A 57,671-nucleotide genomic window follows, 5' to 3' on the forward strand; every position below is an offset into this window, starting at 1 on the left:
TATAGACACCTTAACGGCAGTTTGTAAAGATTTATCAGGAAAGTATAGAGCATAATTAACATTCCTGCGCTAGATTTAGCGCAGGAATATTTTCATATTTCACATATGGCTAATTTAAAAGAAATACGTAATAGAATATCTTCGGTATCATCAACGATGCAGATTACTAGTGCCATGAAAATGGTATCTGCTGCAAAATTGAAAAAAGCTCAAGATGCTATTACCGCAATGCGACCTTATTCTGATAAGTTGACTGAGCTTTTACAAAGCTTAAGTGCAACTTTAGATGCAGATTCTGGAAGTAAATTTGCAGATCAACGTGAGGTGAAAAAAGTTTTACTTGTGGTAATCACCTCTAATAGAGGTCTTGCAGGTGCTTTTAACTCTAATATCATTAAGGAGGTTATAAGTCTTACCAATAATAAATATGCAAATCAAGACGTATCTTTTTTAGCAATTGGTAAAAAGGCAAATGATGCTTTCAAAAAAACAAATAATGTCATTGCTAATAAAAGTGGAGTTTATGATGATTTGACTTTTGATAACGTTGCTGAAATAGCAGAATTATTAATGGAGAAATTTGTTGAAGGGGATTTTGATAAAATCGAGATTATCTATAACAAGTTTAAAAATGCGGCAACACAAATTGTAATGACAGAACAATTCTTGCCAATTGTTCCAATGCAAGGCGTGTCAATTAATACAGATTACCTTTTCGAACCTTCAAAAGCAGAGATTGTAGAGCAATTAATTCCGAAGTCATTAAAAACACAATTGTATAAATCAGTTAGAGATAGTTTTGCTTCTGAACATGGTGCACGTATGACCGCGATGCATAAAGCAACAGATAACGCTACTGATTTAAGAGACCAATTAAAATTAACCTATAATAAAGCACGTCAGGCTGCAATTACAAACGAAATCCTTGAGATCGTTGGTGGAGCAGAGGCCTTGAATAACTAACATAATACTTATCAGACGTTGTCTGATACAAATAAACTAGACAAAACCTAACTTTAACGAGTTAGGTTTTTTTATGCGATCAATTTTGAAATCGTATATTTAACTCACTTAAACGACAAGAATGAAATTAGCGAAACGCATGACGTCCTTAATCTTTATACTGGTACTTATGGTAAGTTTCTCTCAATGCTCAACCACACAAAAGCTCCAAAATGAAGCACCAACAAGTTTTGGAGATGTCTATTGTCAAAACTGGACAGCAGGAGTACAAGGAGGAGGTTCTGGGATAAATCTATTTATTCCAATAGGTAACACCTCAATTCGTTTAGATAGTGTTTATTTTAGAGGGAAAGCCACTAAATTAGAAGTGAAGCCTGTAAATCCACGGTTGTTTATTGGTCGTTTTAAAACTGAAATAAATCAGCCCAAAGACATCATTTTAAGTAGTGATTCTAAAGAAGAATATAACAATAAGTTACCGGAACAACAGGTTGAGATTCCTTTTGAACTAACGAACAATGAATGTGTGGTTAGTTATAAGGACGGTAACAAAACATTGTATTATAAAATATCGAATGTTCGAGAAGAACAACCCATATTTTACCCAAGTGCTCCACCAAATTAAAACAAAATGACCCAAATCAAAACCCTTAACCCATATGAAAATTTCAAAGTCAAAATTATTTAGCTTAGCCTTGTTCACGATAGTATTAGTAAGTTGCTCTAACGCTTATAAGTTCCAGAAATCAGCTCCTTTTAAATATACAAGAGCTTATTTTCAGAATTGGACAGCAGCCATTAAAATAGGAAGTTCAGGAGTTAATTTTCACATTGCTAATTTAACACCTAATGCAGGTGTCGTAATTGATAGTGTATACTTCAGAAAAATGAGCGGTAAGCTCATTTCTTCCAAAGGGAAATATGTGTCACAATTAGTAAAGCGCAAACCAATTTCTGAAGGACATACATTAACTACCACTGGAGATTTTCCTTTTAAAATAGGGAATAGAGAATGTGTTGTGAGTTATACAGAAAATGGAGAAACTAAGTATTTTAAAATTACAGATATTATCGAAAATGAAGGGGTTTATTATGAAGATGGACCGCCTAGTAAGCTGTAATTTATCTTTGGCTATCGTAATCTAAAAACGTATTTTTAGCATTATAAAAATCAACTTTTGAGCGTATTTAAATCCCTTTTTAAACAAACATTCATTTATGGTTTAGCCACTGTTTTGCCTAGAATGTTGAGTTTTTTATTAGTGCCATTATATACCACTAAAGGGGTGCTGTCATCTGTAGCAGAGTACGGTCAGGTTTCTGTAATATTTTCTTATTTCGTATTGTTTAATGTCATATTGGCTTACGGAATGGAAACGGCCTTTTTTAGATTTTTTAATAAGGAGGATAAGAAAGAGAACGTCATTGGAACTTCAGCCATTTCAATCGTTGCGTCATCCATAGGCTTTTTTGTTCTTGCCTTAATATTCCAATATCATATCGCTTCTTTTATTCAAATTGATGTCAAGTATATCAATCTAGTCATTTGGATTTTGCTATTTGATGCCTTGGTGATTATTCCATTTGCATGGTTGAGAGCAACCGAACGACCGATGCGATATGCCATTATCAAAATATTGAATGTAGCTATTAATTTAGGGCTGAATCTATTCTTCTTACTGGCTTTAAAAGAGTTGGCTCAAGATGAAAACCTATTTGAAACGATATACAAACCAAATTTTGAAATAAGCTACATCTTTATCGCCAACCTTATTGCGAGTGCTTGTACATTGCTGTTGGTTTTGTCATTTTATACGAAAATTAAATATAAGTTTGATAAACAACTTTGGAAACGAATGTTCCGCTATGCCTTTCCAGTACTTGTAGCTGGCGTGGCATTTTCAATTAATGAGACTTTTGACCGAATTTTATTAGACCGCTTGCTGCCACCCGATATTGCTGAAACCGAAATAGGCATGTATTCCGCATGCTATAAGATTGCGTTGTTCATGACCCTGTTCGCCACAGCATATCGATTAGGGATTGAACCTTTCTTTTTTAGTCATTCTAAAACTGAAAACCCGCGACAGAATTATGCTAAAATTTTGGAATTCTTTGTAGCATTTGGTGCTATTATTTTATTAGGAGTTGTGGTCTTTGCAGATATTTTAAAACCTTTTATTGTAAGAAGTGAAGCGTATTGGGAGGCGATGTGGATTGTGCCTATTATTCTCTTAGCTAATTTTTGTTTAGGAATATATCATAATTTATCGGTTTGGTATAAAATTACCGATAGAACCAGGTTTGGGGCCTATATCTCTATAGTGGGCGCCATAGTGACTTTGGTGATTAATATCCTTTTTATTGAAGCCTATAGTTACAAAGCTTCTGCAATAGCAACTTTGATCGCTTATAGTATCATGGTATTGCTATCGTACTACTTCGGAAGAAAATATTATCCCATTCCTTATAATTTAAAAAAGATTGGATTGTATCTCGTTCTTTCAATAGCCTTGTCAGGACTTTCTTTCTACCGATTTAGAGGGGATTATATTACCGGAATATCAATGTTAATTGTATTTTTGATTGTCGTGTATCTTTCAGAAAAAAAACAGATAAATCAACTATTAAAAAAATAAAATGCAAATTAAAATTATAAATAAATCAGCACACCCATTACCACATTATGAGACAATTGCCTCTGCTGGAATGGATTTACGCGCTAATTTATCTGAATCTAGAACTCTTAAGCCTCTAGAGAGAAGTATTGTAGGAACAGGATTATTCATAGAACTTCCCATAGGCATTGAAGCCCAGGTCCGACCAAGAAGTGGTTTGGCCGCTAAAAAAGGAATCACTGTCTTAAATGCTCCAGGAACAGTAGATGCCGATTACAGAGGAGAAATAGGTGTTATTCTTGTGAATCTGTCTAATGAGGATTTTGAAATTAATAATGGTGAACGAATTGCACAATTAGTAATTGCTAAACACGAGCGAGCCGAATGGCTAGAAACTACAGAACTAACAGATACCGAAAGAGGAGCTGGTGGTTTTGGAAGTACAGGCGTTAAATAATTGAATGACTGAAATTTAAAAGATGAAAATAATAGTACCAATGGCTGGTCGAGGCTCCAGACTTCGCCCGCACAGTTTAACTGTACCAAAACCATTAATACCAATTGCAGGTCAACCCATTGTGCATCGATTGGTAAAAGATATCGCCAAAGTTTTAAAACAACCTATTGATGAAATTGCGTTTGTTTTAGGTGACCCTGCATGGTTTGGTGATGATGTGGTTAATAGCTTAAAAGACCTCGCCAATAGCTTGGGAGCTAAACCATCTATTTATAGACAAGATCAACCATTAGGAACTGGTCATGCCATTATGTGCGCTAAACCGTCACTTACAGGCCCAGCGGTTATTGCCTATGCCGATACTTTAATTCGTGCAGAATTTGATTTAGATCCTACAGCTGATAGTGTAATCTGGACTAAAAAAGTTAGTAATCCGGAGGCTTATGGTGTTGTCAAATTAAATGAGAATGATGAAATCATTGAATTGGTAGAAAAACCTGAAACATTCGTCAGTAACCAAGCTGTTATTGGGATTTATTATTTTAAAGATGTGGCTATCTTAAAAGATAAATTACAAGACGTATTAGACCAGAACGTTATGAATGGTGGTGAATATCAAATCAACGATGGCATTAAACGTATGATGGCTGAGGGTAGAATCTTTAAAACAGGAACGGTTGATGAGTGGATGGATTGCGGAAATAAAAACGTCACTTTAGAGACCAATGCTAAAATGCTCGGGTTTATAAAAGCTGATGGTGATGAGCAGATGATTGCAAACTCTATTGTGAACGATAATTCTACCATCATTGAGCCTTGTTACATTGGAGAGCATGTGAGCTTGCGTAATTGTACTGTTGGGCCTAATGTATCGATTGGAAATCAATGTGTTATTGAAAATTCAACAGTTAAAAATAGCTTAATTCAAAACCATACTAGTATTAAAAACGCTAATTTAGACCACGCTATGATTGGGAATCACGTGACTTTTGACGGAAACTTTGAAGCCATCAGTATTGGTGATTATTCAATTTTGGAATAATTGTTGAGTTACCCTAATACAAAAAGCTGATACGCATACATGAAAATTAAACTCTATATTCTACTGTTTTGCTTTGGAATACTCCTATTTCCGCAGAATATGTCTGCGCAAGTTGATTTCAACAAACGCCCTGATGACGATTTAGGAAATGTCGAAGATAAATTTCAGGAGTATTTTTTCGAAGGCTTAAAACAAAAGGGAATCGAAAACTACCAGAAATCGGCAAATGCCTTTTTGAAGTGTATCGAATTAAACGATAGTGATCCTGTTCTATACTTTGAATTAGGGAAGAACTACAAAGCACTTAAGAATTTTGGCGCAGCCGAGGATGCTTTAAAAAAAGCTGTAGCTAAGTCACCTGAAAATGAGTGGTTTTTAGATGAGCTTTATGATGTTTATATCCAGCAAAATGAAATGGATAAAGCACTTAAAACTGTAAAACAGTTGGTTAAGTTTCACCCTGACTATAAACAAGATTTGGCAACATTATATTACGAATTAAAAAAATATAAAGATGCGCTCAAATTGTTAGATGAAATGGATGAGCAGTTTGGCTATAATCAGGATAGAGATTTTTTACGGAATAGAATATATGATGTAACGGGTAACGACGATGACCGTATTGAAAATCTTGAGGAACGTGTGAAAAGTAATCCAGAGGACGAGTCCAACTACTTGCGTCTTATTTTTAGATATAGTGAAACGGGAGAGACTAAAAAAGCCTTTGATGCGGCAAAACGCTTATTGCAATTAAATCCTGAATCTCAACTCGTACATCTGGCATTGTATAAATTTTATTTAGATGATGGTCATACTGCAAATGCTATTAATTCGATGAAGGTGGTACTAACAAGTCCAGTGATTAAACCCGAGGCAAAAACAAAAGTATTAAATGACTTTGTGAAATTTGTATCTATAAACCCCGAACATGAAGCAGATCTTATTGAAATCACGTCCTTAGTAAGTGAAGATAAAAGTGTGAAGACTTTATTAGAGTTGGGGGCCTATTATTTAAAGGCTAACGATAAAGAAAAAGCACTAAGTTACTATAAAGAGGCCTTGCAGCAAGACCCTAATGAGTTCAAAATTATTAGAGATGTGTTATTGCTTCAAATTGACTTAAACAAAGATGCAGAAGCCGCTCAAAAAAGCATGGAAGCATTGGATATATTCCCAGCACAGCCCATTTTATATCTCATTAACGGTGTTGCTAATAACAAACTGAAACAACCAACAAAAGCCATAGAAAGCTTAGAAATGGGATTAGACTTTGTGATTGAAAACCCAAAAATGGAAGCCGATTTTTACACACAACTAAGCTATTCCTACAAGCAAGTTAATAATATTAGTCAATCTGAGACGTTTGCTAAAAAGGCAGCTGCCTTATTGAAAGAACAATAGCCCATGAGAATCTTTAAAATCATATTGCTTTGCTTGTTTGTTGCATTAGGCATTTCTTGTAAATCAGGACGAAGTATTGTGGCTTCAGGCGAGGTAGATGTTAAGCTATCTGCCAAACAACTTATTAAAGAAAGCGGAAAGCGTAATGCTAGATTTAAAACTCTTCAAGCTAAAGTCAAAATTGATATTATTCAAGATTTAAAAGAATCATCCTATACCGTGAATTTGCGAATGGAAAAAGACAAAACCATTTGGATAAGTGCAACTCTTGGTTTAGCCCGAGCCATGATTACACCAAATCGGGTGCAATTTTACGATAAAATCAACAACCAGTATTTTGATGGTAACTACAAATTACTTAGTGACCTTCTTGGCGTTGAGTTGAATTTTGAAAAAGTCCAAAGTTTACTCATAGGAGAGCCGCTTTATAATCTGAAAGATGATATCTATATCATTTCAATGAGTGACAACTCATATATTTTACAGCCAAAAGATCAAAATGCTTTATTAGAATTGTTCTTGTTGTTCAATCCGTCACATTTTAAGATGGATTCACAACAATTATTACAACCGTTAAAAAAACGCTTTTTGCAAATAGATTATTTAGGGTATCAAGATGTTGAAAAAGAAATTTTACCACAAAATATTAAAATTATTGCTGTTGAAGATACCGAAGAACTTAATGTGGTTCTTGAATATAAATCGGTTTCTGTGAATGAAGAGGTGCGTTTTCCTTTCCGAATTCCATCAGGTTTTGATGAAATAATTCTATTCGATGCGAAATAAATCAACTTATATCCTTTTTCTTTTTTTGCTTCTGAATGTAATGTCAGCGCAAGCACAAAGTGCCAAACAAAAAGCGTTAGAAGCTAAACGCTTAAAGTTTCAGCAGGAATTAAAACAGCTCAATTCGTTGCTGTTTTCAGACAAGAAAAAAGAGAAAAATGTGATTTCCTTAGTAGAAGATCTTAGCTATAAAGTTAGTGTTAGGCGCAATTTAATTAAAGTTACAAATGATCAAGCCAATTTATTGACCCGTGAAATTAATGCCAACCAAAATGAGATTTCAAGTTTGAGAGATCAGTTAACAATACTCAAAAAGGAATATTCTGAAATGGTGGTGAAGTCTTATAAAAGTAAGTCTGAGCAAAGTCGAGTGATGTTTTTATTATCCTCTGATAATTTCAAACAAGCCTATAAGCGACTCCAGTATATCAAACAATATACCGATTATCAAAAGGAACAAGGGGATTTAATAAAGGCTAAAACCATTAAGCTTCAAGAATTAAACACAGACCTACTCCGACAGAAAAAAGATAAGGATCAACTTGTTGCAGAAAATAGAATTGCTAAAAAGGAGCTCGAAAAAGAATTAAAAGAACAGGACAAACTCATGTCATCGATTAGAAAAAGCATGAGCTCTTATGCGTCTAAGATCAAGCAGAAACAACAGGAAATTGAAGCTATTGATAAAGAAATTAACCGACTCATTCGTGAAGCTATTGCGGCTTCAAACAAAAAAGCAGGGAAGTCCAGCTCATCTAAGGGTTTTGCATTAACACCTGAAGCCAAATTAATCGCAAAAAACTTTGTGTCTAACAAAGGTCAATTGCCTTGGCCTGTTGAGAAAGGCGTGGTAAAAGTACGCTATGGGAAACAACGCTCTCCTATTGACCCTACATTAACAATTAATAGTAATGGTGTTAGAATCGCTACAGAGCGCAGTACTAGAGTGCGTGCAGTTTTTAACGGCGAAGTACTAGCTGTTACTGGACAGAAATATTCTAATCCAACAGTTTTAATTCAACATGGTAATTATATCACTGCATACAGAAACCTATCTAAAGTCTATGTTAAAAAGGGAGATCAAATTTCAGCCAAGCAAGAAATAGGTGAAGTCTTCACCAATAATGAAGGACAAACAATGTTAGGCTTTAGTATTTTTAAAGACTCCAAACCTCAGAATCCTGCCAGTTGGATTTACAAAATGTGATGGTCTAATAAACCCTTATAATCATATATCCTTTTCTCGTCTTCCTGTAGTGCGTATTATTCCAGAAATAGTAGCGTTTTCCTTTTACCCGTACAATTTCGTAGTGTTTAGGAGGTGTTTTGATAACCGTATCTGCTCCTGGTCTTGCTGCAATTCGCGTTGCACACGAACTTAGATTTAAGACACAAAAGGCTGAAAGGATAATAACAAAAGTTCTCATCGTAGTTTAGATTTGTTTCTACTTTAAGACGATTGAGTAATAGAAAAGTTTAATCCTGAAATAATGCTTTTAATTCGGTTGCATCACTTGGCTTCATTTTCCCAGCCAATACTAAACTCAATTGCTTGCGTCGAAGTGCAGCCTCATAGCGCTCTTTTTCTAGTTTGGTTTCAGGTATCAGTTGAGGAACTTTTACCGGACGACCAGTTTCATCAACGGCAACAAAAGTGTAAATAGCTTCATTAGCTTTAATACATTCACCAGACTCACGATCTTCAATCCATACGTCTAAGAAGACCTCCATAGAACTTGTAAATGCCCGAGATACTTTAGCTTCAACTGTAACCACACTTCCTAATGGGATAGAATGATTAAATGCTACATGATTTACCGAAGCCGTAACCACAATTCTCCGACTATGACGACGCGCAGCAATACTAGCACAACGATCCATACGTGCTAATAATTCGCCACCAAACAAATTATTAATAGGATTGGTTTCACTAGGTAGGACCAAATCGGTCATGATGGATTTAGATTGAAATGCAGTTCTCGGTTCCATTGATGTTGTCTTTAATATCGTGCAAAGGTAAGCCGATTTTAAATTCTACTGAACCAATTTAAGAAATTTTAAAGAAGTAAAAGCAAGTATAATTAATCTAATGCTTTGACTAATAACCAAGCTTCACGATTGTGTGTACGCTTAATAGTGCGCAAGGCTTTTAGGGCCTCAAGTCTATCTGTATGACTAGAATAAACTACCTCATGAAGTCCATAGCGGTTTTTACCAATCTTTAGCGCTGTATAACCTTGATCTCTAAGTTGTTGCACTTTTTTATCGGAATTGGCTTCAATTCTAAAAGCACCGGCAACAATGTGGTAATTACCTGATGGTTTTTCTACGGATAATGTGACCGCTGGTAATGGATTATCGATCACAAATGTGGCTTCTTGAACCTTAATATCCAATTGTTGATTGGCTGCTTCTTGAGCTAATTGGTTTTGTGTTTCAATCTGGTTTACGTAGAACTTGGACGCTGTAAAGCCGCCCAATGTTAATGCAATAATTGCAATGGCAGCGTATTTGAGATATGGTCTATTTTTTCGCTTTTCTGAAGTAATTGTTAGAGGGATAACATCTTCAATAGCTTCAACCTGTTCTTTGTGTAGCTCACGAGAAATATCAGAAGAAGTGAATTGAGATAGTCCAAATGCATCTGTTAAGTAATTAATATGATGCGATGGCTCAAAGTTGATGTTACCTTCAGTATTTAAAATGAGATCACCAATATTATGAAATGCTATGGTTTCACCCGCTACCAGATATGATTTTATTGACTTCACATGTTTTGCTATCTTCTCAACAGCAACGAGATAAGGGACTTTTTCTACTTCAGCAATATAATTAGCCAATAGACCATCATTAGTTTGTAACTGCTCGTTAAAGGATAATGCTTTCTTAGGCGGATAAAAAGAATGGGTAGTCTCATGCACTCTTGCCGATACACGATGTGTTAAAAAAGCTCCAAATTGCGGAATGATTACACAATCATATCTGTATAGTAAGTCGCTGATGTAAGTCTCTAGTTGCATAAAAACAAAGTTAAAAATTTTCTAACGCGAATTAAATATCCTGATAAGTATTTATTAACAAGCAAAATTTTGTTTCTTGCATATAGAAAATAATCGACAATATGACTGAGCAGGATTTAATTTATGCACTGGCGTTGCAGCACGTGCCTAAAATAGGGGATATTACCGCTAAAAAATTAATTAGTCATTGTGGTTCTGCAAAAGCCGTAATGAATGAAAAAAGAAATAATCTGCTAAAGATTGATGGCATAGGTGGCTCTACTATTAAAGGGCTTCATTCTAAAGAACATCTGAAGGCAGCTGAAGAGGAATTAAAATTCATCAAAGACAACGACATTACATGCTTATATTTCACTCAGGATGATTATCCTGAGCGTTTAAAGCATTGTATTGATAGTCCTATCATGCTATTTCAAGTTGGAAATATTAAGCTGAAACAGCAACACATTATAAGCGTAGTAGGGACACGCAAAATCACTACATATGGTGTGACTTTTTGTGAAAAATTAATAGAACAACTCAAACCATTTAACCCTGTTATCGTCTCTGGTTTTGCATATGGAACCGATATAACGGCACATAAATCGGCAATCAAACATAAGTTGCAAACCATTGGGTGTTTAGCACATGGTTTAAATCAAATTTATCCTAAATCACATAAAAAATATATTGTAGATGTTGAGAAACATGGCGGATTTCTAACTGACTTTTGGAGTACAGATGTCTTTGATCGAAATAATTTTTTAAAGCGTAACCGCATCATTGCAGGTATGAGTGAAGCGACCATAGTCATTGAGTCTGCGGAAAAAGGCGGTAGTCTTGTAACTGCAGATATCGCTAATTCTTATAATCGAGATGTGTTTGCAGTACCAAGTCGCGTTGCTGATCAGCAAAGTATAGGATGTAACAATTTAATTAAAACTCAACAGGCACATTTACTTTCTCATCCATTAGACATTCCTTATCTATTGAATTGGAAATTAGAACAACCAAAACCATTAGTGATTCAAAAGGAATTGTTTGTAGAGTTAACATTAGAGGAAAAAGAGATTTATACCTTTTTAAAAGACAATGATAGGCAATTGCTCGATGTGATTGCTCTGCATTGTGATATTCCTATTTATAAAGTTGCTAGTATTTTACTTACTATGGAGTTAAAAGGTATTACAAGACCACTGCCAGGTAAATTGTTTGAGTTGGTTTAGTATCCTACTTTTTCACGTACACGTTTTAGTACCTCATTAGCTACAGTTTTCGCCTTAGCAGCGCCAATAGCTAGAGCATCATCAACTTCGTTTAGGTTGAACATGTAATGATTATATCGTTCACGTTGTTTAGAGTACTTTGCTAAGATCAACTCGTACAAAGCTTGTTTGGCATGACCATAACCATAACCGCCTTTTTCATAATTGGCTTTCATAGTGCTAATCTCAATTTCGGATGCTAACAAACTATAAATCGCAAAACAGTTGCAAATAGACCAGTCTTTTGAGGCTTCAAGAGGTGTACTATCGGTTTCGATTGACATGATTTGTTTGCGTAATTTTTTTTCAGGAAGGAAAATATCAATGATATTACTTTTACTCTTACTCATTTTAGCGCCATCAGTGCCCGGAATAAGCTTGGTGTTTTCTTGTACTTTTCCTTCAGGTAACACGAAGGTATCACCCATTTTTGCATGAAAACGAGAGGCAACATCACGTGTCATTTCGATATGCTGTAATTGATCTTTTCCTACAGGAATGATGTTAGCATCATACAATAAAATATCGGCTGCCATCAACATTGGATAGGCAAATAACCCAGCATTTACATCCTCTAAACGATCGGCTTTGTCTTTAAAGCTATGCGCTAAGGTTAATCGTTGATATGGAAAGAAACAACTTAAATACCATGATAGTTCTGTTACTTGAGGCACATCACTTTGTCTGTAAAACACAGTTTTAGTAATATCTAATCCAAAAGCTAACCAAGTGGCCGCTGTGGAATAAGTGTTTTGACGCAGGGTTTGAGCATCCTTAATTTGTGTCAATGAATGCATATCTGCGATGAACAAATACGAATCATTTTTTGAATCGTTTGCCATTTCAATGGCAGGAATGATTGCACCTAATATGTTTCCCAAGTGCGGAGTTCCTGTACTTTGTATTCCTGTTAGTATTCTTGCCATAGTATTTTCAGTGAAAAATGAAAATCGCTTTCCGTCAATCGTTTGATTTATATCGTCAGCAAAGGTACTTTTTTTAGTAGAATTGTTGAATTAATTTAAGTAGTTTTGAACCGAATGATAGTTTTTAAATACATCTTTTGGTTTTTATATCGCATTTGGTTCTATATTTTAGTGGCCATTCCTATTATTGTCTTATTTCCCATTTTGGTAGTTTCCATTTTAAAAGAATCATGGTATCCCTTCTTTTTTGGGATTGCACGATTATGGGCTCGTTTCATATTAATTGGGATGGGCTTTAATGTAAAAATAGAGCGTGAGCAAACTCCAGAGCCAGATAAGAGCTACATGTTTGTGGCAAATCATACCTCAATGGCTGATATCATGCTGATGTTGGTGACCGTTAAAAATCCATTTGTATTTGTAGGAAAGAAAGAGCTCGCAAAAATTCCATTATTTGGCTTCTTTTATAAACGCACCAGTATTTTGGTGGATAGAAGTAGCTCTAAGAGCAGACAAGCTGTATTTTTAAGAGCGCAACGTCGTCTTCGCCAAGGGATGAGTATTTGTATTTTTCCAGAAGGGGGTGTTCCAGAAGAAAGCATTGTGTTAGACCAGTTTAAAGATGGCGCTTTTAGAATGGCAATTAATCATCTTATTCCTATTGTTCCAATTACATTTGCAGATAATAAAAAACGATTTTCTTACACTTTTTTTAGTGGTAGTCCAGGTAAAATGCGCGTAAAAGTTCACCACTTTATTGATACTGAAAATTTAAAAATAGAGGACACAAAACGTGTAAATGCCGAAACACATACCTTACTGCTTAAACAGCTCAATACGTTCCAAAGCTAAACAAAAAAGCCGCTCTTGGCACAGAGCAGCTTTTCGTCATCATTGCATATAAGTGTGCAATAACTATCTAACCAACTAAAAAACCTAAAACTTAAAACTTAAGCCTGTATACACGCCAATGAAAAATGGTTGAAAATTACCAGAGGTATCATTAAACGTATTAATTTGATACTTGAACATTGGTTCAAGATTAAATCGTAGCTGTTTTGAAATATTGTAGTTTACACCAATTCCGAAATTAGCACTATAACTCATATCTTTAATGTTAGTTGCTTCTCCCATAAGTGTTCTGTCTCCATTGTTTTGTACCGAATAGACTTCGTTATTGTTTAAAAACAACGTGCTGAAGCCACCTATTAGATTAAGCCCTATCTTTTTGTCTATCAAACTGTATTCTAACTCAATAGGAACTTCAATAAAACCAAGTTGTTGATCAATAGAACCTTGTTCTTTTGTAAATAAAATTTCTGGAGCTGAACTTAAACTGATACTATTTGCACTAATAAAGATGCTTGTTGAATCATTAAGTTTTAAATTCTTTAATTGTCCATTTGAAGCAGAAGCATCTGGTCTACTAAATGCAATCACGTTCTTGGTAGAATATCCTAAATCTACACGGTTTACACCTGCTCTAATTTTGAATTTTTTATTTAAAGCATAACTACCTCGAACACCATAACTCACATTAACCTCGCCTTGTTTGGTGTTATCCACAAACTGATTGTCAATAGAAGATCCTTTTCCTAAGGAATTGAAATATACAGGTCCAACATTTGGAGCAACGCTCCAGCGTTTCATGAGCGGTTCTAATTCCTCCTCTGTCTGTTCTTCATTGTGCTTAGCTTCAGCGATGGCTTTTTCAATAGCATTTTCTTCCTTTAAGGCCTTATCAATGGCAGAAGAATCTATTATCGTATTAGAGTCTTCCTTTTCAGACAATTGAGTAGAAGTTACTTGTGTTGTCTTAGAATTTTTTACAGCTGTTATGAGTTTATTAATTTCAGATTGATCCTTCTTGAGAAGTTGTTTCTTTTTGTCGTTTATAGAATTATCCATAGTAGAACTGTTGGCAACTGTATTATTTTGAATTGGATTGGTATTTAAATTAGTGTTCTTATCCTTCTTAAGGATAGCTTGAGTAGCTACAACAGCATCTTTTTGACGTGACTGATTGTTGATGATAGATGATTTTTCATCCGTTGTATTTTTTTGATCTACTTCAGAATTAGCAATATTGGACTTTTTCTTTGACATATCTGAATTGGTCAATTGCTTTGAAGAATCGGTCTTTGGTTCTTCATAAGTACCTTCAGAATTCTCCTTAGTTGTCACAGGAATAGCTTCGAAGTCATTAGCCGGTATCACAGTGGAGTCATTATGCTGATTCGGACTTGTATTAGATTTTTCGGTATCTACTACTTCAAGTTCTATACCATTACCTTCGTCGGAATTAATAACGAGTTTACCAACAGTAAACAGTAATGCTAGCATTGCAGCTACCCCAACCAATTTCCACCAGATAGGAATTACTTTGCGTTTGCGTTTGTCTTTCTGAAGTTCGCGTTCTATGTGTTCCCAGACAATATCATCTGGCGCAACCTCAAAATTTTTGAGTTGCTCCTTAAAGAGCTTGTCGATATGCTTTTTTTCACTCATTATAGACTTTGCGAGTTAGGTCTCGACTTGTATTGTTCTATTTTATTTTTTAAAATCATTCTAGCTCTGGCTAAATTTGATTTTGATGTACCTGTTGATATGTTTAACAGGTTAGCAATTTCCTTATGCGAATAATCGTCTAAGGCATATAAATTAAATACCAACCGATAACGATCTGGTAATTCTTGAATAATGTTGAGTAGGTAATCGATACTCAAGTTATCATCATCTATTTCTAAAGTTACATCTTCAATATGGTCTTCATTAATAATGTCATAAACACCTTTACTTCTATAGCGTTGTAATGCGGTGTTAATAGTAATTCGTTTCATCCAACCTTCAACTGAGCCTTGATTTTTAAACTGATGCATTTTCTTAAAAATCGTGATATAAGCATCCTGCAAATTATCTTCAGCTTCGGCATAGTTGCGCGAATACTTCAAGCAAATCGAAAACAGTTTACTCGCGTATAGCTTATATAGTTGACTTTGTGCTTGAGCATCATTTTTTTTACAGCGCTCTATGAGTTGTTTTAAACTCACATAATCTGGGTTTAATTAGTGTTTTATTCAGTTACTGGAACTTCTACAATATAGTAGGTGTCATTCCCATTGTCATCTTCACCTTGCCAAAACCTGAAGGTATACGTATCTGTACTTGTTACTTGAAAATTAAATGAGACAACGACCTCCTCACTTTCAGGTTCAAAGGTATCGCAGCTTTGTTCTTGGAACACAGCCGTTACTACAGCGACAGTCCGTTCATTTTCATTAATCTCATAATAGAAATTATTAAATACGTGACAGCCAGTTGGTCTAAAATAACTTACAGAAATTTCATTAACCGATCCAAATACGAACGAATCAGGAATATCTACCGTTTCAATTGGTAAAATTTCATAATAGAAATTTGGGGTTTCGTCATCAACGCTACATGAAAGCAATGAAAACGTTAAAAAACATACTAAAAAAATCTTCTTCATATTCATTAATTAATGCTGAAATACAACTGTTTTCAATTAATAGATGCATAACTAAGTAAAAGGTTGCGTCTGAAACTAAAAAAATCCCACTTTAAGGGATTTTTTTAGTTCATTATTATTTAATGGCCCGCATTAATAATTTCTCGAACTTTAGATTCGAGTTCTTCCATTAATTCCGGATTGTCCTTTATAAGTGCTTTTACCGCGTCTCTACCTTGACCTAGTTTAGTGTCTCCATAGCTAAACCAAGAACCACTTTTTTTGACAATTTCATGTTCAACACAGAGATCTAAAATTTCTCCTACTTTAGAAATACCTTCCCCATACATGATGTCAAATTCACACATTTTAAATGGTGGAGCTACTTTGTTTTTAACCACTTTGACTCTGGTTTTATTGCCAGTTACATTGCCATCAGTTTCTTTTATTTGTGTGGATCTTCTGATATCTAATCGCACAGATGCATAAAATTTTAAGGCATTACCACCAGTTGTAGTTTCAGGATTTCCAAACATGACACCAATCTTCTCACGAAGTTGGTTGATGAAAATAACCGTACAATTGGTCTTGCTAATTGAACCTGTTAATTTTCTCAACGCTTGAGACATTAAACGGGCATGTAAGCCCATTTTAGAATCGCCCATTTCCCCTTCTATTTCACTTTTGGGAGTTAATGCAGCTACTGAATCGATAACCACGATATCAATTGCTCCAGAGCGGATAAGGTTATCTGTAATTTCTAATGCCTGTTCTCCATTGTCTGGTTGAGAAATAATCAAGTTATCAATATCAACTCCTAAATTTGCTGCATAAAACCGATCAAATGCATGCTCAGCATCAATAAAAGCAGCAATTCCTCCCGCTTTTTGTGCTTCCGCTATTGCGTGCAAGGTTAAAGTGGTCTTACCAGATGATTCTGGCCCATATATTTCTATTACTCTTCCTCTAGGATAACCACCAACTCCTAAAGCAATATCTAATCCTAAAGATCCCGAAGAAATAGCATCTACATCTACAACAGCCTGATCACTCATCTTCATGACTGTCCCTTTTCCGTAAGCTTTATCTAGTTTGTCTAAAGTTAATTTTAATGCTTTTAATTTTGCGTCTTTTTCACTGCTCATTTATCTATGTATTTAATTTTGAAACGTTAGCTAAAATACAACATCTTTTAATTTTTTTAATGCAAATGACGCAACCTTTTTGAACTTTTTGCATCTACTAATTGAGATTGGGAAATCTTGCTATGAAAAAAAGCTTAATTAAGCATATCCAACAAATTTCAAATCTTATTACATATGAGGTTTTTTAGAAGAATTATTTTTAATAACACATTAGGCGTTTCAGTTCCTGTAGGTATAAACAGTAATTGTAAAGCCGATGGAGGATAGCGTGAATGGTATTTTTAAGACACATTTTAAAAATATTAATAACGAGTTAGTCCTCAAAAAAGCCCTTTAGATAGTCTAAAGGGCTTTTTTTTACTCAAAATTTGATATTGTTTTAAAAAGAATACCTTTGCACTCGAGAACATCAGAGCATGAGCGAAGATGTTGAAGCATAATTCTTTAACCTTAAAATTAGTATAGCATGCAACTGTACAATAACTTAAGTGCTAAAGAAAGAGCAGATCTTATTGAAAAAGCGGGAAAAGAACGCTTAACAATCTCTTTCTACAAGTACGCCAAAATCAGAAACACTCAAATTTTTAGAAACCACCTATTCATATCTTGGGATGAACTTGATGTGTTAGGCAGAATCTATGTCGCTGTTGAAGGGATAAACGCCCAACTTTCAGTCCCAGCAGAAAATTTTGACGCCTTTAAAACACACCTTGATTCTATTTCATTTTTAGAAAATGTAAGACTGAATATCGCTATTGAGCACAATAATTTTGCGTTTTTGAAACTCAAAGTAAAAGTGCGTCATAAGATTGTTGCCGATGGACTAAACGATCATACGTTTGATGTCACTAATAAAGGAGTTCATGTAAATGCTTCAAAATTTAATGAGCTCATTGAAGATCCTAATACGGTCTTGGTCGATATGAGAAACCATTATGAAAGTGAAATAGGGCATTTCAAAAATGCTATTACACCCGATGTCGATACGTTTAGAGAATCCTTAGATCTCATCGAAGAAGATTTAAAAGAGCATAAAGAGGATAAAAACCTAGTAATGTATTGTACAGGTGGTATTAGGTGTGAGAAAGCTAGCGCCTATTATAAACACAAAGGATTTAAGAATGTATTTCAGCTTGAAGGCGGCATTATTAATTATGTTAGACAGGTTGAGTCTCATAATTTAGAGAACAAGTTTCTGGGGAAAAATTTTGTTTTTGATGAACGACGATCCGAACGTATTAGCGATGATGTCATTGCTAATTGTCACCAATGTGGGAAACCGGCAGATATGCATACCAATTGTGCTAACGAAGCCTGTCATCTTTTATTCATTCAGTGTAAAGACTGTAAAGACCAAATGGAAAACTGCTGTTCTACACCATGTATGGAAATCAATAGATTGCCTTTTGAAGAACAAAAAGCATTGCGCAAAGGTCAAGGCAATAGTAATGATATATTTAAAAAAGGAAGAGCAGATCATTTGCCGTATAAAAAAGACTTGAGAAATATTTTTGAAACCCTACACAAGACAACTATATAAATGAATATTTATAAACTTTTGCAGCTCAATAGAAAGATTAAAAGCCATAGAATTAAATTTCTTGGACTCTATCTCTTGCATAAGTTAAATAAGCGCTATTTAGCCGTTAATCTTGATCCTGTAATGGCTTGTAATTTACGTTGTAAAATGTGTTATTTTACCGATGCGGATTATGTTAAAACGCTCAAAGGACAATTTAATGACGAAGATCTAAAGTTAGTTGCAGATTCTATTTTTAAGAGGGCTTTGAAGCTTCAAATAGGCTGTGGTACAGAGCCAACTCTTTACAAAAACTTGGTCAAGGTCGTCGCGCTTGGAAAGCACTATAAGGTGCCTTATATCTCTATTACTACCAATGCAAATTTACTTACCGAAGAAAAAATAGAAGCACTTTTAAAGGCAGGGCTAAATGAGTTTACAATTTCGCTTCATGGTGTGACAAAAGAGAGTTATGAAAATTTCATGAAAAAAGCGAGCTATGAAAAATTTCATAGTGCGTTCAAGGCATTCGCAAAGTTAAAAAAGCAGTATGATTTTAAAGTCAGAATCAACTATACCTTCAATAAAGATAACTTTTATGAGCTCAAAGACTTTTTTAACCATTTTGACCCCGAAAGTTTCGATATTTTACAAATTAGACCTATTCAAAAAATAGGAAATACAGAATACAACGATTTTGATATTACTGCCTTAACCAAGGACTATCCTGATCTTATTCAGTCAATTAGAAATACGTGTAAAAACAATAAAATTGTGTTATTGGCACCAAGTAGCTTATCAGAATTAATCAATGAAAATAAATCGAGCTTTATATTTGACTATACCTTCTGCTACATCTCTCCTAATAAATTTTGGAAAGAAGGGTTTAATTGGCGCGATGAATCTTTTAATGCATTTTCAAGTAAGATTGGTTGGAGTCAACAGCTCTTGTCTAATGCTTTCAAATCTAAAAAAGAATTGAAAACGCTTTCTAATAGATTAAATTACGAAATAGAATTTAACTAAGCGCTATTTTTTAATGAGCTTAATCATTTTCAGGCTTTATGAATGTGTTCCAAGGCAAAACTCATAAGTGGATTTGTGGAAACGACATCATTATACACATAGCTAGAGACTCCATAAATTTGGTTATCATTTAGACCGTCTACTTTCACAAAGTCCATAAAGAAGAGGATGATTTCCTCTTCTGTTTTTCTAAAGGGGTTAATTTGTTTTGACGTCTTAGTCATTCAATATTAGTCTGAAGTGTTTGTAATAGATAAAATAGAGTGCATGTGCCGTTTTATTTCATTTAATTTACTTAATAAATAATCTTATCTTTACGTTTGAAAATAAATACTAATCGTCATTCGGCAACTATCTACGTTGCCGAATTATATATATATAAGATTTCATGAGTTGTAACAGTTGCTCAACTGGAAAGGATGGACAACCAAAAGGATGCAAAAACAATGGAACTTGCGGCACAGATAGCTGCAATAAACTTACTGTTTTTGATTGGTTGGCCAATATGTCTTTACCACAAGGACAAGACCCATTTATAGGTGTTGAGGTTCGTTTTAAAAATGGCCGCAAACTATACTACAAAAATACTGAGAACCTTACTTTAAGCATAGGAGATATCGTTGCAACGCAAGCCAATTCTGGTCATGATATTGGGATGGTTACACTTACAGGTGAATTAGTGAGAGTTCAAATGAAGCGTAAAAAAATTAATATTGATGATGAAGAAAATGTTTTAAAGATTTACCGTAAGGCAAGTCAGAAAGATATTGATATATGGTCAGCCGCTAGAGATAAAGAAGAGCCAATGAAGGTTAAAGCAAGACAGTTTGCTATAGACCTAAAGCTTAAAATGAAAATTTCTGATATAGAATATCAAGGCGATGCGAGTAAAGCGACATTTTATTATACAGCCGAAGAACGTGTAGATTTTAGAGAATTAATTAAAGTATTCGCAAGAGAATTTAGGACACGTATCGAAATGAAACAGGTAGGATTTCGTCAGGAAGCAGCGCGACTTGGAGGAATTGGTTCCTGTGGTAGAGAATTATGCTGTTCTACTTGGCTAACTGATTTTAGATCGGTGAGTACATCTGCCGCGCGATATCAGCAATTATCATTGAACCCATTAAAATTGGCAGGTCAATGTGGTAAATTGAAATGCTGTCTCAACTATGAGTTAGACGCCTATTTAGACGCCTTGAAAGCATTTCCAAAAACTGAAACCAGATTATATACCGAAAAAGGTAAAGCCGTTTGTCAAAAGACAGACATTTTTAAAGGACATATGTGGTACGCTTACGAAGGTGAGTGGATGAATTGGCACAAATTAACTACCGATCAAGCCAATGAAATTATTGAAAAAAATAAGCGCAAAGAAACCGTTGCAAGTTTAGAAGAATATGCCTCTGAACTTATTGAAGACACTAAAGTAGAGTTTGAAAACGTTGTTGGTCAAGATAGCTTAACTCGTTTTGATAATCCAAAGCGCAATAACAAACGTAGAAATAATAAAGGGAAGCAAAGACGTCGTAATAAACCAAATAACAGCAATGCAAAAAAATAAGTGTTGGATCATTTGTTTGCTCATCTTGATTGTCACAGTTTCATGCGATACTAATCGTGTATTTGACGAGTACCAATCGGTGCCAGACGAATGGGATAAAGATAATGTTGTTGCTTTTAAAGTCACGCCTCCTGATTCAATAAATGCTTATAATTTGTTCGTAAACTTAAGAAATACCGAAGCTTACAAATACAGTAATTTATTCTTAATTGTAGAGCTTAATTATCCAAACGGAAAAGCGCTAAAGGATACTTTAGAGTATAAGATGGCAAATGCAGATGGGGCGTTTTTAGGTACTGGTTTTTCAGATATCAAAGAGAATAAACTCTGGTACAAGGGTTATGATAAACCTTTTGTGTTTAATGAAGCTGGTGAATACACCATCAATATACAACATGCGATGCGTAAAAATGGAAGTGTTGACGGCATTGATAAATTAGAAGGTATTATCGATGTTGGTTTTAGAATAGAACATTCAGAAACAAATTGATTATGGCAAAGAAAACAATAGCAAAAAAGAAACCTGCCCAAAAAAAGACTCAAGATTTTTCAAAGTACGTAAGACGCTTTTGGATATTTTTTACCAGTGGCGTAGTCGTGTTTTTCTTTATGTTTTTATTAGCATCTTGGGGTCTTTTAGGCGAAATGCCAGATCATACTATTCTTGAAAATCCCAAAACGTTCTTAGCTACTGAAATTATTTCCTCAGATGATAAAACATTAGGAAAATTTTATTTGGATGATAATAGAACTCCAGTAGATTTCGAAGAATTACCTAAGCATTTGGTAGATGCTCTAGTCGCTACAGAAGATATTAGATACTACGAGCATGCAGGAATTGATTTTAGAGGAACCCTCAGAGCGATTTCTAAAATGGGAAAAGGAGGTGGTGCCAGCACCATTTCACAACAATTAGCAAAACAGTTATTTACTAAGCAAGTTTCTTCTAATAAAGTCCAGCGATTGTTTCAAAAGGTAAGAGAATGGGTGATTGCGATTCGTCTAGAACGACAGTACACTAAAAAAGAGATTATCGCCATGTATTTTAATATCTATGACTTCGGAAATAATGCCGATGGGATTAGAAGCGCGACGCGTATTTACTTCGGAAAAGAACCTAAAGACCTCAATCTTAAGGAGTCTGCAATGCTAGTTGGAATGTTTAAAAATTCATCACTTTACAATCCAATACCATCTCGTAATCCTGAAGGAGTAAAAAATAGACGAGATGTGGTGTTAGCTCAAATGTATAAATACGAGTATATTTCAGAAACAATAAAAGATAGCTTACAGGATACAGAATTAGATTTAAATTTTTCTCCAGAATCACATCGAGAAGGCACTGCAACGTATTTCAGAGCGTATTTAGATAAATTCATGAAGAACTGGATAAAGAACAATCCAAAACCTGATGGTACAAAATATAACCTATATAATGATGGGCTCAAGATTTACACAACCATAGATTCTCGAATGCAAAACTACGCTGAGAAAGCTGTAGCACGTCATATGCCTAGACTTCAGGCAGAATTTGACAATCAAAACACACCTAAAAAGAATCCAACTGCTCCGTTCTTAGAATTGGATAAGAGTGAAATTAAAGACCTTTTAAACCGAAACATGTCGCGCTCTGAACGATGGAGAGTGATGAAAGCTGCAGGGAAAACTGAAAAAGAAATAAGAGACTCCTTCCAAAAACCAACCCAAATGAGGGTATTTGCTTGGGTTAACGGACAACCAAGTGAGATTGACACCATAATGAAACCTATAGATTCGATGCGCTACTATAAATCGTTTCTGCAACCTGGAATGATGTCTATGGATCCCCAAACAGGCCATGTAAAAGCTTGGGTGGGTGGAATGAATTACAGACATTTTCAATATGATCATGTGAAGTCATCTAAACGTCAAGTAGGATCGACCTTTAAACCATTTGTGTATGCAACGGCTATAGATCAATTACACTTATCACCTTGCGACACCCTACCTAGACAACAAATTACCATTGAAGCCGATAAGTACGGAAATCCAGAACCTTGGACAACTAAAAACTCTGATGGGAAATATGATGGGTTCTTAACCTTAAAGGATGCTCTGGCGAATTCAGTGAACACTATTACGGCGCGTTTAATGGATAAAGTTGGTCCGCAGCCAGTTATTGATATGGCGAAAAATTTAGGAGTAGAGTCCGATATACTGCCAGTACCAGCAATCGCCTTAGGAACTGCAGATATCAGTGTATATGAAATGGTAGCTGCTTATGCCACTTTTGCTAATAAAGGCGTGTATAATAAACCTGTTATGGTGACGCGTATTGAAGATAAAAATGGAACTGTTTTATTTCAATTTACACCAGAAACCAAAGATGTATTAAGTGCAGAGGTCGCATATACAACAGTTAATTTGCTGGAAGGTGTTACCCAGTCAGGCTCTGGTCAACGGTTAAGGCATAGTTGGGCAACTAATGCGCCTGTTTATAAAAAAATTATCACAGGCTACCCTTATGAGTTCGATAAATCTATACCTATAGCAGGTAAAACAGGAACCACACAAAATCAAAGTGATGGGTGGTTTATGGGCATGGTGCCTAATTTGGTGACGGGTGTTTGGGTAGGTGCTGAAGACAGAGCAGCCCATTTTTCTGACATCGCCTATGGGCAAGGTGCTTCTATGGCATTACCAATTTGGGGATTATATATGAAAGCTTGTTATGCTGACGAAGCGCTTAATATTTCAAAATCAGAATTTGAAAAGCCAGAAGAGTTATCTATAGAAGTAGACTGTAGTAAATGGAAAGGTAATGACGAAGAAGGAACTGATGCTATTGACGAGCTAGAGGGTGTGATTGACTTTTAATTTGTTCCTTATATTCTAAAAAAAAACACAAGCCATTCACTTTTGAATGGCTTTTTTATTTCGTAAATTTCCAATGCTAAATTAAAGACAGATGATTAGTAAAAAAGTAGCAAATGTTCAAGATGCACTTCTAGGTGTTGCAAATAATATGACCTTTATGTTTGGAGGCTTTGGACTTTCAGGAATACCGGAAAATGCGATAGCGGAACTCGTTAAGTTAGGTGTTAAAGGCCTTAAATGTATTTCTAATAATGCAGGTGTAGACGATTTCGGTTTAGGCTTATTATTACAAGGAAAACAAATTAATAAAATGACCTCGTCGTATGTTGGAGAAAATGATGAGTTTGAACGGCAGATGTTATCTGGCGAGTTGGAGGTGGAGTTGATTCCACAGGGAACCCTAGCAGAACGTTGTAGAGCAGCGCAAGCAGGTTTTCCGGCAATTTACACACCTGCTGGTTATGGGACTGAAGTTGCAGAAGGTAAAGAAACCAGAGCGTTTGACGGTAAAATGTATGTTTTAGAACATGCGTTTAAAGCAGACTTCGCTTTTGTAAAAGCATGGAAAGGGGATGAAGCAGGAAATTTAATTTTTAAAGGTACTGCTCGTAATTTTAATCCTAATATGTGTGGTGCAGCAAAAATAACTGTAGCTGAAGTTGAAGAACTTGTTCCTGTTGGAACTCTAGATCCAAATCAAATTCATATTCCTGGAATTTTTGTGAATAGAATCTTTAAAGGTGAACATTACGAAAAACGTATCGAACAAAGAACTGTTAGACAAAGAGATTAATTATGTTAGATAAAAACGGAATTGCAAAGCGCATCGCTAAAGAAGTTCAAGATGGTTTCTACGTGAACCTCGGTATTGGAATACCGACTTTAGTCGCAAACTATGTACGTGAGGACATAGAAGTAGAGTTTCAAAGTGAGAATGGCGTTCTTGGCATGGGGCCTTTCCCCTTTGAAGGAGAAGAGGACGCAGATATTATCAATGCGGGAAAACAAACAATTACCACATTGCCTGGTGCGAGCTTCTTTGACTCAGCAACTAGTTTTGCTATGATTAGAGGTCAACATGTTGACTTAACCATTCTTGGTGCTATGGAAGTTGCTGAAAATGGAGATATCGCTAACTGGAAAATCCCAGGAAAGATGGTGAAAGGAATGGGTGGCGCTATGGATTTAGTCGCGAGTGCCGAAAATATCATCGTTGCAATGATGCATACCAATAGAGCAGGAGAGTCCAAATTATTAAAACGTTGTTCTTTACCGTTAACAGGGGTTGGATGCGTTAAAAAGGTAGTGACAAATCTAGCGGTTATGGAAATTACCGAAAAAGGATTTAAATTATTAGAACGCGCTCCAGGCGTATCAATCCAAGAAATTAAAAATGCTACAGAAGGGACTTTAATTATTGAAGGAGATATCCCAGAAATGAATTTATAATACGACTACATAGTAAAAAAAGCCACTTTTTAAAGTGGCTTTTTTTTGTTTTCAAAAAGAAATATAATCCAAAATAAAGTAAGAAAATACTTCAAATATAGCGATAAATGTTAAAATATAATGTATTTCATCGATTATTATTGTATTATAACTGGTAAATTGAAAATATGTTACATATTAGCTAAACCAAATCGAAACAAATAAATCTATTATTAATTAACATTTATGATTTGCCCCAAATCTTTCATAAATTTTTAAACGAATGCCTTTTTTTGCCCCAAATCTACCAAAACCTAAACCTACAGAAAACCAGCGCATCGCTGGTTTTCAAAACACATTAAGATTGCTCAAAAATATCTTAACCTTAACTAAAAAAATATTCATGCTATAATCCTTTTGGAATGGCATGAATAAGTTTTTTAGTGTATTCTTTTTGCGGATGAGCATAGATGTTATCGGCATCATTCATCTCTTCTATTTCACCTTGATTCATTACGATAAGCTGGTCAGACATGTATTTGACGACAGCAAGGTCGTGTGATATAAAGATATAGGTAAAACCAAAATTTGCTTTCAATTCATTTAAAAGGTTTAGAACTTGTGCTTGTACTGAAATATCTAATGCTGATACAGATTCATCGCATATAATTAGTTTTGGGTGTAACGCAATAGCTCTAGCAATACCAATTCGTTGACGTTGACCTCCAGAAAACTCGTGCGGATAACGATTAAAATAAGAGTCATCTAAACCAACCTTTAGAAGTAAGTCGATTACTCTTGAGCTCCTATCCTTATCAGAGTTTCCAATTCCATGGACTTTCATAGGTTCCATAATCGCTTTTCCAACAGTAAGTCTCGGATTTAAAGATGCATATGGATCTTGAAATATGATTTGTATGTCTTTTCGTAATTGCCTCATGGCTGTTTTAGAAAGACTCGTGATATCAATACCGTTATACATAATTGTTCCAGCGGTTGCCTTATCTAATTGTAAAATAGCATTAGAAAGTGTCGATTTTCCACATCCCGATTCACCAACTAATCCTAAGGTTTCTCCTTTGTATAATTTGAAGGATACTTGGTTTACAGCCTTAAAGGTTTCAGGTTTTGAGAACCATCCTGATTTTGAGATAAATTCCTTTTCAAGATTAATGACCTCTAAAAGGGGAGGTGCAGCATATATTCGTTGGTGCTTTTTGTTACGTTCTTCTTTAGTGACGATATCTAGTTTGGCCGTGTCATTAATAAAATCGTCTATGGTAGGTAATTGTTTGAGCCGTTCATCCATAGATGGTCTGGAATTTATTAGGGCTTTCGTATACAATTCCTTCGGCGAATTAAAAATCATTTTCACGTCACCTTGCTCGACAATTTTCCCCTTGTACATCACGATGATTCGATCTGCGATTTCAGATACTAATGAGAGGTCGTGCGAAATAAAAATAATGCTCATTTCCTCTTCTTTTTGGAGCTGCTTCAGTAATTGAATAATCTCTTTTTGGACAGTCACGTCAAGAGCCGTTGTAGGTTCGTCTGCAATTAAAACCTTAGGTTTACATGCAAGTGCCATTGCAATCATCACACGTTGTTTTTGCCCACCAGATATTTCATGAGGATAAGCTTTATAAACGCGTTCAGGGATTGGTAATTTTACTTTTTCAAAAAGAGAAATGGTTTCTGCTTTGGCTTCTTTTAGTTTTAGTTTGGTGTGTTGAAGTAGTATTTCAAGCACCTGTTGTCCGCAGGTCATAGAGGGGTTTAAAGAACTCATAGGTTCTTGAAATATCATCGCAATGTCATTACCTCTTATCTTTTGAAATGCCTTATTATCCAAAGAAGCTAAATCTCTTTGATTGAATAAAATTGTTCCATTTTTAATTTTAGATATGTGTTTTGGGAGTAATCCTAAAATAGCTAAAGAAGATACCGACTTACCAGAACCTGATTCACCTACAATACCTAATATTTCATTGGGAAGTAAATGATATGACATATTATGAATGATTTCCTTTTCAGTTCCCTCTGAAAAAAATGAAATCGACAGGTTGTTTATTTCAAGTAGTTTTGACTTATCCATAGGTAAATGTAGTCATTTTCCGAATTCAATTTACGGAAAAACCGTAAGTAAAAATTTTCTGACTGCACTTCAACGAAAACGCCTTTGGATTATTTTGACATTAACAAAATTTTAATACTTTCATGATTGAAAATTTAACATTAACACTAACTTTTTAAACATTTAACATGAAAAGAACATTTACACTAGCACTATTATGTTTTCTATCCGTTTTTTCTGTTTTCGCTCAAGATCAACTTGACCGAAATTGCGGAATCATTCAGAATTTAGAATATAGGAAACAGCAAGATCCAGATCTTGAAAAACGAATGCAGCAAATTGAAGCCTTCACTCGAAATAAGATTCAAGAGATGTCAGCGAATCGAGTCGATGGTAACATTATTACAATTCCAGTGGTGGTGCATGTCATCTATAGAACCAGTGCAGAAAACATTAGCGTTGCACAAATTCAATCACAATTAGATGTTTTAAATGAAGATTTTAGACGGTTAAATTCCGATGCAGATAATACGTGGTCACAAGCGGCAGATATGGAAATTCAGTTCTGTCTAGCATCTGTTGATGAAAATGGTAATGCTACATCAGGAATTACTAGAAAATCATCAACGAGAACAAGTTGGGGTACCAATGATGCAATGAAAAGCAGCGCTCAAGGCGGTGTAGACCCATGGAATACTAGCCAGTATTTAAATATGTGGGTTTGTAATATTGGAGGAGGTATTTTGGGTTATGCTCAATTCCCTGGAGGTAGCGCTGCTACTGATGGTGTCGTGATGGGGCCACAATATTTTGGTAGTTCAGCGAAAGGATCAGGTTTCTATTTATCAGCGCCTTTTGATCTTGGTAGAACAACAACTCATGAAGTAGGTCACTTTTTTAACTTACGTCATATTTGGGGAGATTCGAACTGTGGAAATGATTTTGTAGCAGATACACCAACACATCAAACGTCCAATGGCGGATGTCCGACTGGGCGTGTGTCTTGTGGATCAACAGATATGGTTCAAAACTATATGGATTATACAAATGATTCTTGTATGAACCTATTTACACAAGGACAAAAAGATAGGATGCGCGCTGTATTAGCAACAGGTGGATTTAGAAGAAGTTTAGCTCTTTCTGATAAGTGTGGCGGTGGAGCACCATTACCAACATGTACGGATGGTATTCAAAATGGAGATGAAACAGGAGTCGATTGTGGCGGTTCTTCATGTGAACCTTGCCAGACAGCATGTAATGATAATGAAGTAAACTTATCAATCACTTTTGATAATTACCCAGAAGAAACAGCGTGGACATTATCTAATAGTAATGGACAAACAGTAGCTTCAGGAGGAACCTATGGAAGTCAGCCAGACGGTTCGACATATACTGAAGATTTATGCTTACCAGATGGATGCTATACATTTACGATTACAGATGCTTATGGTGATGGTATCTGTTGTTCATATGGAAACGGTTCTTACAGTCTTACAGGAGCATCAGGAGTATTAGCTTCTGGAGGGTCTTTTACAAGTTCTCAAGCTACAGATTTCTGTTTAGGCGGTTCACCTGCACCAACATGTACAGATGGTGTTCAAAATGGAGATGAAACAGGAGTTGATTGCGGAGGATCTGCATGTGCACCTTGCTCAACACCAGGAACAACTGTCTTAAGTGAAGGATACTTCGAGTCTGGATGGGATGGATGGTCTGATGGCGGAAGTGACTGCTTTAGATATAGTGGTGCTAATTCTTATGAAGGTAATTATTCGATTAGAATAAGAGATAACTCTGGTACAGCGTCTGCAATGACATCACCAGTACTAGACTTGACACCATTTGATCAGGTTGAAGTTGAATTCTACTTCTATGCAAATAGTATGGAGAATGGTGAAGATTTCTGGTTGCGTTATTACAATGGATCGTCGTATAGTACTGTTGCGACCTATGCAAGAGGAACTAACTTTAATAATAATACGTTCTATACTGCAACTGTAACTTTATCTTCATCTCAAGTTAATTTTGCAACGAACTCTAGATTTAGATTTCAGAATGATGCTTCTGGTAACAATGACCAAGTTTTTATTGATCAAGTGACTATTAGAGGTGTTAATGGATCTGGAAGAGGAGATAACATTAGAGCTTTGAGCACTTTTAGACCAGAGAATTCATTCGAATCAGAAGAGGACTTTGTGATCTATCCTAATCCAGTTAAGGGTAATACGTTATTTGTGAAATTACCTAACAATGCTAATGGTTCATATAGAATTATAAATATGTTAGGCCAAACAATAATGAAAGGAGATTCTATTAAAGAGATTAATGTTTCATACCTGAAATCAGGAATGTATTTCATTGAAGTCAATGATGGAGAAGAACTCATGACAAAACAGTTTATAAAACAATAAGCTGTTTTTATTATAATACTAAAAGTCCAGATGTTTCATCTGGACTTTTTTTGTTTTTGTCAGATTCCTCTGATTCTTTATTACGGAAAAACCACATATTTATACAAATTCAAAAACTTTAAGATGTATTCATAGTGATGTCATGAAAATAATAACTAATTTCCGTTGAACGTATTAAAATTCCTTAATTGTTAATTAACCATTTAATCCCTCTTACATGAAACTTAGATTAGGACTACTCATTTTTTTAATGAGTGTAAATTTTGCAATGTCACAAAGTCAATCGCTTTGGCAAAAAGAAAATATTGACAATTCAAAACTCGTTAAAGCAAGTAAACGAGATCTCCCAAAAACACAAACTTTCACACTTAATATAGATGAGTTGAAACAGTTGTTGAGTAATGCTCCTGAACGAAATGATATGTATAATGTATCTTCTGGTTTGGTATTAGAATTTCCAAATGACCAAGGAAAGTTCGAGCAATTTAAAATTGCTGAAGCATCTGTTTTGAGTCCAGGATTACAACAACGCTATCCTGACATCAGGTCTTATGTAGGGCAGGGGATCGATGATCCTACATCCATAATTCGATTTAGTGTCACCCCTTTAGGGTTTCAAAGTATGCGACTTTCTGCAACTATGCCAACCACGTTTATTGAAGCTTACACCCAAGACCTAACACAATATACGGTTTATAAAAGAGCAGATAAACTCGGGTATGTAAATGATTTTGAGTGTTCAGTGACTGAAACTTTAAATCAAACCATGGACAACGGCAGTGTATCATACAGAAATGCAGATGATGCTATATTAAGAACGTATCGACTAGTAGTTTCAGCTACAGGTGAGTACACACAATATCATGGTGGGACAAAGGCTTTAGCTTTGGCTGCGATTAATCAAACTATGACACGTGTTAATGGTTTGTTTGAAAACGACTTTAATGTCACAATGGTATTAATTAATAATACGGATGATGTGATCTATACGAGTACAAATTCTGATCCATATGGAAACACGACTTCAGGATATAATACTCAACTTCAAAATACCTTAACCAATGTAATTGGAGAATCTAATTATGACATTGGACATTTATTTGCGAGTCTTCAAAATAATGGAAATGCAGGCTGTATCGGCTGTGTTTGTGTGAACGGACAAAAAGGAAGTGGATGGACCTCACTTACTACTCCTGAGGGAGATCCATTTGATGTAGATTATGTTGCTCATGAAATGGGACATCAGTTTGGTGGAAATCATACCTTTACTTTTAATAATGAAGGAACAGGAGTACAAATGGAGCCTGGTAGTGGTTCAACTATCATGGGTTATGCTGGAATTACAGGGCCAACAGATGTTCAACAAAACAGTGACCCGTATTTCCATTCTGTAACTATACAACAAATAACGGATTATATTAAATCGACGTCTTGTCAAACAAACACAAATACAGGTAATGCCGTACCGACCGTAAATGCAGGGTCTAATCATACAATCCCAAGAGGTACACCGTTTGTATTAGATGGAACGGCTTCAGATGCAGATTCAGGAGATGTATTAACCTATTGTTGGGAACAATTTAATAATGGATCACCAGCAACAACAAACCCAAGTGTAAATAATACATCAGGTACTGCTTTTAGATCCTTTAGCCCTTCTATAGATACAAAACGATATTTTCCAAGATTAGCTACTGTAAAAACTGGGGCAACCTCATGGCAATGGGAAGCTATTCCAAATGTTGCTCGTAGTTTAAATTTTAGATTGACGGTTAGAGATAATCGCGCAGGTGGAGCAAATAATAATAGTGATGACATGATTGTATCTGTTAGTGCTTCTGCTGGACCTTTTGTTGTGAATTCACCAAATACGAATGTCACATGGGATGCAGGAACCGCACAAACCGTTACTTGGAATGTCGCAGGAACTACTGGGAATGGTGTTAATACAGCTAATGTTGATATTTTCTTATCTACAGATGGTGGAGATACTTATCCAATTGTTTTAGCAACAGGTGTTGCAAATGATGGCGCTCATGATATTATTGTACCAAATAATCAAGGGAATCAAAACCGAGTAATGGTAAAAGGCGCAAACAACATATTCTTTGATATTTCTAACACGAACTTTACCATTGGAGCACCTGTGGTTTGTAATGCAGATGTTCCTACTGGATTATCCGCATCTAACGTAACTACAACCTCTGCAACTTTAAGTTGGAATGCCGTACCAGGAGCAACTTATGACTTAAGATATCGTGAAATAGGGTCGCCAATATGGACAACTACAGCCGTTACAGGAATTTCATCTAATATAACTGGTCTAACAGCGCTTACCGATTACGAAGCTCAGGTGAGAAGTAAATGTTCTGGAGCAAGTAATTCAGCATATAGCACCTCGGTTAATTTTTCAACGACAGATGTTCAACTAATTTATTGTAATTCGGCAAGCACAAATACTAATGATGAATACATTAGTAGAGTGCAATTAAATACGATAGACAATAGTTCTGGGCCACAGTTTTATTCAGATTTTACAGGGATATCAACAACTTTAACCAAAGACACACAGTACACAATAACCGTAACACCTACGTGGACCGGTACGGTTTATAATGAAGCATATGGTGTATGGATTGATTATAATAGAGATGGAGACTTCACCGATGCTGGTGAACAAGTCTTTACACAAGGGAATACACAAGCTACATCAGTGAGTGGAAGTTTCACGGTGCCAACTGGAGCTGTTGAAAATTCTACGCGAATGAGAGTTACCATGCGATATAATCAAATTCCTGGACCATGTGATACTTTCACTTATGGTGAAGTTGAAGATTATACCATTATAATTGAAGGGAATGGCCCGGATTTAGAAGCTCCAGTCATTGCCTTAAATGGATCTTCTGTAGTAAACTTAAATGTTGGAGACACGTACAATGAATTGGGAGCCACGGCAACAGATAATATTGATGGTGATTTAACGTCAAGTATTGTTATTGGAGGAGATACGGTTAATACAACTTTAGGCGGAACTTATCTTGTGACATATAATGTTAGTGATACTGCAGGAAATGCTGCTTCCGAAGTTATAAGAACTGTAAATGTTATTCCAGATACAACAGCACCAGTTATCACTTTAAATGGATCTTCTACATTAAATTTAAATGTTGGGGATACATACAATGAATTGGGTGCCACAGCAACAGATAATATTGACGGTGATTTAACGTCAAGTGTTGTTATTGGAGGAGACACGGTTAATACAACTTTAGGTGGAACCTATGTTGTATCATATAATGTTAGTGATGCTACTGGAAACGCTGCTTCCGAAGTTATAAGAACTATAAATGTTATTCCAGATACAACAGCACCAGTTATTACGTTGATAGGCGCTTCAACCATTAATTTACAGCAAGGAAGTTCTTACTCCGATCAAGGAGCAACAGCTAGTGACAATATTGATGGAAACCTATCTTCTAGTATTGTTGTTGGAGGAGACGCTGTTAATACCAATATTGTCGGTTCTTACGTGATAACCTATAATGTATCTGATAATGCAGGAAATGCAGCGCTAGAAGTAACGCGGACCGTAAATGTAAATCAAGATGCTACGAAACCAGTTATTACTTTGATTGGATTAGCTTCAATAAATCTTAATATCAATGATCCTTATGTCGAACAAGGTGCAACCGCAATCGATAATTTTGATGGTGATATTACCGCTAATATTGTTATTAGTGGAGCGGTAAATACAGCCGTAGCAGGAACTTATTTCGTGAACTATAATGTTAGCGATGCTGCAGGCAATATAGCAAATACAGTGACGAGAACTGTAAATGTGGCACCAGATACGACTGCACCAGTTATTACATTGATTGGCGCATCTACTGTAAATTTATTAGTTGGCGACACCTATAATGAGCAAGGAGCCACAGCAACAGACAATATAGATGGAAATTTAACATCAAGTATTGTTATAGCAGGAACAGTTAACACTGCTATAGCTGCTGTTTATAATGTGACCTATAATGTATCTGATAACGCAGGGAATGCGGCTACGGAAGTGGTAAGAACAATTAACGTTACAGATCCTACAACAGGATGTTCTGGTGGAATTTCAAATTTCCCATACTCTGAAGGATTTGAAAACACTTTAGGTGGATGGACACAATCTACAGCTGATGACATCAATTGGACCGTAGATGCAAATGGCACACCTTCTAGCGGAACAGGACCAGCAAGCGCATCACAAGGCTCTTTTTATATCTATGTTGAAGCCTCTGGGAATGGAACAGGTTTTCCAAATAAACAAGCGATTTTAAATTCACCTTGTTTTAATTTGTCAGCTCTATCTGAAGCTACTTTTAGTTTTAAATACCACCAATTTGGAGCTGCCGATATGGGATCAATAGATTTAGAAGTGAGTGACGATGACGGTTCAAGCTGGACATCAATTTGGGATAGTTCAGGAAACTTAGGTAACTCATGGCAAACAGCAAATATTAATCTTAACGCTTATGTTGGTGGAAGTATTCAGTTGCGTTTTAACAGAATTACTGGAAGCACATGGCAAGCAGATATTGCTGTTGATGATGTTAGTTTAACTGAAGGCGAAGTAGTCGTTGCTGGTTGTTCAGGTGGAATTACTGCCTATCCATACTCTGAAGGATTTGAAAACACCTTAGGTGGTTGGACACAATCTGGAGCTGATGATATCAACTGGACGGTTGATGCTAATGGAACACCATCAAGTGGAACAGGACCATCAAGTGCTATTCAAGGTAGTTTCTATATTTATGTGGAAGCATCTGGAAATAATGTAGGATATCCAAATAAACGAGCAATTATCAATTCACCTTGTTTTGATTTAAGTTCACAATCATCGGCCACGTTCAGTTTTAATTACCATCAATTTGGAGCTGCTAACATGGGAACAATAAGTTTAGAAGCAAGTAACGATAATGGTGCGAGTTGGACTTCAATATGGAATAGTTCAGGAAACTTAGGAAACTCATGGCAATCTGCTAGTGTGAATCTTTCGGCTTATGTTGGTGGAAGTGTTCAATTGCGATTTAATAGAGTAACTGGCAACACATGGCAAGCAGATATCGCTATTGATAATATTAATCTTTCTACAGCTTCAGCAGCTAAAGGAGAAGAGGATATAAGTTCAGCAGTAGATATTGTGAAGGAGATTACACTATATCCAAACCCAGTCAGAGGGAACCGTATCACTGTATTTACAAATTATACAGATGTGAGTTATGAAATCTACAATACGATTGGTCAAATAGTGGCTAAAGGAACCCTTAAGGACAATGCAATTGATATAAGTCAATTAGATAGTGCAATCTATCAAATAATATTTGCAACTGAGGGAGAGACCTTAATGAAACGATTTATTAAACAATAAAAAAGTCTTAATAACTAACTAATATTTTGAAAGTCCAGACGTTACGTCTGGACTTTTTTATACATGAATAATCTCATTGTCTTGCAAGAGTTGATCCCCTCGTAATCTTAAAAAGATTTGAGCCACGGCAATAGTGTCTTTCTCACAATAGGTAATAATGCGATCTATAGACTTGTCTTTATAAAAGACTCTATAAACCTCGCTGCCATCGATATCGTCTTTTGGTGATGGAATACCTAATACATTAGTTAGGAGTTTTAATGAGGTATACGTTTTATAGTCGCCAAATTTCCATAGCTCTAAAGTATCAAGATGCGGTACTTCCCAGGGTTTTTTTCCAAAAAGATTGAGTTTGTATGGTAATTGAATATTATGAATGATCATGCGTCGAGCGATGTAAGGAAAGTCAAATTCTTTTCCATTATGCGCACAAAGTAAATGTTTATTACCGCTAAAATGGGTAATAACTAGATTTTTAAAATCTTTTAAAAGGGTCACTTCATCACCAAAAAAGGAGGTCACTCTAAAAGTTCTTATGTCGCCTTCCGTCTTAAAATACCCAACTGAAATGCAAATAATTTTACCAAATTCTGCCCAAATACCTGCACGTTCATAAAATTCTTCTGCAGTGAATTCGTCACGTCTTTGATACTGCGATTTATGTTCCCAAAGTTCTTGTTTGGTGTTATCTAATTCAGAATAATGCTCTGTCTCTGGAACCGTTTCAATATCTAAAAATAGAATATTTTCTATATTTAATTTTGTAATCATGACTGTTTCTAATTATTTAATATTCAAAATTAATTTAAAGGAATGTACTACTGCGAATTTTGCCCTAACATTTTATAGGCTTCTTCAATATACAAAGAAATATCATCAGTAAAGGTCTTAGTGCCAATATCTGGTGACTTTTGATGACCTAAACGTACAATTATGACATTGTCATTGGGCTCAACGAATACATACTGTCCAAGATGTCCTCGCATCATGAAGAAATTTTTACCCATATGCTCTTTGAGCCAAAACCCATAGCCATATTCGGGGCTTTCAGGGAAACGAGGTTTGACAGATCTCGCTACAAATGCAGAATCTAAAAGCTGCTGACCATTCCATTTTCCATGGTCTTTATAAAGTTTACCAAAGCGTGCAAAATCTTTTGCATTACTTGCAATACAACAATAGGCTTTTACTAAATCATGATCTTCACTATCTACTTGCCAAAGGGTAGAATTTTCGCTCCCTAAAGGTTTCCAAAAACTTTCTTCAAAATAATCATAGAGTTTTTTACCTGTTGCCTTTTCAATGACCATAGCTAACATTTGAGTATCTCCACTTGCATATTTAAAAGCTTGACCAGGTTCAGTAACCACTTTTAAACCGTTCATGACTTTCGCAAGATCATCATCAAAATATGCACGTGTTGTTATGGATAAAGGAGAATAATAGGCTTCATCCCAATTGGTTCCAGATGCCATTGATGATAAATCTCCAACGGTCATTTGAGCCGCTTTTCCTTCACAGAATGCAGGAAGAAAATCGCAAACTGGTTGGTCTAAACTTTTTATATAGCCTTCCATAATCGCTTTTCCCATTAATCCTGAAACATAACTCTTAGCCATCGAAAATGAATTGGACTTAGAATCTTCGTTAAAGCCGTCGTAGTATTGTTCAAACCAAATACTATCATTTTTTATAATAAGATAAGCAATAGTACCCCAATCTTGATTCGCTTTTTCAAGCTTAGGTGTTGTGGTCACTGAATTATAATTTCTGTGATTTGACCATGGTTGAAACACATTAGAAGCTTCAATAGATTGGTTATCAAACTCTTTGTAATCTTCTAAATAAGCTGTGGAATGACCTTTAAGATAAATAGTTCTTACGGCTTTGATGAGGTAATCAGTGTCGGTAAGGTATAGTACAATAATGAGTAATCCGAAAAATACGATTAAAAATTTAAGAAGTTTTTTTATGAATTTCATTATGTAAAAAATTAGTGTTTGTTCTATTTTATCTTGACTTTATAGCAATATATAATTGCCCTTTAAAGTATTTTATTAAAAGTAGCAATTATATTTTATTTGTCATCTACTAAGTTAATGGTTTCTGTTTTCTAATTGAACTTCATGACCAAACCAACTTATAAAACTCATCACTAGAGTTTTTACGTTTTTAAAAGAGAGTTTTAGAACTATACTTTTTTATATATTAAAAAAGAGATTGTTGTCGGTAAGGGCTTTCATGCTCAAGTAACCATTGTTTTCGAAGTAGTCCGCCGGCATAGCCTGTTAAACTGCCGTCACTGCCAATAACTCGATGACAGGGTATGATAATCCATAAAGGATTTTTCCCATTTGCGTTAGCGACAGCTCTTATTGCTTTTATAGCTCCTAATTGTTTTGATAATTCTAAATAGGAGATAGTTTTTCCATATGGAATTAACTGCAACTGCTTCCAAACAGATTGCTGAAAATTGGTGCCTACAGGATTTAATATGAGATCGAAATGTGTACGAGTTCCTTCGAAATATTCTTCAAGTTGAATCACACAGTCTTCTAGAAGTGTCGGAATAATATCAGTGATTTTTTCTTCGGAATTTAACACTGTCACTTGTGCAATACCATTTGCATCACCTACAATTTTGGTATATCCTAAAGGTGAATTGATGATGCACGTTTCCATTAGTCATTGGTATCTTTGGAAGGATTATCGTCAAATATTCCTAATTTTTTAGCTCTGGTTTCCCAACTTTTCCTAGCCATAGACTGAAGATCTGAAACGTTATCACTTTCATCCATAATTTCCATACCTAATAGGGTCTCAATCACATCCTCCATGGTGACTAATCCACTTACAGAGCCATACTCATCAACCACTAAGGCCATATGATTGCGGCTCTCTACTAATTTTTCAAACAGTTTAGGTATTGGTATGTTGCGATCCACTACAATAATGTGTCGTTTTAATTCTGAAAGTTTCCTAGAGCCATTGTCTAATGCCATTTCTTTAAAAACTTCATCTTTTAAAACTAGGCCTTTTATATTATCTGGATTATCAGAATAAATAGGGATACGAGAAAAACGTAAATTTAAGTTTCTTTGAAAAAAGTTGTCTACAGTTGTGTTTTCATCTTCGGCTTTCATAACGGTTCGAGGCGTCATTATATCCTTGGCAAAGACCTCTTTAAAAGTTAAAAGATTTTTAATGATTTTACTTTCATTCTCTTGAAACACACCTTCTTCATGTGCCATATCTGCCATAACCAAGAATCCTTCACGACTTAAAACACTTCCGTGACCTTTGCCGCCAATTAATTTTGTGGTGAGTTGCAGTAACCACAATATTCCAGTCCATTTCAAAGGAAAAATCAAAACATTAAGAGCTTTGGTTGTAAAGTTAGCAAGTTGTTTCCAATAGGTAGCACCAATCGTTTTTGGAATGATTTCCGAAGCAACTAATATAAGAATGGTCATTATCGTCGATACGATACCAACCATAAGATCTTCAGTGAATTTTATGCCAAAAACACTTCTAGTAGTAGAGCCGTAATGTTCAACATAGGCAACTTTGGCTTGCACACCAACTAAAATGGCACCAACCGTATGCGCAATGGTATTGAGGGTTAGAATAGCAATTAAAGGGCGGTCAACATCCTTTTTAAGTAGTTCTAAATCTGTTGCATATGCCTTACCTTCACTCTTTTTAACATTAAGAAATGTTGGCGTGATACTTAAAAGTACAGCTTCTAATATTGAGCATATAAAGGAAAAGAATATTGATATGATTGCGTAAAAAACAAGTAAAGCCATTAATGCGAATTTAGTTAGTGCTAATTTACGATAATAATTTCACGACATCTTTTGCAAAGTAACTTGCAATCACGTCAGCTCCAGCACGTTTTATAGCAGTGATTTGTTCAATCATCACGGCATCGTGATCTAGCCAGCCTTTTTCAGCGGCTGCTTTAAGCATCGCATATTCCCCAGAAACTTGATATACAGCCACTGGGACATCAACTTCATTTTTAATTTCGCGTACAATATCAAGATAACACAATCCTGGTTTTATCATCACAATATCAGCACCTTCATCAATATCCATTTCAGTTTCTTTAAGGGCTTCAAAACGGTTAGCAAAATCCATTTGATATGTCTTTTTGTTCTTTGGAATATCTTGCATATCCGCAGGTGCCGAATCTAAAGCATCACGAAATGGGCCATAAAACGCAGACGCATATTTTGCAGAGTAGCTCATGATACCTGTATCCGTATACCCACCATCTTCTAAAGCTTCTCTAATGGCTAAAATACGACCATCCATCATATCACTTGGTGCCACAAAATTAGCTCCAGCTTGGGCATGAGATAAGCTCATGTCGGCTAAAATATCGACCGTATCATCATTTATTATTTTTCCATTTTGAATAATTCCATCGTGACCATAAATAGAGTAAGGGTCGAGAGCCACATCAGTCATGACCAACATACTTGGACACACATTTTTTACCGTTTTTATTGCCCGTTGCATCAAGCCATTAGGGTTTAAGGCTTCGGTTCCTTTATTATCTTTTAGGTTGTCGGGAACCTTTACGAATAACAACACTGATTTTAATCCCAATTTCCAAAGCTCTTTGACCTCGTTTTCTAATAAATCTAGGCTGAATCGATAATAATTAGGCATAGACGTAATTTCTTCTTTAACTCCTTTTCCTTCCACCACAAAAAGAGGGACTAGAAAGTCGTTAGGAGAAATTATGGTTTCACGAACTAAGCTTCTAATGGCTTCGTTAGTTCTTAATCTTCGGTTTCTTCTTAATGGATACATTTCTAAATTAATTTTTTAAACCCAATCAATCGGGTTTTTTAATACGTTAATTAGTTGCTCTTCGTTACTTCCAGCTTCAGGATGATGATTATAAACCCATTGCACATGAGGTGGAAGGCTCATTAAAATACTTTCAATTCTCCCGTTAGTTTTTAGACCGAATAGCGTGCCTTTATCATGCACTAAATTGAACTCTACATAACGGCCACGTCTAATTTCCTGCCAATTGCGCTGTGCGTCGGTATACTCAAGATCTTTACGTTTTTCTACAACAGGAACATAGGCTTCCAGAAAGCTGTTACCAACTTCTGTTACAAAATCATACCAGTTTTGCATGCTCATGTCTTCTGTTTTCTTGCAATAATCAAAGAATAACCCACCAACACCACGTGATTCATTGCGGTGTGAATTATAAAAGTATTCATCACAACGGGCTTTGTATTTTGGATAGAATTCAGGATGATGTTTATCACAGGCTGTTTTACAAGTCTGATGAAAATGTTTGGCATCGTCTTCAAACAAATAATAAGGTGTAAGATCTTGTCCGCCACCGAACCATTGATCAACGATATTTCCAGACTGATCATACATTTCAAAGTAGCGCCAATTAGCATGAACGGTTGGCACCATTGGGTTTTTAGGATGAAGTACTAGACTTAAGCCACAAGCAAAAAAATTAGCGTCTTTAACTCCAAAGTAGGTTTGCATAGACTCAGGTAATTTTCCATGTACGCCTGAAATATTAACACCACCTTTTTCAAATACATTTCCATTTTCAATGACTCTCGTTCTTCCTCCTCCACCCTCAGGACGTTCCCAAAGGTCTTCTTGAAATTTTGCTTTACCATCAATAGCTTCTAATTTAGCCGTAATGCTATCTTGTAATTCATGTATGTAATTGAAAAATTGATCTTTCAAAACTTAATTTTTATATAATTCGTATAACTCCATGTCTAATGGCTTTTCACCAGTTGGAGTAAATTCATTCTTTAGTGTTTTTTGCCATTTGAAGCTATTATTAATAGCTACGTTTATGCTTGGCAGATTGTCTTTATGTGCGATGATTTGTAGTCGTTCTAAACCTAAATAGTCAAAAGCATATGCTGACAATGTACAAATGGCTTTTGATGTTAATCCGCGACCTTCGAAGGGATACCCAATACAATAAGCAAACTCGCCTTGCTTTATATTCCAATCGAGTTCTTTTATAATAACAAGACCAGCAAGTTGTCGTGTTTCAGAATGTTTTAAAGTGAATATAAATAATTCCTTGTCCTTGAACGCTTTTTCACTTTTTTCTACATAAAGTTTTGATAATGTCGGATTTAAACTTTGCTCTAAAGTCTTCGGAAAATATCGCTTTAAGCGATCTGCATTGGCGACCATAAAATCACAAATTTTCCAGGCATCACCATTATGTATTGAATTGATTTCAAAATCATCAAACTTTATAATCATAACACAACGGTTTTATGACCTCCCAGTAAATTATCCTCCTTAAGAAGGTCTACAGTTTTTAAAGAAGCAGCAGTCACACTCATAGGTAAAACCAATATGATACCAAGAACTGGGATTAACAAAAACAGGATAAAAACTATTCCATTTCCTATAGCAACACCTCTATGCTTCCTCACAAACTGAACACTTTCTCTGAATTTAAAGTGACGTTCAAGGGTGTAATCCATATTACCAAAACCTGCGTAATAGGCCTGCACTAAAAATAAAAGAACAGTGGAGAATATATTTACTACAGGAATAAATTTCAAGAGTAAAATAGGAATGGTTATCAATAATTCTTTCCCAAGATTTCTAAAGTTGATTTTAATACCTCGCCATAACTGCTCTTGAAAGGATGTTTTTCTATGATGATGCTTTTCAATACCTGTTAAATGGACTTCAATCTTTTCAGAAACAGGACTCATAAATGGCGCAGATAATGCCATAATAATATGCTTATAGAGAATCAATCCAATCGCTAAAATGACAATACCTCCAATAAAGGTTGAAATAGAAGTAAAGGTCGCTTTTCCCCAATCCCAAACCCAAACTTGAGCAATAAACCTTCCAACATTGTCAGATAATCCATAAGCCAATATCGTAATGATGGTGGCTGTGACAACGCTGATTATGATAGGAATAAAAAAGAACTTCCAAAGTTTAAGTTTAGAGATTAAAGCAAGTGCTCCTGAATAAGCCTGTATGCCATCAAATATGTTCTTAATCATTGTTCAAGTTCTTAAATAATTTAGACCTTATATTCCTTTACAGCATCAATAAATGCTTTCGCATGATCAAGCGGAATATTAGGTAAAATACCATGACCTAAATTTACAATATATTTATCCTTACCAAATTCATCAATCATTTGGTGTACCATTTTTTTAATTTCTGAAGGTGGAGAAAACAATCGAGTGGGATCAAAATTACCTTGTAAAGTGATATTTCCACCTGTTAAATACCTCGCGTTTTTTGGTGAACAGGTCCAATCAACGCCTAGAGCAGATGCTCCAGATTTTGCCATCTCACCTAAAGCAAACCAACAACCTTTGCCAAATGCAATAACTGGTGCATCATCTTTTATCGCATCAATAATTTGCTGAATATATTGCCATGAGAATTCTTGATAATCTATTGGTGAGAGCATGCCTCCCCATGAATCAAAAATTTGTACGGCATTACAACCTGCTTTTATTTTCTCTTTTAAGTAGGCTATCGTGGTATCTGTAATTTTCTGAAGCAATTGATGAGCAGCTATAGGATTCGTAAAACAAAATTCTTTAGCTTTATCAAAGTTTTTACTACCTTGACCTTGAACGCAATAGCATAATATTGTCCAGGGAGATCCTGCAAAACCAATTAATGGAATCTCATCATTTAGTTTTTCTTTAGTCGCCGTAATGGCTTCATAGACATAATTCAAGGCTTCCTTAACATCGGGAACCATGACATTATCCACATCTTTTTGAGAGCGAATAGGTTTAGGAAGATAAGGACCAAAATTAGGTTTCATTTGCACCTCAATATTCATGGCCTGAGGAATTACTAATATATCACTAAACAAAATAGCAGCATCCATACCATAACGACGAATTGGTTGTACGGTAATTTCACTAGCTAATTCTGGTGTTTGGCAACGAGTAAAGAAATCATATTTGGCCTTGATTTCCATAAATTCTGGAAGATAACGTCCTGCTTGACGCATCATCCAAACTGGCGGTCGCTCAACGGTTTCTCCTTTTAATGCTCTTAAAAATAAATCGTTCTTTATCATTTTAAACGTAATGTTCGTTTACTAATTCTATGACACTTTCTACTGTTGGAATTTTTGCAACCCTTACATCTTCAAAATGCTTACTAGCTTCTCTAGCCGTAGTTTCACCTATGCAAAACGCAATCATGTCATTTTGCACATCATTTTCTTGTTTGAAACTTTGTACAGTTGACGGACTGTAAAACATAACCCCTTTAATGGTGTTTTCAATTTTAACTGAATCATATTTGGTATTGTAAGCAGTAACTTCATTGACCTCTATTTGATTCTCTTTAAGTATAGTTGGTAATTCGTCTAAACGAATGTCGCTACAAAAATAGGTTACCTCAGTACCTTCAATGTATTCAACTAAATATTCAGCTAGTTTTTTAGCGTTGTTTTCAGTATGTTTTACCTTGCCAATTTTGCGTTCTACCAAACGTTTAGTGCGTCGACCAACACAGTAGATGTTTTCAAATTGCAACTCTTGAGGAGCAAAATTCATTAGCAATGCCTCAACTGCATTTTTACTAGTGATAATTACATTCTTTGGAAGTGGTCTCAAGATTTGAGATGTCATTCTATTAAGGTTGATTTTAATAAAGTCAGAAGCTTCTGATACTACATCCTCATGAAACAATTGCTTTTGATCATCAGTTAATGTTTTGGTAGAAAAGACATTAACGTTTTGAGATGATTTTTTAAGATTGTCCATCAAGCGTTTTCCGCCACGCTCAATAATATAATCTGCACAAAATTGAGCCAAGTCATGATGTGAACCAAGAGCTACGGTACGTTGCACTTCTATTTTTTTACTTCCGTCAAGGCTTAATAAAACCCCTTGAAAATGCACTTCTTCCTCTTTAACAAAGGCTAAGGCACCAATAGGAGCAGAACAACCACCTTCTAAAAGATTTAAAAATTTGCGTTCTATAGAAGTAGCAATGTCGCTTTCCTCATGATTAATTTCTGCACATATCGCTTTAATCTCTTCATCACTTTCAAGTGCAGTAATCATAATAGCACCTTGAGCAGGTGCAGGAATCATCCATTCTAGATTAAAACTTTCTTCAGGTTTCATGTCTAACCGACCTAAACCGGCTGCGGCAAAAATGGCACCATTCCAATCACTATCTTCCAGCTTTTCTAAACGGGAATTCACATTTCCGCGCAAGCCAACCATAGTGTGAGTTGGATAACGGTTTAACCATTGTGCTCTTCGACGTAAGCTTCCTGTTGCAATCACGGCTTCACGCTGTGATAAGAATTCTTCATTATTTTTAAAGACCAAGCAATCTCTAACGTTGCCACGTTTTAAAACAGCGGCTTGTACGATGCCTTTTGGCAATAGCGTTGGCACGTCTTTAAGCGAATGTACAGCGATATCAATCTCTTCATTGAGCATGGCGATATCTAATGTTTTTGTAAATACACCTGTAATTCCTAATTCGTAAATAGGCTTATCTAGAACAATATCTCCTGTGGCTTTCACAGGAACAAGTTCTGTTTTATGGCCTAAATGCTCTAATTGTTGTTGTACGGTTTTGGCTTGCCATAGCGCGAGTTCGCTATCACGAGTGCCAATTCTAATTCGTTTAGACATTGTCTGTAGTGGCTTCTAGTTGAAACACTTTTTTTATAAGTTCAAGGCTATCGTCTGTAGACACATCATCTTCTTTTAAGTGATGCGCAAAATGGTTGGTAATTTTTTGAATGATATTTTTACTTATCACCTCGGCTTGAGCTTCGTTAAAGTCACTCATTTTTTTACGTTGAGTATCTAATTCAGCACTGGCAAAATCAGCTAGCTTATGTTTTAATGCCTTTATTGTTGGTGCAAATTTTCGAGTGGATAGCCAAGCGTTAAAGTCCAACTTAATCTCTTCAATAATGGTTTCGGCGAGTGGAATATGTTCTTTTCTCCGCTCTAATGTTTCATCAGTAATTTGAGCAAGGTCATCCAAATGCACTAAAGTGACATTGTCTAAATCTGTGACGTTATCGTTGACATTCTTGGGAATGGAAAGATCTAAAATCAATAAAGGTTTTGTGCTTTGAATACAGTGCTTATCAACCGTTGGATTTTGGGCACCTGTAGCTACGATTAAAATGTCGGATGCGTTAATTTCTTCTTGGAGATTTGCATAATCCTTGACAATCAAATTGAATTTTCCTGCTATAGCTTCAGCTTTGTCTTTAGTTCTATTGATTAAAGTAATATGCTCGTTCTTGGTGTGTTTTACAAGATTTTCACAGGTATTTCTACCAATTTTACCAGTTCCAAAGAGTAAGATATTTTTTTCTGAAATCGACTTGATTGTATTCATAATGTATTGCACAGAGGCAAATGAAACAGAGGTTGCTCCGGAAGAAATTTCAGTTTCAGTTTTAATGCGTTTTGAGGCTTGAATCACAGCGTTGACAAGGCGTTCTAAGAATGGATTTAACAAGGCGTAATTTTTAGACAAACGCGCACTCGTTTTTATCTGACTAATAATTTCAAAATCCCCAAGGATCTGACTGTCTAAACCTGAACCCACTTTAAACATATGTGAGATGGCCTCCTTATTCTTGTATACATATGCGACTTTTTGGAATTCTTCAACGGTACCTTTGGTGTTCTCACATAGCAACTGAATGAGTTGAAATGGATGCTCTGCAAATCCGTAAATTTCAGTTCTGTTACAAGTAGAAGTCACAACAAGGCTTTCAATGCCTTTTTGTTTGGCTTGCTCCAATACAGCAATTTTAGACATCTCGTCTAAACTAAAATGACCGCGTACTTCTGCATCTGCCTTCTTATAGCTTAACCCAATCGCATAAAATGTAGTGCCTCTCGACATTGTGTAGTGCTCCATACCTGATTTGGAAATTACCTTGACAAAAGTAAAAAGGATCGCTGACAAAAAACAACGCTAGAAGAACTTTAAGTATCGTTTTTAGTTTTTTAGGTCAATTTCTTAAGTTACTCTAATAATTGTCATATTTTTGCCCTTAAAACAACGCCTTAACAGACTTTAGTTTAGAATGAATCTAAATAGCAATAAAAATAATTCTGGCTTTTCAATCTCAAAAAATATCGCTAGAGGTTCCTTTGAGGAAACAAAATTAGATGCGGGATTTTTTGTGTTAACGCACCAAAATAATGAAAATAAGATTCAAGTTCTTGAGCGTGAGATTGATAGTAGTTTTATTCAGTTTCACTTTTGTATCAAAGGGTCAAGTGAATTTATCTTCAATAATGGAAACTACCGTTTAAAAATTGAAGAGGAGAACTCTTTACTATTGTACAACCCACAACGTGATTTACCTATTCACTTAGAAGTCCATCCAAATTCTTGGCTGGTTTCGGTATTGGTATCAATCAAAAAATTTCATGGATTATTCTCTCAAGAAGCGGATTACATCACTTTTTTAAGCGACGATAATAAGGATAAAAAGTACTATAAAGACGGGAAAATTTCACCATCGATGGCCATTGCGTTGAATCAATTAATCAATTATAATCTTAATACGTCGATTAAAACGTTGTATTTTAAGGGGAAGGCGCTAGAACTTTTAAGTTTATATTTCAACAGAAGTGAAGATGCCGATATCGAACAATGCCCATTTTTAGTCGATGAAACTAATGTGATTAAAATCCGGAAGGCAAAAGATATTATTATTGCCCGTATGGCTGAACCTCCAACATTACAAGAACTTTCAGAAGATATTGGGTTGAGCTTAAAGAAATTAAAAGAAGGGTTTAAACAAATTTATGGTGACACCGTATTTAGTTTCTTATTTGATTATAAGATGGAAGTGGCGAGAAAACTTCTAGAGGCTGGAAACCACAATGTCAATGAAGTAGGACTTAAAGTAGGTTACAGTACCTCAAGTCATTTCATTTCAGCCTTTAAAAAGAAATATGGGACCACGCCAAAGAAGTACTTAATGGCACTGGGATAAAAAACTATTCATAAGACAATAATATCTATTTAATCTTAATAAATACTATCGTATTTTTGCAAAAACAAAACGTTATTCCATGAAACATCTTTCAACACTTTGCCTTACTCTTTTTATAACCTTGTCTGTAGCTGCACAATCACACAAGGAAGTCATCATTAAAGAAGCACAGACTTATTATGATTATATGACCAATCAGAACTTTGATGGTGTATTAGACTACATGTATCCTAAGGTGTTCGAGATGGCTTCAAGAGATCAAATGAAAGCCGGGATGGAACAAATGTTTAGTTCTCCCGATATGAAAATCGAATTTCTTAATAATGACATTACAAGCGTTAGCGATAAGAAAGAGGTTGAAGGTGTAACCTACGCAGCTGTTTACTATAACAGTAAAATGAAAATGACTTTTTTGTCTGAATTAGATAAACCAGAGGCAGATAAAAAAACGTTTATTGATTTTATGAAAGCTACTATGGATACACAATTTGGAGTCGAAAATGTTACCGCTGATGAGAAGACAATGTCTCTAGTGATTAATATGGACGCTACCATGTTTGCTATCAAAGATCCAAAGTATAATGGTTGGAAATTTATCGGAAATGATGATGCTATGCAAATGCTAGTAAATTCTATTATTCCTGAAAGCGTTCGAGCAGAATTATTAAAAAAGGAATAAAATAAGTCGAAAGACCTATTTTAAAATTGCAAAAAAATATGAAAGGAGTCTTACTTGTAAATTTAGGGTCGCCAGATTCGCCAGAACCTAAAGACGTTAAACGATATTTGGGAGAATTTTTAATGGATGAACGTGTCATTGATGTACCACAATGGGCACGAACCTTATTGGTTAAAGGTATTATCTTGAACACACGTCCAAAACAATCGGCCAAAGCTTATAAAAAAATATGGTGGGCCGAAGGGTCACCTTTAATTGTACTTTCTGAACGTTTACAAGACGGAATTCAAAAAGAAACTGAGGTTCCTGTTGCATTAGCTATGCGTTATGGTAGTATGACTATTAAAAACGGAATTCAAGAATTAGTAGATAAAGGTGTGGATGATATCTTTCTCATTCCCTTATATCCGCAGTTTGCTATGGCAACGACTGAGACTATTCTAGTACTAGCAGAAGAAATTAGAGCAGTGCATTTTCCACAGGTAAAAATAACCGACTTAAAGCCGTTCTATAACCATCCAAAGTATATCGAAGTGCTTTCAAATTCTATCGCTAAACATTTAGAAGGTAAGGATTACGAGCATTTATTATTCTCATATCATGGTATTCCAGAACGTCATATTAGAAAAAGTGATGTCACAAAATCTCACTGCACACCTAGTGATAAAGTGGATTGCATTTGCTGTAAAACGCCATCACCAGCACACGAATTTTGCTATAAACACCAGTGTAAAGAAGTCACACGATTGGTTGGTGAAAAATTGAACATGACAGAAGGCACATTCTCAACGTCCTTCCAATCACGATTAGGTTTTGATCCATGGTTACAACCGTATACAGATCGTACAATTGAACGTATGGGAAAAGAAGGCACCAAAAAAATGGCCATTGTCACACCAGCTTTTGTTAGTGACTGTCTAGAAACTTTAGAAGAAATTGCCATGGAGGGCGAAGAGATTTTTCACGAGATGGGAGGAAAAGAGTTTACAACTATACCATGTTTAAATGATGATCAGGAATTTGTCGATTTATTATCTCAATGGATTAATGACTGGGCAATAGCTGAAACCGTTTCGGCATAATGGCAAAACCCAGTACAAAAGATCTTGGTACGCAGCCAATTGGTAAATTACTAATTAAGCAAGCAGTTCCAGCATCTATTGGTATTTTGGTAATGTCACTCAACATACTTGTTGATACCATTTTTGTTGGACAATGGATTGGTGCCACAGCCATAGCAGCGATTAACGTAGTGCTTCCAGTGTCCTTTTTTATTGCGGCGCTCGGAATGAGTATAGGTATTGGTGGCTCCTCAATTATCTCCAGAGCATTGGGAGCCAATAATGAGACGAAGGCCTTTCAAACTTTCGGTAATCAAATAACACTAACACTGCTCTTCACCATATCTTTTGTTGTTCCCGGATTACTCTTTGTGGATGATATTATTCCCGCTTTCGGTGGAAAAGGTGCAATCTTCGATCCTGCAAAAATTTACTATACCATCGTGCTTTATGGAGTACCATTCTTAGCACTTTGTATGATGGGGAATACCGTTATTAGAGCCGAAGGAAAGCCAAAATTCGCTATGTACGCAATGATGATTCCATCTGTTGGAAATTTGGTGTTAGATTATGTATTTATTAATCTTCTAGACTTCGGAATGGAAGGTGCTGCATGGGCTACAACAGGTTCATATATGTTGTGTTTGGCTTATATTGTTTGGTTCTTTTTATCAGACAAGTCGGAATTAAAACTGACCAAATGTCAATTCAAACTTAGGCTTCCAATAGTCAAAGAAATTGGAGGGCTTGGCTCTGTGACATTGGCAAGACAAGCTGTTGTAAGTATCACTTATCTTTTTATGAATAATATTTTATTTAATCTCGGTGGAGAAACCTCTGTCACGGCTTATGCTATAGTAGGTCGAATGCTTATGTTTGCTTTATTTCCAGTTTATGGTATTACTCAAGGATTTCTTCCTATTGCTGGATTTAATTATGGTGCCGAACAATATGATCGGGTAAGACTTACTATTTCTACGGCATTAAAATATGCTATTGGTTTAGCAACTATGGTGTTTATTATGTTAATGATTTTCCCAGAGTCTATTACACGTTTATTTACTACAGATGCCCAAGTCATAAAAGAAACACCACCTGCCATGCGCTGGGTGTTCGCCGCAACACCAATTATTGCGGTTCAACTCATAGGAGCCGCTTATTTTCAAGCGGTTGGAAAAGCGATTCCGGCATTGCTACTCACCTTAACTAGGCAAGGAATATTTTTTATTCCATTGATTTTTATTTTACCCCATTTCTACGGAGAATTAGGTGTATGGATGTCTTTCCCCATCGCTGATGTGCTGTCTACAATAGTTACCGCATTCTTTTTACACCGTGAAGTCAAGTTAAAATTGCTTAAGACTACTGCATAATATTTTTATAATGCTTATTTTTAAAGCTAGTAATAAAACCATCCAAAACATGAGACAAATCACTACACTCTTATGCCTTTTTCTAATCGGAAATATGGCACAAATTGACGCACAATCTTTTGATGAATCCCAGTATGATGCACTCGAGTATCGCTTGTTAGGCCCTTTTAGAGGCGGTCGAAGTGCCGCTGTAACTGGAGTTCCAAACCAGCCTAACCTCTATTACTTTGGTTCTACAGGCGGTGGTATTTGGAAAACTTTAGATGGCGGACGCACTTGGGATAACATTTCAGACGGATTTTTCGGCGGAAGTATTGGTGCAATTACAGTAGCTAAAAGTGATCCTAATGTCATTTATGTAGGAGGTGGGGAAAAAACTGTTCGTGGAAATGTATCGTCTGGTTATGGTTTATGGAAAAGCGTTGATGCTGGAAAAACATGGACCTCAGCGGGATTAAAAAACTCAAGACATGTACCGAGAATTGCAGTCGATCCCACGAATCATAATATCGTATACGCAGGTGTTTTAGGAAATATCTATAAACCTACCCAAGAGCGCGGTGTTTATAAAAGTACTGATGGAGGTAAAACGTGGAAGAAAACCTTATTTTCTAATGAACATGCGGGAGTTGTTGATTTATTAATCGACCCAACAAATCCAAGAATAGTATACGCTTCAACATGGCGTGTGCAACGTACACCATATAGTTTAAGTTCAGGGGGTGAAGGTTCAGCTTTATGGAAAAGTACCGATAGAGGTGAAACTTGGACAGAAATTTCGACCAATAAGGGATTTCCTGAGGGGACAATAGGCATTATTGGAGTTACAGTTTCACCCGTAAACAGTCAACGTGTATGGGCAATTGTAGAAAATAAAGACAAAGGTGGTTTGTATCGCAGTGATGATGGCGGAGACACATGGAATCAAGTCAATAGTGAGCGTAAATTACGTCAGCGTGCATGGTATTATACGAGATTGTATGCAGATACAAAAGATGCCGATGTGGTGTATGTATTAAATGTTCGATATCATAAAAGTACCGATGGTGGTAAATCTTTCAGTACTTATAATGCGCCTCATGGTGATCATCACGATTTATGGATTGCACCTGAAAACCCTAACCGAATGATTATTGGAGATGATGGGGGTGCTCAAGTCACATATGATGGTGGTGAAACATGGAGCACCTATCATAATCAACCTACTTCACAGTTTTATCGTGTAACGACAGATAATCATTTCCCATACCGTATTTATGCAGCTCAGCAAGATAATTCAACCGTAAGAATTCCACATAGAACCGATGGGTTTTCGATTTCTGAAGATGATTGGGAAAGTACAGCAGGAGGAGAATCTGCTCATATCGCAATAGATCCCGAAGACAATGATATTGTTTACGGCGGAAGTTACGACGGCTATTTGACGCGAGTCAATCATAAACGTGGAACGGTTAGAGCTATTAACGTTTGGCCAGATAACCCTATGGGTCATGGTGCTGAAGGGATGAAATACCGATTCCAATGGAATTTCCCTATTATCTTTTCAAAGCACAATCCGGATCGTTTATATACGTTTTCGCAACACGTTCATGTGACTGAAAATGAAGGTCAATCTTGGAAAATTATTAGTCCGGATTTAACAAGAAATGATCCTGAAAAACAAAAATCTTCTGGAGGACCAATCACACAAGATAATACATCTGTTGAATATTACTGTACGATTTTTGCGGCACAAGAATCCCCAATTACTGAAGGTTTACTTTGGGTTGGTAGTGATGACGGATTGATACATGTTACAAAAGATGGTGGGCAAAATTGGGAGAACGTGACCCCTAAGGGGATGCCTGAATGGATGATGATAAATAGCATTGAACCAAGTGCTTTTGATGCAGGAACTTGCTATGTGGCTGGGACAAAATACAAAACAGGAGACTTTAATCCTTATCTATATAAAACAACTGATTATGGTAAAACTTGGACGAAAATCACTAACGGCATTAATGCGGAACACTTTACTAGAGTCTTACGCGAAGATCCAAAACAAAAAGGATTGCTTTATGCAGGAACAGAAACAGGGATGTATATATCTTTTAATGACGGAAAGAACTGGAGCCCATTTCAACTGAACCTTCCAATTGTTCCAATAACCGATTTAGCGATTAAGGATAACAATCTTATCGTAGCTACACAAGGGAGAAGCCTTTGGATTATTGATGATTTAACGGTATTACATCAGTTATATGCATCCAATTCTGAAGGGGATAAACTTTTCAAACCAAAAGACACCTACCGGATGGATGGAGGATCTAGAAAAGGGAGTAAAACCAACGGTGTAAATCACCCGAGTGGTGTGATTACTTATTTCAATTTAAATAATTATGATGCTGAAAAAGATGAAGTGTCACTGACTTATTTTGATACTAAAGGTGACACTATAAAAACCTATTCCACTAAAAATAAAAAGAAAGACAAATTAGAGGTGAAAAAAGGGATGAACCAGTTTGTTTGGAATATGACTTATGATGGGGCTGAACGATTAGATGGAATGATCTTATGGTGGGCAAGTTTAAGTGGCCCTAAAGCAATTCCAGGAACCTATAAAGTACATTTAAATGTGAATGGAAATGCCAAACCACAATCGTTTAATATACTAGCAGACCCAAGGGCAGAAAGCAGCTTAGCTGACATGCAAAAACAATTTGACTTCATTAAAGATGTTAATAAGACAATGGATGATGCACACAAATCCATTAAGAAAATACGAAATATTAAAAAGCAACTGACCGCTTTTGAAACACAATACAAAGACAATGACAATGTAAAGGAGCTTCTTGAGAAATCAAAAACACTTAAAGAGGAGTTTACAAAAATTGAAGAGGCCTTATATCAAACTAAAAACCGAAGTGGCCAAGACCCGCTGAATTTCCCAATTCGATTGACGAATAAGTTAGGGCATTTAAATGCCTTGGTTGGGATGGGAGATTTTGGGCCAACCGATCAAGATATACTTGTAAAAGAGGAATTAACAACTCAAATTAAAGTACAGTTAGATGCTTTTAATCAATTGATAAGTGATGAGATTAGTGCGTTTAATGCAGCCTTCAATACAATGCAATTAAATTATTTATTTGTAGAGGATTAATGGAGTATTATAATTTTATAAAAGCCTTACATCTGATTTTTATTGTGACCTGGTTTGCTGGATTATTCTATATTCCTAGGTTATTTGTGTATCAAATAGAAGCCTATCATAAACCTTCTCCTGACAAAGAAATTTTGGGAGCTCAGCTTAAGCTGATGGCGAAACGCCTCTGGAATATTATTACATGGCCTTCTGCAATATTAGCAACAATTTTTGGTGTATGGTTACTAATACTAAATCCATATTTGTTCAATCAACCTTGGATGCATGTGAAGTTAACCTTTGTTGTTGTATTACTAATATACCATCTTAAAACACATGTGTATTACAAGCAACTACAGCATGATGAAGTAAAGAAAACATCAAATTTCATGAGACTTTGGAATGAAGGCGCCACTTTTATTTTATTTGCAGTTATCTTCTTGGTTATTCTAAAAAACGCGTTTAATTGGATCTTTGGAGTGATTGGGATTATAGTACTTGGCATATTAATTATGCTAGGTTTTAAAGTTTATAAAAATATGAGGAGTAAAAACCCGAATGTATAGATTGGCTTAATTATTGTTACATTCATTGAACTATAAAAGAATTGATGAGGTTAAAAAAACTGTCTTTACGAGTTCGTATATTTTTCGCTATGATTTTACTGGTGCTTATTGCATCTGTATTGATTGCTGGTGTAACAATTTATCAGTATAACGAAGAGGCCAGAGACTATCATAAAGAACGCTTAGAGCGCAAGGAAAAAGCGATTATAAGTGATATCAACTATGTGATTAAGGAAACCACTTATCCAGTAGAAACAGAGAAAGTACCCTTAATTTTTAAAGATGAAATCTATCGCATTGCAGAGATTCACAGCTTAAGGATTAATTTGTATGATATGGAGGGCTCATTACTTATAACCTCTAAAGCTAGTTTTACTAGTGATTCTTTATATCAGTGCATTGATACAGACGTATTAAATGCTATTTCGAATACAGCCGAACACAGATATGTTATTAAGAACAGAAAAAACGGAGAGACATTTCAGTCGTCTTATACCTTTATTTTGGATGCAAAATCTAAACCGTTAGCGATTTTGAACTTACCTTATTTAGAGAATGATGATTTTTTAAATAAAGAACTCAATGAGTTTCTTGAGCGTTTGGGTTATGCTTATGTGTTTATGATGCTAATTGCAATTGTATTAGCACTATTACTCTCAAAATATATTACAAGCACACTTAAAACGATAGCTGATAAAATTAATGAGACGCGTCTTGAAAAGCGCAACAAAAAAATAGATATTGCTTCCTCAAGTGAAGAGATTTCAACATTAGTGAATTCATACAATAGTATGATTGATGAATTAGAAGAGAGTGCTGTACAGCTTGCGACTAGCGAACGTGAACAAGCCTGGCGGGAAATGGCGAAACAAGTAGCGCATGAAATTAAAAACCCGTTAACGCCAATGCGCCTCAGTGTTCAGAGTTTTCAACGCAAATTTAATCCAGAGGATGAGAACATCTATCAAAAAGTAGATGAGTATAGTAATACACTCATTCAGCAGATTGACACCATGAGTTCTATTGCATCGGCTTTTTCAAATTTTGCTAAAATGCCTGCGCAACAAAATGAATCTTTGAATGTGACTAACATTGTCAAATTGGCTTTGGATATTTTTAGTGAAGATTATATTGTGTTTATATCAGAAGACGACCAAGTGATGGCAAATTTTGATCGTACACAACTTATTCGCGTAGTCACTAATTTGGTTAAAAATGGCATACAAGCTATTCCAAGTGATAAGGAAACTCCTAAAATAGAGGTCAAGGTGATGTCTGAAGGCGATATGGTAAAAATCACCGTTGAAGATAATGGTATAGGTATTACTAAAGAAAATGAAAGTAAGATTTTTGAACCAAAGTTTACAACCAAAACCAGTGGAATGGGATTGGGTCTTGCCATGGTAAAAAATATTGTGGAAACTTATAAAGGAAATATTACCTTTACATCTCAACAAGACGTTGGAACCACTTTTATAGTGACATTTCCGAAGATTTAATAAAATTACAGACAATGAGCTATCAAAATATTTTAACATCTACAACTAATGGTATTACCACCATTACTATAAACAGACCAAGTAAATTAAATGCCTTAAATAAAGCAACTATTCAAGAACTACATGAGGCCCTCAAGAATGCAAACAAGAGTAAAGCCACTAAAGTTATTATTTTAACAGGTAGTGGTGAAAAGGCTTTTGTTGCGGGAGCTGACATTAGTGAATTTGCCGATTTTGACGTTGAAAACGGTGGTAAGTTAGCGGCTAAAGGTCAGAAGTTATTATTTGATTATATTGAAAACTTATCGACTCCAGTTATTGCTGCAGTGAACGGTTTTGCTTTAGGTGGTGGCTTGGAATTAGCAATGGCCTGTCATTTTAGAATTGCTAGTACAAATGCAAAAATGGGATTACCAGAAGTTTCTCTTGGTGTGATTCCAGGTTATGGTGGTACACAGCGCTTACCACAACTCGTTGGCAAGGGTCGCGCTATGGAAATGGTCATGACAGCAGGAATGATTGATGCGAATCAAGCTTTGTCTTACGGATTAGTAAATCACGTTTCTACAGAAGAGGAGCTGATACCTCTAGTAGAAAAAATAGCTACTAAAATCATGCGTAATTCATCTGTAGCCATAAAAGGAGCTATCAAAGCCGTTAATGCAAACTTTAAAGATGGTGTGAATGGTTATAAAACTGAAATCAAACAGTTTGGGAAATGCTTTGGAACCGAAGATTTTAAAGAAGGAACAACCGCTTTCCTTGAAAAGCGTAAGGCTGATTTCCCAGGGGAATAAACCAATTAGATTTTCTGAATAAGGCACGGCACGGTCAAAACCGAAAGGTCATATTTTTGATTTGAGTTTTGTAGCTATGTTTGTGTTGATTATATCTTCTCAATAGTTTTAAATAAAAAGTAAAACGGACTGGTTAAAAGAAGGGCGGCTGCTATTATAGGACTCATCAAAATAAGTAATACTAAATATAATTTGGTCATAACTTTAAATTTATGGATTTACCCAATACATTTATCTGGTAAACCTACAATCAATAGCTTTTATATAAAACAAGAATTTTACCTAATATGTATTCAAAATTACCATACTTAAGTTGTGGTATATGTCTTTTGAAATTGCAGCCGGCAGCAATCAAAATGCTTGATCCTATTAATTTGGAGTAAAGAGACTGTATCTGTTATAAATGATCTTATTGCACAAAAAAACCCAACACTTTGGTGTTGGGTTGTATTTTGCTCCTCTTCTTGGGCTCGAACCAAGGACCCTCTGATTAACAGTCAGATGCTCTAACCAACTGAGCTAAAGAGGAGTGTTTATCGCATTAGCGAGCGCAAATATATGCTATTTTTTATATTAAAAAAAACAATTTTTTTAAAAATGTTTTTAATTTTTTTTAAATCCAATCGTTGATATTTGCAAACAACACTAAGGTAATTAATATGACGAATCCAACTAATTGTGCACGTTCTAAAAATTTCTCGCTTGGTTTTCTTCCTGAGATCATTTCAAACAATAAGAACATGACATGACCACCGTCTAATGCCGGAATAGGCAATAAGTTCAATACACCTAACATAATAGATAAGAATGCTGTGAGCATCCAAAAGGCTTGCCAACTCCATACACTAGGAAAAATGCTATATATAGCTTTAAATCCACCAACACCTTTATAAGCTCCTGTACTTGGATTAAATATTGCTTTTAGTTGTGCGCCATACTTTTGCATGGTATCTACAAAATCACGTCCACCAGCTCCCCAACTTTCACCAAAAGTGTAAGTTTGAGTGGCAATATCAAAATAACCTAATTCTGCAAAGCGATCGTCATCATAGGCTGCTTGAATACCGAACTTTCCATTCTCATCTACTTGTAATTGACGCGTAATTTTGTCATTGCCTCTTATTAAATTAACAGTCAAGGTTTCATTTTTGTAATCTGTCATTAGTGAATCTAACTGATCAAAAT

Annotated in this window: 51 protein-coding genes and 1 tRNA gene (2 of these 52 running past the window's edge); 29 read left to right on the top strand and 23 right to left on the bottom strand. The window is 35.6% G+C overall.

Annotated features, from left to right (window positions below; all coding sequences use genetic code 11):
* The 10 genes from atpA to BLT57_RS02890 all read left to right on the top strand — a co-directional run.
* On the top strand, positions 1-55 hold the final stretch of the coding sequence (gene atpA / locus BLT57_RS02845; protein ID WP_091421983.1) for a F0F1 ATP synthase subunit alpha. The gene continues 1,526 nt to the left of window position 1, outside the view; 55 of the gene's 1,581 nt are visible here — the last part of the coding sequence; the start codon falls outside the window, past its left edge; it ends in the stop codon at positions 53-55.
* A 50-nt stretch (positions 56-105) separates the two neighbouring features.
* Positions 106-963 carry an ATP synthase F1 subunit gamma gene (gene atpG, locus BLT57_RS02850; protein ID WP_091421987.1) on the top strand — a complete coding sequence of 286 codons (858 nt, stop codon included), beginning with the start codon at positions 106-108 and terminating at the stop codon, positions 961-963.
* Between the two features lie 121 nt (positions 964-1,084).
* Positions 1,085-1,588 (top strand): hypothetical protein, encoded by a 504-nt coding sequence (locus BLT57_RS02855; RefSeq protein ID WP_091421990.1) that lies wholly within the window; start codon positions 1,085-1,087, stop codon positions 1,586-1,588.
* A gap of 34 nt (positions 1,589-1,622) precedes the next feature.
* Positions 1,623-2,084 (top strand): hypothetical protein, encoded by a 462-nt coding sequence (locus BLT57_RS02860; protein ID WP_091421993.1) that lies wholly within the window; start codon positions 1,623-1,625, stop codon positions 2,082-2,084.
* Between the two features lie 57 nt (positions 2,085-2,141).
* Positions 2,142-3,602: an oligosaccharide flippase family protein gene (locus tag BLT57_RS02865; RefSeq protein ID WP_091421995.1), complete on the top strand. Its 1,461-nt coding sequence runs from the start codon at positions 2,142-2,144 to the stop codon at positions 3,600-3,602.
* Position 3,603: 1 nt separating this feature from the next.
* On the top strand, positions 3,604-4,038 hold the full coding sequence (gene dut, locus BLT57_RS02870; RefSeq protein WP_091421998.1) for a dUTP diphosphatase: 435 nt from the start codon (positions 3,604-3,606) through the stop codon (positions 4,036-4,038).
* Positions 4,039-4,060: 22 nt separating this feature from the next.
* Complete coding sequence (locus BLT57_RS02875; protein ID WP_091422001.1) at positions 4,061-5,080, top strand: sugar phosphate nucleotidyltransferase; 1,020 nt, start codon at positions 4,061-4,063, stop codon at positions 5,078-5,080.
* Between the two features lie 39 nt (positions 5,081-5,119).
* A complete protein-coding gene (locus tag BLT57_RS02880) occupies positions 5,120-6,481 on the top strand; it encodes a lipopolysaccharide assembly protein LapB (RefSeq protein ID WP_091422004.1) in 1,362 nt (453 codons plus the stop codon).
* 3 nt (positions 6,482-6,484) lie between these two features.
* Positions 6,485-7,267, top strand: coding sequence for a DUF4292 domain-containing protein (locus tag BLT57_RS02885; RefSeq protein WP_091422006.1), 783 nt, complete (start codon positions 6,485-6,487; stop codon positions 7,265-7,267).
* A gap of 40 nt (positions 7,268-7,307) precedes the next feature.
* Positions 7,308-8,474 carry a murein hydrolase activator EnvC gene (locus BLT57_RS02890; protein ID WP_231928757.1) on the top strand — a complete coding sequence of 389 codons (1,167 nt, stop codon included), beginning with the start codon at positions 7,308-7,310 and terminating at the stop codon, positions 8,472-8,474.
* 4 nt (positions 8,475-8,478) lie between these two features.
* Here the strand turns inward: BLT57_RS02890 and BLT57_RS02895 are convergent, their stop codons facing one another.
* The 3 genes from BLT57_RS02895 to BLT57_RS02905 all read right to left on the bottom strand — a co-directional run bounded on the left by BLT57_RS02895 (position 8,479) and on the right by BLT57_RS02905 (position 10,287).
* Entirely contained in the window at positions 8,479-8,694 is a 216-nt protein-coding gene (locus tag BLT57_RS02895; protein ID WP_091422012.1) for a hypothetical protein, read from the bottom strand.
* Positions 8,695-8,743: 49 nt separating this feature from the next.
* A complete protein-coding gene (locus tag BLT57_RS02900; protein WP_091422015.1) occupies positions 8,744-9,256 on the bottom strand; it encodes an acyl-CoA thioesterase in 513 nt (170 codons plus the stop codon).
* A 92-nt stretch (positions 9,257-9,348) separates the two neighbouring features.
* A complete protein-coding gene (locus BLT57_RS02905) occupies positions 9,349-10,287 on the bottom strand; it encodes an SPOR domain-containing protein (protein ID WP_091422018.1) in 939 nt (312 codons plus the stop codon).
* A 101-nt stretch (positions 10,288-10,388) separates the two neighbouring features.
* On the opposite strand from BLT57_RS02905, the gene dprA reads away from it, so the two are divergent.
* Entirely contained in the window at positions 10,389-11,492 is a 1,104-nt protein-coding gene (gene dprA, locus BLT57_RS02910) for a DNA-processing protein DprA (RefSeq protein ID WP_091422022.1), read from the top strand.
* On the opposite strand, the gene trpS is transcribed toward dprA, so the two are convergent.
* Entirely contained in the window at positions 11,489-12,457 is a 969-nt protein-coding gene (gene trpS / locus BLT57_RS02915) for a tryptophan--tRNA ligase (protein ID WP_091422028.1), read from the bottom strand. The two genes, dprA and trpS, sit on opposite strands and share 4 nt — an antisense overlap.
* A gap of 114 nt (positions 12,458-12,571) precedes the next feature.
* Between trpS and BLT57_RS02920 the strand changes: the two genes are divergently transcribed.
* Positions 12,572-13,309 (top strand): 1-acyl-sn-glycerol-3-phosphate acyltransferase, encoded by a 738-nt coding sequence (locus BLT57_RS02920; protein WP_091422032.1) that lies wholly within the window; start codon positions 12,572-12,574, stop codon positions 13,307-13,309.
* Between the two features lie 84 nt (positions 13,310-13,393).
* Here the strand turns inward: BLT57_RS02920 and BLT57_RS02925 are convergent, their stop codons facing one another.
* The 4 genes from BLT57_RS02925 to recA form a co-directional block, all read right to left on the bottom strand.
* Positions 13,394-14,965 carry an outer membrane beta-barrel protein gene (locus tag BLT57_RS02925; protein ID WP_091422035.1) on the bottom strand — a complete coding sequence of 524 codons (1,572 nt, stop codon included), beginning with the start codon at positions 14,963-14,965 and terminating at the stop codon, positions 13,394-13,396.
* On the bottom strand, positions 14,965-15,507 hold the full coding sequence (locus BLT57_RS02930) for an RNA polymerase sigma factor (protein WP_091422038.1): 543 nt from the start codon (positions 15,505-15,507) through the stop codon (positions 14,965-14,967). The genes BLT57_RS02925 and BLT57_RS02930 overlap by 1 nt, the downstream gene beginning before the upstream one ends.
* Positions 15,508-15,530: 23 nt before the next feature.
* On the bottom strand, positions 15,531-15,947 hold the full coding sequence (locus tag BLT57_RS02935; RefSeq protein ID WP_091426636.1) for a hypothetical protein: 417 nt from the start codon (positions 15,945-15,947) through the stop codon (positions 15,531-15,533).
* A gap of 119 nt (positions 15,948-16,066) precedes the next feature.
* On the bottom strand, positions 16,067-17,071 hold the full coding sequence (gene recA, locus BLT57_RS02940; protein ID WP_091422040.1) for a recombinase RecA: 1,005 nt from the start codon (positions 17,069-17,071) through the stop codon (positions 16,067-16,069).
* A 466-nt stretch (positions 17,072-17,537) separates the two neighbouring features.
* On the opposite strand from recA, the gene BLT57_RS02945 reads away from it, so the two are divergent.
* Positions 17,538-18,611: a rhodanese-related sulfurtransferase gene (locus BLT57_RS02945; protein WP_091422041.1), complete on the top strand. Its 1,074-nt coding sequence runs from the start codon at positions 17,538-17,540 to the stop codon at positions 18,609-18,611.
* Entirely contained in the window at positions 18,612-19,616 is a 1,005-nt protein-coding gene (locus BLT57_RS02950) for a radical SAM protein (RefSeq protein WP_091422044.1), read from the top strand.
* A gap of 29 nt (positions 19,617-19,645) precedes the next feature.
* Here the strand turns inward: BLT57_RS02950 and BLT57_RS02955 are convergent, their stop codons facing one another.
* Positions 19,646-19,840 carry a hypothetical protein gene (locus BLT57_RS02955; protein WP_091422046.1) on the bottom strand — a complete coding sequence of 65 codons (195 nt, stop codon included), beginning with the start codon at positions 19,838-19,840 and terminating at the stop codon, positions 19,646-19,648.
* Positions 19,841-20,004: 164 nt separating this feature from the next.
* On the opposite strand from BLT57_RS02955, the gene BLT57_RS02960 reads away from it, so the two are divergent.
* From BLT57_RS02960 to BLT57_RS02980, 5 genes are all read left to right on the top strand, one after another.
* A complete protein-coding gene (locus tag BLT57_RS02960; RefSeq protein WP_091422049.1) occupies positions 20,005-21,180 on the top strand; it encodes a regulatory iron-sulfur-containing complex subunit RicT in 1,176 nt (391 codons plus the stop codon).
* The gene (locus BLT57_RS02965; protein WP_091422052.1) at positions 21,167-21,670 is read left to right on the top strand and encodes a gliding motility lipoprotein GldH; all 504 of its coding nucleotides are present in this window, start codon (positions 21,167-21,169) and stop codon (positions 21,668-21,670) included. The genes BLT57_RS02960 and BLT57_RS02965 overlap by 14 nt, the downstream gene beginning before the upstream one ends.
* Positions 21,671-21,672: 2 nt before the next feature.
* Complete coding sequence (locus BLT57_RS02970) at positions 21,673-24,036, top strand: penicillin-binding protein 1A (protein ID WP_091422054.1); 2,364 nt, start codon at positions 21,673-21,675, stop codon at positions 24,034-24,036.
* Positions 24,037-24,127: 91 nt separating this feature from the next.
* Positions 24,128-24,829, top strand: a complete 702-nt coding sequence (locus BLT57_RS02975) for a CoA transferase subunit A (RefSeq protein ID WP_091422057.1) — start codon at positions 24,128-24,130, stop codon at positions 24,827-24,829.
* Positions 24,830-24,831: 2 nt separating this feature from the next.
* Positions 24,832-25,485: a 3-oxoacid CoA-transferase subunit B gene (locus BLT57_RS02980; protein WP_091422059.1), complete on the top strand. Its 654-nt coding sequence runs from the start codon at positions 24,832-24,834 to the stop codon at positions 25,483-25,485.
* Positions 25,486-25,870: 385 nt separating this feature from the next.
* Here the strand turns inward: BLT57_RS02980 and BLT57_RS02985 are convergent, their stop codons facing one another.
* On the bottom strand, positions 25,871-27,562 hold the full coding sequence (locus BLT57_RS02985; protein ID WP_091422062.1) for an ABC transporter ATP-binding protein: 1,692 nt from the start codon (positions 27,560-27,562) through the stop codon (positions 25,871-25,873).
* 167 nt (positions 27,563-27,729) lie between these two features.
* On the opposite strand from BLT57_RS02985, the gene BLT57_RS02990 reads away from it, so the two are divergent.
* Both BLT57_RS02990 and BLT57_RS02995 read left to right on the top strand, forming a co-directional pair.
* Positions 27,730-29,952 (top strand): M43 family zinc metalloprotease, encoded by a 2,223-nt coding sequence (locus tag BLT57_RS02990; protein WP_091422065.1) that lies wholly within the window; start codon positions 27,730-27,732, stop codon positions 29,950-29,952.
* Positions 29,953-30,169: 217 nt separating this feature from the next.
* A complete protein-coding gene (locus tag BLT57_RS02995; RefSeq protein WP_091422068.1) occupies positions 30,170-35,365 on the top strand; it encodes an immunoglobulin-like domain-containing protein in 5,196 nt (1,731 codons plus the stop codon).
* Between the two features lie 57 nt (positions 35,366-35,422).
* Here BLT57_RS02995 and BLT57_RS03000 read toward each other — a convergent pair whose 3' ends face one another.
* The 11 genes from BLT57_RS03000 to hemA form a co-directional block, all read right to left on the bottom strand.
* Positions 35,423-36,136, bottom strand: a complete 714-nt coding sequence (locus tag BLT57_RS03000) for a 3'-5' exonuclease (RefSeq protein ID WP_091422070.1) — start codon at positions 36,134-36,136, stop codon at positions 35,423-35,425.
* A 47-nt stretch (positions 36,137-36,183) separates the two neighbouring features.
* Complete coding sequence (locus BLT57_RS03005; RefSeq protein ID WP_091422074.1) at positions 36,184-37,347, bottom strand: serine hydrolase; 1,164 nt, start codon at positions 37,345-37,347, stop codon at positions 36,184-36,186.
* Positions 37,348-37,573: 226 nt separating this feature from the next.
* Positions 37,574-38,047, bottom strand: coding sequence for a methylated-DNA--[protein]-cysteine S-methyltransferase (locus tag BLT57_RS03010; protein ID WP_091422078.1), 474 nt, complete (start codon positions 38,045-38,047; stop codon positions 37,574-37,576).
* A complete protein-coding gene (locus BLT57_RS03015; RefSeq protein WP_091422083.1) occupies positions 38,047-39,174 on the bottom strand; it encodes a CNNM domain-containing protein in 1,128 nt (375 codons plus the stop codon). The genes BLT57_RS03010 and BLT57_RS03015 overlap by 1 nt, the downstream gene beginning before the upstream one ends.
* A gap of 25 nt (positions 39,175-39,199) precedes the next feature.
* Positions 39,200-40,189 (bottom strand): porphobilinogen synthase, encoded by a 990-nt coding sequence (gene hemB / locus BLT57_RS03020; protein ID WP_091422086.1) that lies wholly within the window; start codon positions 40,187-40,189, stop codon positions 39,200-39,202.
* A 15-nt stretch (positions 40,190-40,204) separates the two neighbouring features.
* Complete coding sequence (gene hemF / locus BLT57_RS03025; RefSeq protein WP_091422090.1) at positions 40,205-41,107, bottom strand: oxygen-dependent coproporphyrinogen oxidase; 903 nt, start codon at positions 41,105-41,107, stop codon at positions 40,205-40,207.
* A gap of 3 nt (positions 41,108-41,110) precedes the next feature.
* Positions 41,111-41,647 carry a GNAT family N-acetyltransferase gene (locus BLT57_RS03030; protein WP_091422092.1) on the bottom strand — a complete coding sequence of 179 codons (537 nt, stop codon included), beginning with the start codon at positions 41,645-41,647 and terminating at the stop codon, positions 41,111-41,113.
* Positions 41,644-42,414, bottom strand: coding sequence for an EI24 domain-containing protein (locus tag BLT57_RS03035; RefSeq protein WP_091422094.1), 771 nt, complete (start codon positions 42,412-42,414; stop codon positions 41,644-41,646). The genes BLT57_RS03030 and BLT57_RS03035 overlap by 4 nt, the downstream gene beginning before the upstream one ends.
* Before the next feature lie 20 nt (positions 42,415-42,434).
* Positions 42,435-43,460 (bottom strand): uroporphyrinogen decarboxylase, encoded by a 1,026-nt coding sequence (hemE, locus tag BLT57_RS03040; RefSeq protein WP_091422098.1) that lies wholly within the window; start codon positions 43,458-43,460, stop codon positions 42,435-42,437.
* A 1-nt stretch (position 43,461) separates the two neighbouring features.
* Entirely contained in the window at positions 43,462-45,042 is a 1,581-nt protein-coding gene (gene hemC / locus BLT57_RS03045) for a hydroxymethylbilane synthase (protein ID WP_091422101.1), read from the bottom strand.
* A complete protein-coding gene (gene hemA, locus BLT57_RS03050; protein ID WP_091422103.1) occupies positions 45,035-46,297 on the bottom strand; it encodes a glutamyl-tRNA reductase in 1,263 nt (420 codons plus the stop codon). Before hemA ends, hemC begins: the two co-directional genes overlap by 8 nt.
* Positions 46,298-46,466: 169 nt before the next feature.
* Between hemA and BLT57_RS03055 the strand changes: the two genes are divergently transcribed.
* The 8 genes from BLT57_RS03055 to BLT57_RS03090 all read left to right on the top strand — a co-directional run bounded on the left by BLT57_RS03055 (position 46,467) and on the right by BLT57_RS03090 (position 56,486).
* On the top strand, positions 46,467-47,387 hold the full coding sequence (locus tag BLT57_RS03055; protein WP_091422105.1) for a helix-turn-helix transcriptional regulator: 921 nt from the start codon (positions 46,467-46,469) through the stop codon (positions 47,385-47,387).
* Between the two features lie 79 nt (positions 47,388-47,466).
* On the top strand, positions 47,467-48,066 hold the full coding sequence (locus tag BLT57_RS03060) for a hypothetical protein (RefSeq protein ID WP_091422108.1): 600 nt from the start codon (positions 47,467-47,469) through the stop codon (positions 48,064-48,066).
* A gap of 38 nt (positions 48,067-48,104) precedes the next feature.
* On the top strand, positions 48,105-49,148 hold the full coding sequence (gene hemH, locus BLT57_RS03065) for a ferrochelatase (RefSeq protein ID WP_091422111.1): 1,044 nt from the start codon (positions 48,105-48,107) through the stop codon (positions 49,146-49,148).
* Complete coding sequence (locus BLT57_RS03070; RefSeq protein WP_091422115.1) at positions 49,148-50,500, top strand: MATE family efflux transporter; 1,353 nt, start codon at positions 49,148-49,150, stop codon at positions 50,498-50,500. Before hemH ends, BLT57_RS03070 begins: the two co-directional genes overlap by 1 nt.
* Positions 50,501-50,549: 49 nt before the next feature.
* The gene (locus BLT57_RS03075) at positions 50,550-53,642 is read left to right on the top strand and encodes a glycosyl hydrolase (RefSeq protein ID WP_091426637.1); all 3,093 of its coding nucleotides are present in this window, start codon (positions 50,550-50,552) and stop codon (positions 53,640-53,642) included.
* A complete protein-coding gene (locus tag BLT57_RS03080; RefSeq protein ID WP_091422120.1) occupies positions 53,642-54,190 on the top strand; it encodes a CopD family protein in 549 nt (182 codons plus the stop codon). Before BLT57_RS03075 ends, BLT57_RS03080 begins: the two co-directional genes overlap by 1 nt.
* An 89-nt stretch (positions 54,191-54,279) precedes the next feature.
* The gene (locus tag BLT57_RS03085) at positions 54,280-55,689 is read left to right on the top strand and encodes a PAS domain-containing sensor histidine kinase (protein WP_231928758.1); all 1,410 of its coding nucleotides are present in this window, start codon (positions 54,280-54,282) and stop codon (positions 55,687-55,689) included.
* 14 nt (positions 55,690-55,703) lie between these two features.
* Positions 55,704-56,486, top strand: a complete 783-nt coding sequence (locus BLT57_RS03090) for an enoyl-CoA hydratase/isomerase family protein (RefSeq protein ID WP_091422127.1) — start codon at positions 55,704-55,706, stop codon at positions 56,484-56,486.
* A gap of 455 nt (positions 56,487-56,941) precedes the next feature.
* Here the strand turns inward: BLT57_RS03090 and BLT57_RS03095 are convergent.
* Positions 56,942-57,015, bottom strand: a tRNA-Asn gene (locus BLT57_RS03095).
* Positions 57,016-57,099: 84 nt separating this feature from the next.
* Positions 57,100-57,671, bottom strand: partial view of an RIP metalloprotease RseP gene (rseP, locus tag BLT57_RS03100; RefSeq protein ID WP_091422131.1) — the 3' portion only. The gene runs 754 nt beyond the window's last position; 572 of the gene's 1,326 nt are visible here — the last part of the coding sequence; its start codon lies off the right edge, out of view; the stop codon is at positions 57,100-57,102.

Source organism: Formosa sp. Hel1_31_208, assembly GCF_900104785.1.
GTDB lineage: Bacteria > Bacteroidota > Bacteroidia > Flavobacteriales > Flavobacteriaceae > Psychroserpens.

Coding starts and splice junctions, on each gene's coding strand:
- BLT57_RS03075 (WP_091426637.1), top strand. CDS start 50,550: ATGAGACAAATCACTACACTCTTATGCCTTTTTCTAATCGGAAATATG.
- BLT57_RS03030 (WP_091422092.1), bottom strand. CDS start 41,647: ATGATTATAAAGTTTGATGATTTTGAAATCAATTCAATACATAATGGT.
- BLT57_RS02975 (WP_091422057.1), top strand. CDS start 24,128: ATGATTAGTAAAAAAGTAGCAAATGTTCAAGATGCACTTCTAGGTGTT.
- BLT57_RS02960 (WP_091422049.1), top strand. CDS start 20,005: ATGAGTTGTAACAGTTGCTCAACTGGAAAGGATGGACAACCAAAAGGA.
- BLT57_RS03035 (WP_091422094.1), bottom strand. CDS start 42,414: ATGATTAAGAACATATTTGATGGCATACAGGCTTATTCAGGAGCACTT.
- BLT57_RS03060 (WP_091422108.1), top strand. CDS start 47,467: ATGAAACATCTTTCAACACTTTGCCTTACTCTTTTTATAACCTTGTCT.
- BLT57_RS02935 (WP_091426636.1), bottom strand. CDS start 15,947: ATGAAGAAGATTTTTTTAGTATGTTTTTTAACGTTTTCATTGCTTTCA.
- hemC (WP_091422101.1), bottom strand. CDS start 45,042: ATGTCTAAACGAATTAGAATTGGCACTCGTGATAGCGAACTCGCGCTA.
- hemH (WP_091422111.1), top strand. CDS start 48,105: ATGAAAGGAGTCTTACTTGTAAATTTAGGGTCGCCAGATTCGCCAGAA.
- BLT57_RS02980 (WP_091422059.1), top strand. CDS start 24,832: ATGTTAGATAAAAACGGAATTGCAAAGCGCATCGCTAAAGAAGTTCAA.
- BLT57_RS02890 (WP_231928757.1), top strand. CDS start 7,308: ATGTCAGCGCAAGCACAAAGTGCCAAACAAAAAGCGTTAGAAGCTAAA.
- BLT57_RS02995 (WP_091422068.1), top strand. CDS start 30,170: ATGAAACTTAGATTAGGACTACTCATTTTTTTAATGAGTGTAAATTTT.
- hemA (WP_091422103.1), bottom strand. CDS start 46,297: ATGGAGCACTACACAATGTCGAGAGGCACTACATTTTATGCGATTGGG.
- recA (WP_091422040.1), bottom strand. CDS start 17,071: ATGAGCAGTGAAAAAGACGCAAAATTAAAAGCATTAAAATTAACTTTA.
- BLT57_RS03000 (WP_091422070.1), bottom strand. CDS start 36,136: ATGATTACAAAATTAAATATAGAAAATATTCTATTTTTAGATATTGAA.
- BLT57_RS02970 (WP_091422054.1), top strand. CDS start 21,673: ATGGCAAAGAAAACAATAGCAAAAAAGAAACCTGCCCAAAAAAAGACT.
- BLT57_RS02875 (WP_091422001.1), top strand. CDS start 4,061: ATGAAAATAATAGTACCAATGGCTGGTCGAGGCTCCAGACTTCGCCCG.
- BLT57_RS02905 (WP_091422018.1), bottom strand. CDS start 10,287: ATGCAACTAGAGACTTACATCAGCGACTTACTATACAGATATGATTGT.
- hemB (WP_091422086.1), bottom strand. CDS start 40,189: ATGTATCCATTAAGAAGAAACCGAAGATTAAGAACTAACGAAGCCATT.
- dprA (WP_091422022.1), top strand. CDS start 10,389: ATGACTGAGCAGGATTTAATTTATGCACTGGCGTTGCAGCACGTGCCT.
- BLT57_RS02860 (WP_091421993.1), top strand. CDS start 1,623: ATGAAAATTTCAAAGTCAAAATTATTTAGCTTAGCCTTGTTCACGATA.
- BLT57_RS03010 (WP_091422078.1), bottom strand. CDS start 38,047: ATGGAAACGTGCATCATCAATTCACCTTTAGGATATACCAAAATTGTA.
- BLT57_RS02990 (WP_091422065.1), top strand. CDS start 27,730: ATGAAAAGAACATTTACACTAGCACTATTATGTTTTCTATCCGTTTTT.
- BLT57_RS02900 (WP_091422015.1), bottom strand. CDS start 9,256: ATGGAACCGAGAACTGCATTTCAATCTAAATCCATCATGACCGATTTG.
- BLT57_RS02950 (WP_091422044.1), top strand. CDS start 18,612: ATGAATATTTATAAACTTTTGCAGCTCAATAGAAAGATTAAAAGCCAT.
- BLT57_RS02945 (WP_091422041.1), top strand. CDS start 17,538: ATGCAACTGTACAATAACTTAAGTGCTAAAGAAAGAGCAGATCTTATT.
- BLT57_RS03080 (WP_091422120.1), top strand. CDS start 53,642: ATGGAGTATTATAATTTTATAAAAGCCTTACATCTGATTTTTATTGTG.
- BLT57_RS02895 (WP_091422012.1), bottom strand. CDS start 8,694: ATGAGAACTTTTGTTATTATCCTTTCAGCCTTTTGTGTCTTAAATCTA.
- BLT57_RS03015 (WP_091422083.1), bottom strand. CDS start 39,174: ATGGCTTTACTTGTTTTTTACGCAATCATATCAATATTCTTTTCCTTT.
- BLT57_RS02955 (WP_091422046.1), bottom strand. CDS start 19,840: ATGACTAAGACGTCAAAACAAATTAACCCCTTTAGAAAAACAGAAGAG.
- atpG (WP_091421987.1), top strand. CDS start 106: ATGGCTAATTTAAAAGAAATACGTAATAGAATATCTTCGGTATCATCA.
- BLT57_RS03055 (WP_091422105.1), top strand. CDS start 46,467: ATGAATCTAAATAGCAATAAAAATAATTCTGGCTTTTCAATCTCAAAA.
- BLT57_RS02920 (WP_091422032.1), top strand. CDS start 12,572: ATGATAGTTTTTAAATACATCTTTTGGTTTTTATATCGCATTTGGTTC.
- trpS (WP_091422028.1), bottom strand. CDS start 12,457: ATGGCAAGAATACTAACAGGAATACAAAGTACAGGAACTCCGCACTTG.
- BLT57_RS03070 (WP_091422115.1), top strand. CDS start 49,148: ATGGCAAAACCCAGTACAAAAGATCTTGGTACGCAGCCAATTGGTAAA.
- BLT57_RS02965 (WP_091422052.1), top strand. CDS start 21,167: ATGCAAAAAAATAAGTGTTGGATCATTTGTTTGCTCATCTTGATTGTC.
- BLT57_RS02885 (WP_091422006.1), top strand. CDS start 6,485: ATGAGAATCTTTAAAATCATATTGCTTTGCTTGTTTGTTGCATTAGGC.
- BLT57_RS03085 (WP_231928758.1), top strand. CDS start 54,280: ATGATTTTACTGGTGCTTATTGCATCTGTATTGATTGCTGGTGTAACA.
- dut (WP_091421998.1), top strand. CDS start 3,604: ATGCAAATTAAAATTATAAATAAATCAGCACACCCATTACCACATTAT.
- BLT57_RS02925 (WP_091422035.1), bottom strand. CDS start 14,965: ATGAGTGAAAAAAAGCATATCGACAAGCTCTTTAAGGAGCAACTCAAA.
- BLT57_RS03005 (WP_091422074.1), bottom strand. CDS start 37,347: ATGAAATTCATAAAAAAACTTCTTAAATTTTTAATCGTATTTTTCGGA.
- BLT57_RS03090 (WP_091422127.1), top strand. CDS start 55,704: ATGAGCTATCAAAATATTTTAACATCTACAACTAATGGTATTACCACC.
- BLT57_RS02985 (WP_091422062.1), bottom strand. CDS start 27,562: ATGGATAAGTCAAAACTACTTGAAATAAACAACCTGTCGATTTCATTT.
- BLT57_RS02880 (WP_091422004.1), top strand. CDS start 5,120: ATGAAAATTAAACTCTATATTCTACTGTTTTGCTTTGGAATACTCCTA.
- hemE (WP_091422098.1), bottom strand. CDS start 43,460: ATGATAAAGAACGATTTATTTTTAAGAGCATTAAAAGGAGAAACCGTT.
- BLT57_RS02855 (WP_091421990.1), top strand. CDS start 1,085: ATGAAATTAGCGAAACGCATGACGTCCTTAATCTTTATACTGGTACTT.